The following is a 57,671-nucleotide window of genomic DNA, read 5'->3' as shown; positions in this document are numbered from 1 at the left end:
ATCAAGTTCAACTTTCACGCCTAAGTCTTTCTTCCACATTTCTTGAATTGCTTGTGCAATCTTTTGGTGGCCTTCATCTGTGTTGTAAGAAAGTTTCAATGCTGGAAGATCAGAAACTGACTTATAACCTAATTCTTTCACACCTTTTTCAAGAAATTCTTTCGCAGTTGCTACATCGTGATCTTTGAAGTAGCCAGTTTTGTTATCAGTGAATCCTTCCATTGTTGGAGGAACGATTGCCATAGCTGGCACTTGCTCACCTTGCGTAATTTTGTCAACGATCGCTTGACGGTTGATTGAGTATGCAAGGGCCTTACGGATGTTTGCATTGTTTAAAGGTTTTACTTCTGTGTTGAATTTGTAGTTATAGATACCTGCGATCGTTTGGATTTTAAGACCGCCTTCTTTTTTCAATGTTTTTAAAGACTCAGTTGGAAGGCTTCCAGTTGGTGAACCAGCCCAGTCAAGCTCGCCTTTTTTGAACATGCTAAGCTCAGTGTTTGTATCTTTGATCATAGACATGTTGATCTTTTTCAATTTCACAGTATCTTTATCCCAGTATTCATTGTTCTTTTCAAGCGTGATAGAACCGCCATGTTTCCATTTAGAAAGAACGAATGGTCCGTTAGATACGTAGTTTTCACCAGCATTTGTGAACCAGTTTTTATTCTTTTCAGCCACTTTTTTGTTGACTGGCATATACGTATAGAATGCAGTTAGTTCAGTAAAGAACGGTGTTGGGTTCTCTAGCTCAACTACAAGCGTTTTGTCGTCTTTAGCTTTAATGCCAACATCAGCAACTTTCGCTTTCCCTTTGTTCGCTGCTTCAGCACCTTTAATATAGTAAAGCTGGTAAGCATATTGAGATTCATTTTTAGGATCTAATGCCCATTTCCAAGCATATTCGAAATCTTTAGCTGTGACAGGGTCACCATTAGACCATTTTGCATCACGAAGTGTGAATGTGTATGTTTTACCATCAGCACTTGTTTTGATATCAGAAGCCATTGCATTTTCTGGCTTACCTTCAGCGTTAATTCTTGTTAATCCCTCAAAAGTCTGACGGATGACACTTCCTGAAGTTGAATCATTTGCCAATCCCGGATGTAGAGAAAAAGGCTCAGTGGAGATATTCACATTTAATGTTGTTTTAGCCTCTCCAGAACTGCTCGTGCTGTCGCCTGATTTGTTTCCGCTGAAACCACAAGCGCTTAATACAAGTGTGAAAATAAGCATTAAAGTAACAACAGACCAACGCTTTTTCAACTGTATTCCCCCTTATAATATGTTTTAGTTCAAAGGTCTCGATAGAAGATGAGATTCAGATTTAAGAAATAGCGTAAAAAAGTCCCTAAATAGCTTACTTTCTATTTCTTTTGTTTTTTCTGAATTTTCACTATGTAAAGAGCCTAGCACAAACGTGTGAACAAATTAATTATAATGAATAGAATAATTTATTGCAATATCAATTTCATATATTTTAAAAAAACGTAAATGGGGATAAAGAGGGATTTTTATAAACTAAAGTCTCAATCACTTCAACAAATTAAAGCGTAAATTGATTAAAATAATTTAACAAATTCAGCAGGAATAATGTTTTATACATATAATTAATCATCCTTTTTTAAAAAATTCTGACAGATAGTTGGTTTTTTATCTAAAATTTTAAGTGTCAAACGGCATGATGAGAAGGTCACATGAGGGCTTCGTGACTTTTTTATGGTCATCCTTTATAATAGATAGACATACTGTTGCGATGAAAAAGAAGAGTACATATATTCACCATTTACAGAGAGTCTGCGGCTGGTGGGAGCAGATAATGGCATGTATGGAATGGGCTTTGGAGCAGCTAACCGAACACTTTTAGAAGTAAGTAGGCTTAGACGGAGCAGTCTCCGATATCAACGTCTTGAGTGATTTCTTTGTGAAATAACAAGGGTGGTACCACGGTTCATTCGTCCCTTTTCTGTTGAAAAGTGACGGGTGGGCCTTTTTATATTGAAGAAAAGAGGTTTTAGTATGACAAAGAAGACAATTTTTTCTGGCATTCAGCCGAGCGGTTCTGTGACTTTAGGGAACTATATTGGAGCAATGAAGCAATTTGTCGATTTGCAGCATGATTATCATGGCTATTTTTGTGTAGTCGATCAACATGCGATTACAGTGAGTCAGGACCGGCTAGCTCTTCGCCAAAATATTAGAAGCTTAGCAGCTCTTTATTTAGCAGTTGGACTTGATCCAGAGAAGGCAACATTGTTTATCCAATCAGAGGTACCTGCTCACGCCCAGGCAGGATGGATGCTGCAATGTGTTGCTTATATTGGGGAATTAGAAAGAATGACCCAATTTAAGGATAAATCCGCTGGTAAGGAAGCGGTTGTTTCAGGCCTATTAACGTATCCCCCATTAATGGCTGGCGATATCTTATTATACGGTACTGATTTAGTCCCTGTCGGAGAAGACCAAAAGCAGCATCTTGAATTGACTAGAACGCTTGCTGAACGTTTTAATCGAAAATACAATGACATCTTCACTGTACCTGAAGTGAAAATTCCAAAAGAAGGCGCTCGGATTATGTCTTTAACAGATCCAACGAAAAAGATGAGCAAATCCGATCCGAACCAAAAATCCTTCATTACCTTATTAGATGAACCAAAGCAGCTAGAAAAGAAAATCAAAAGTGCTGTGACGGATTCAGAAGGCATCGTCAAATACGACAAAGAGAACAAGCCTGGTATTGCCAACTTGCTGACGATTTATTCTGTATTAGGTAACGTATCGATTTCAGAGCTGGAACAAAAGTACGAAGGCAAAGGGTATGGTGAGTTTAAAGGAGATCTTGCGAACGTAGTCGTTGATGCTTTAAAACCAATACAAGATCGGTACTATGAACTCATTGAGTCAGACGAGCTTGACCGCATTCTTGACGAAGGTGCTGAAAAAGCAAACCGCGCAGCAAACAAAATGCTGAAAAAAATGGAGAATGCGATGGGTCTTGGCAGAAAACGGAAATAAAAAAAGCTTGCAGCACATCACGCTGCAAGCTTTTTCTAATTCACTTTTGATTCGTTTTCCATTTCCCAAAGCTTTTCAAAAAACGGCTGTCCCTTAATCATTTTTTCACAAAATGCTAAATGATTCTCTGACCATCCATCAATGGTTTCATTGTAAAGCATGTTCCAAATCTCTTCGAATGACATTCGTTTGATTTGATTGTACATGCGCGGGTTCCATTCCGTATACCAATACGCAATTTCTGCTCTGTTTTGAAGACCTTTTAATTGATCGAGCGCCATAAACATTAGCTGCTTCAACTGTCTTTCTTTTCTCGTTAATCCGCTGATGTGCTGCGGCGGCAAAGACAAAATATGATACTCCTTCGCCGACTCAAGACTATCCAGAGAAAATTCATATTCCTCAGCCTTCACATCTTTCACCATCTCATACACCAATTGCTCCTGCCTTGGGATTAAGCGGCTTTTCCTCACAGGAATGGAATACCCAATCGTATCCACAGCAATAATCCGGATACCGTCCGTGACCACAAAGCAATACTCTAATTTACGCCGTTCATGATTTTTTCGAATATATGATTTCTCAAATACAGATTCTAGCAGCGTCTTCGGCAGCTCTGAAAGATCATTCTCTATGTAATCAAACAAAGGACTCTGCACCTTGAGTAAAGGCACTTGATCTAACAGCTCAACACTGTCCTCTTTGCGCCACTCATGAAAATGACACACATTGTAGCCATTTTCTTCCCCTTCAAACCAATTCACCCATACGTCATGAAGAAATAACATAACCAATCCCTCACTTTTTAAAAACTGTTGTCCACAGTATGGGCAAGGGATAGAGAAATTATTCCAACTTTATCAAAACTTCAAGCGGAGCGAATGATGGCGTGCATTTTTTTATTTTATAAAGAAAACAAAGTGCGTGTCGCAGAGTCCCTTTCATCTTGTCATAAAAAATGAGGCATTACTTTAGCTTTTTAGGATCAAGCGCATCTCTCAGCCCATCTCCTAAGAAATTAAAGCATAAAACGGTCAGCAATATCAGTAAACCTGGGAAGAGCGGATACCACCACGCTTGCACCATAATCGAGAAGTTTTGTGCATCTTGCAGCATGTTGCCCCAGCTTGCTGTTGGCGGCTGTATGCCAAACCCTAGATAGCTCAGCGTTGATTCGGCTAAAATGACGGAACCTACTTTAAGTGTAGCTGACACGATAATAGGACCGATACAGTTCGGTAAAATATGCGAAAAGATGATGACATGGTTTTTCGTTCCAATGGTTCTCGCCGCAAGTACGAATTCTCTTGTTCGTAGTGATAAGAATTCACTGCGGATCAGTCTCGCGGTTGTGGTCCAGCCGGTCAAAGCAAAGATTAATATCAATTTATCAATGCCCGGTTTGAAAATGGTGACAAGCGTGATCAATAGAAAAATGTCAGGAATCGACAATACCACATCAACAAATCTCATTAAGATAGAATCAACAAATCCTTTGAAATACCCTGCTACCGCTCCAACGACGGTGCCAATGGTGATCGCCCCGACCACTGAGACGAAGCCAACTAGCAGAGAGACCCTCGCTCCATAAAGCACCCTTGAGAAAATATCTCGGCCAAACTTGTCAGTTCCCATCAAATGCTCAGCACTTGGCGGCTGGAGCCGCTTCAATAAATCTTGCTGCTCTGGTGCATAAGGGGCAATCACTGGAGCGAAAATGGCTGAAAAGATAATGACCAATAAGATCACGGAGCCGGCAACCGCCAGTTTATTTTTGAAAAATTTCTCACAAAATAAACGCAGCATCGTCTCTGGCTTTGGCGGAAGACCCTCTTTTAATTTGAGATCAACAGGAGGTGTTCCCATATTAGGCTGTGCCAATTGTGCTTCAGCTCCCTTCTAATATTCAATACGCGGATCAACGATCGCATATAGAATATCCGCTATTAAATTTCCAACCACCACGAGCACTGCGGAAATAACAGTCATCGCCATAATGACCGGATAATCTCTCGAAAAGGCAGAATCGATGAACAGCTTTCCAAGCCCTGGCCAAGTGAAAATTTGTTCCACCACGACTGCGCCGCCAATAAAGGATGGAACCATCAATCCGAAAATCGTAATGACAGGCATAAGACCGTTTCTTAACCCGTGCTTGAAAATGACTTTGTTTTCTCGAAAGCCTTTCGCTCTTGCGGTGCGAATATAATCCTGCCTCATGACATCAAGCATACTCGACCTTGTGTACCGGGTGAGCCCTGCCATATCAGCAGTTGCTAAAACAAAGGCTGGTAAAATGATGTGATGGAGCCGGTCAAACACATTAAAATCGGCATTTAAGGTAGAAACACCGCCTGTCGGGAACCATCCTAGATTCACAGATAAAACCATAATCAGAATGAGTCCAAACCAAAAGTTCGGAATAGCCAGTCCGATAAAAGATGTAACCGTAATGCCATAGTCAAGCTTTGTATATGGACGTTTTGCTGAAAGAACACCAAATGGGATGGCGATAATCAGTGCGACTAATGTAGAAAAGATCATGAGGATGAGGGTATTTGGCAGCCGGGCAAAAATCAAATCAGCCACGGGCGTTCCCTTTTTAACAATGGAAGTGCCAAAGTCACCTTGAAGCATATTGCCAAGCCATTTCATATATTGCACATATTCAGGATCGTTCAAGCCGTACTTATCAATAAAGGCTTCCCGGTCTGCGGCACTAATGGTCGGGTCCATCATGAGTGACATTGGATCGCCTGGTGCTGCTTTCATAATGGCGAAGGACAAAATAGTAATCCCAAATAAGATGGGAATGGAAAGCAGTGTCCTTCTAATGATATATGTAACCATATGCACAACTCCTTTTTCATCGGATCGCCATACTGTGATGAAAAAGGGCTAAAATAGTCTTTATTTTAGCCCTCTGTCTTCATTGCAGCGTGATATGAGAACCCTTAAAATCTAACTGGTGCTTGGTGAATGAAATCATCGTGAGCACCAGCGCGCCGGACTGACGCCGAATAGAAGGGTTTGTCTTCACGCTGAAAGGGGAGACCCCCCCTCTTCACTAACAGCCTACTGTTCAATCCACCATTTCTCGATTTTGTAATACTCATCTTTCGGGTGGTAAGAGTAGCCTTGGAGATTAGATGGCATCGCGCGATGTGAGTTGGCATAATAAAGGAACGTATATGGCTGATCTTCTGCGATCAGTTCATAAATTTTTTCATATGCCTTTGAATATTCTTTTCGATCGCTTAAGTTCTTAGCATCCACTAACAGCTTATCGACCTCTTCATTTTTATACCAGATGTTATTCAAGCCTTTTTCTGACTGGCTTGAGTGGAAGATGCTGAATTGATCAGGGAATGTGGCAAGGCTCCAGCCGAGCAGCAGCGCATCGTAATCCCACTTAGGCGGTGTCGTCTGCTCAATGAGTGCACTGAATTCCACAATTTGCGGCTTCGCTTCAACACCAATTTCTTTGAGCTGCTGCTGGACAACGACAGCGATGTCTTCACGGACTTTGTTTCCTTGGTTGGTCTTTATGACAAAGGAGAATTTTTTGCCGTTCTTATCAAGATAGCCATCTCCATCTGTATCCTCCCAGCCCTCTTCTTTCAGTATCTTTTTCGCTTTTTCTTGATCAAACTCAAATACTGGAACACGATCATTCTTCGGATAGTTCCATGACAGCGGACTTTCTGGAATGTTGGCTACTTTGCCGTCTCCGTCTAACACTTGATCGACAATCGTTTGACGATCAATGGCATGTGTCAGCGCTTGGCGGACCTTTTTACTTTTAAAGAGATCATTTTTCTGGTTCCAGCCAATGTATGAATAATTGAGCCCTAGATCAGATTCAATTTTAATGTTGCTGACTTTTTCAGCTGTTTGCAGCTCTGCTCCCGGTACAGCAAAGAAATCAATATCGCCTGCTGACAGCTGGGCAATCGCTGCATTCTGATCAGGAATGGTTTTAATCGTGACGGTATCAAGGTATGGACGTCCATCCCAATAATCGTCAAAGGCTTCTAGTTTAACGTAGTCTCCTTCTTTCCACTCGGCAAATTTAAATGGACCTGAACCAATTGGATTTTTTCGGTTAAATTCATTTTCACCGAGATCCTTTACAGGCACATCACCTAAAATATGCTTAGGCAAAATGCCATAGCTTCCTAATGTGACATTATAGAAATAGGGATCTTTTTTATTGAGCTTGAATTCGATTGAGTAATCCCCTGTCTTTTTAACGGAATCTAATACTTCAAAGCCTGATCCGCGCTCTCCATTGTAGTCCTTATTGATCGGAATGCTGTATGTAAACACAACATCATCAGCCGTCAGTTCTTCACCATCATGAAACTTTACGCCTTTTTTAATGGTCACATCAAACTGCTTGCCGTCATCAGATTCTTTAATATCCTCTGCCAGCGATAGCTGAGGGTTCAGCTTTCCGTCAGTTTGAAGTAAGAAGCTGTAGATTCTTTCCTCAATATCAGAGCTTGCCACGTCTGTTGAATACAGCGAGTTAAATAACGTAGGCTCTGCAATTGAACCGATGACAAGGTCTCCGCCTTGTACAGGTTTTCCAGTTGATTTCTTTTCACTGTCTCCAGATGTTTTATTTCCACTAGAGCAAGCCGCAAGCATGAGTGTAAAGATCAGCAGTAAACTGACCAAAATGGGTTTTCTATTTCTACCTTTCATATACAATTCCCCCTATCCTTTTTTAGAAATGACGACAGATGCCGCTTCATCCCCCCTCTCAAAGATGAGATCTTCCAAGCTGATTAAGCGTCGTAGAGGTGGCAGGCAACGAAGTGGTTTGTTTTTAATTCCTGAAATGCTGGTATTTTTTCTTTACAGATTTCCTTCGCATGCGGGCATCTTGTGTGAAATACGCAGCCTTTTGGCGGATTCGCAGGACTTGGCAGATCGCCTTGAAGCATGATACGTTCTCTTTTAATCTGACCCTTTTTACGGGTAACAGGAACAGAAGAAAGCAGTGCCTGTGTATATGGATGGAGCGGTTCATCATACAGGCTGTGCTTATCGGCAAGCTCCATCATTTTGCCCAGATACATCACGCCGACTCTATCACTAATGTGCCTGACCACACTTAAATCGTGAGAGATAAATAGATATGTCAGGTCAAATTCCTCCTGAAGCTCCTCCATCAGATTAATCACCTGCGCCTGAATGGATACATCAAGTGCTGATACCGGCTCATCTGCGATGATCATTTCGGGATTCATGGCAAGCGCACGAGCGATGCCGATTCGCTGCCTCTGCCCGCCAGAAAATTCGTGAGGGTAGCGATTTGCAAAGCTTGGATGAAGGCCCACCTTTGATAAAAGCTGTTCTACTTTTTCATTTCTTTCTTTTAAGGAATATAAGTGATGTGTTTTGTAGGGTTCTTTGATGATGCTTCGAAGTGTTTTTCTAGGGTTGAGTGATGCAAAGGGATCTTGAAAAACCATTTGGATGTTTTTTCGTGTTGATTGTCTTAGCTTTGATTCTGATACGCGGGAGATATCTTGCCCTTTAAAAAAGATTTGACCGTCAGTTGGCTGATATAAGCGAATCATTGTCCGGCCTAGTGTAGATTTACCGCACCCTGACTCCCCAACAATGCCTAACGTTTCACCTTTATAAATCTTCAAGTCTATGCCGTCAACAGCTTTGACTGCACCGACTTTCTTCTGAAAGACGCCCGCTTTAATCGGAAAATGTTTTCGGATCTGTTTCAGTTCAAGGATGGTTTCTTTCTCTGTTAGATCTGTTGGCTGTGGTTGATTTTGAGCAAGGGTCATGTATGGTCTGCCTCCTCATATAAGAAGCATCTGACGCTTCTGCCATTCTCAAATGTCCTCAGCTTAGGCAGCTCTCCTAGGCAGCGCTCCTTCACTTGCGGGCATCTAGGAGCAAAGCGGCAGCCGGCTGGAAGCTGATCTGGCGCAGGGACATTCCCTTTTATCGCCCTTAACGGCTGTATGTCTCCGTCAATGACAGGAATCGATTCAAGCAGCCCTTCTGTGTAAGGATGAAGCGGTTGATCAAATAATTCTTCGGCGGTCCCATTTTCAACAACCTGTCCGCAGTACATGACAATGACTCGATCTGCCACTTCAGACACGACACCTAGATCATGAGTAATGAGAAGAATAGATGTACCAAATGTCGTGCATAAATCTTTCATCAATGTGAGCACCTGGGCTTGAATCGTTACATCTAGGGCAGTTGTCGGTTCATCTGCAATGAGAAGCTTCGGATCGCAGCTTAGCGCAATGGCAATCATCACTCTTTGCCGCATGCCGCCTGATAAACGGTGCGGGTAATCTTTGATGATTTGTTCCGGTCTGGAAAAACCAACAATCTTCAGCAGATCAATCGCTTTTTTCGTCGCTTCTTTTTTTGAAAGTTTTTTGTGATAGATGAGGATTTCTGTTATTTGTTCCCCGATGGTTAGGACGGGATTAAGTGAGGTCATGGGTTCCTGAAAGATCATAGATACATCATTACCACGAATGCTGCATAATTCCTTTTCACCATATGTAACTAGGTCCTTTCCATCAAGCTTGATGGAACCGTCCATAATTTTTCCACCAGTGCCGTTTATCAACCCCATAATGGATAAGGACGTAATGCTTTTACCAGATCCAGACTCACCGACTAACGCGACAGTTTCTCCTCTGTTGATGCTGAAATCAACGCCATCAACAGCAGGTATCGGTTCTTTTTTTCGAAAAAAATATGTTTTTAAGTTTTGCACTTCGAGCAGCTTGGTCATTCATTCGCCCCTTTCTCCATAGACAATAGAAATGAATAAAAAATTCTGTCTTTTTTGAATAAAAAGAATTATCAAAATTTATATTTGTATATTATTACATTGTTATGACGAAATCAAGGAGAATTTAGTAAATTTGTAATATGTCTCTTTTTATGTCAATCATTCACTTTATGAGTCTACCGCCTTTAAAAAAGTTTCGGACGGCTCTGCAATCATAGACTCCTCGCTGATTCGGTGCTCACTGAAATACTTTTTCACGATATAAAACCCGGTGGCGTAACCAAGCATTTTGGGGTAGTTCCCTTTTCCATAAAGGAGGTTCTGTATCAGTCTTTCGTCGTCCTGCACTTTTTGATCAAGATGACTGGATACCCATTTCTTATACAAGTGCTGAAGCTGCGTTTCGTCATAGAGAGTGGTCCATTTGGCTGTATAGCTTTCTCCGTATCTATGATACACAGCATATTCAGCGAGCCCCTCCATCATGATTGTATCAAGGAATGTAAAATCTTTTTCTTCTTTCGTGAGAAAATGCAACCTGCATACATGGTGATATTCATGAGTCAGCAATGTACCGATACGTTCTTTCGGAGTATTTGGCGACAAAAAGAGAAAGACCTTGTCGTCAAATGCCATGCCGGATTGATAATAAAATTGTTCTCTAATTTCTTTGCTGCTCTCATTGACTGGCAAAATAAAGACAGGAATGTCAGGGCCTTTCCACTGCTTTTGCAGCGTTTGGTATTCTTTCATGACGAGCTGGAAGTACCCTTTTTCTTTGAGCTTGTCGATCATGTCTTTGCATGATCTAAAAGACCGAATCATTCCGTGATGCTGCAGGTGGGAGAGAATAGAGGACCATTCTTTTTCCTCTGCCCCTTTAAAATAAGGAATAAAGCGCGATGCCAGCTCCTGAAATGATGATGATTGATGAATGAGATATTGTGTATTGACTAGACCCATACCGCTAAACACCTCCATTTTCATCATATGCAAAAAAGCGGCGATCTGTTTATAGATCGCCGCCTTCTTAGGAAATATTACGCTTCGTATTTTTTAAAGATAATTGTCGCATTATGTCCGCCAAAGCCAAGTGAGTTACTTAGAGCCACTTGTACTTCTTTTGAACGTGCTTCTTTTGCCACATAATCAAGATCACATTCTTCATCCGGTGTTTCAAGGTTAATGGTTGGAGGAATGACGCTGTCTTTAATCGCAAGAACAGAGAAAATAGCTTCTACTCCGCCTGCTGCGCCAAGTAAGTGACCTGTCATTGATTTTGTCGAACTGATGGCAAGCTGATTCGCATGCTCTCCGAACACTTCTTTAATGGCCATTGTTTCAAATTTATCATTGTAAGGTGTGCTTGTTCCGTGGGCATTGATATAATCAATTTCTTCCACAGACAAACCAGCATCTCGAATCGCTTCTTTCATTGCGCGGACGCCGCCTTCTCCGTTTGGAGCCGGCGCTGTAATATGATACGCATCTCCAGTTGAACCATATCCAACAATTTCTGCATAAATTGTCGCACCGCGTTTTAACGCATGCTCGAGTTCTTCAAGAACGACAATCCCTGCACCCTCTCCCATAACAAATCCGTCACGGTTTTTGTCAAATGGACGGCTTGCTGTCTCTGGATCAGGATTTGTCGAAAGAGCTTTGTTCGCACAGAAACCAGCAAATGACATTTTTGTTAACGGCGCTTCTGTTCCGCCTGTGATCATCGCATCTGCATCTCCGCGCTGAATGACTTTAAATGCATCACCAATTGAGTTTGTCCCTGTTGCACATGCTGTCACTGTACAAGAGTTAACCCCTTTTGCGCCAAGTGCAATTGAAATTTGGCCTGTTGCCATATCTGGAATCATCATTGGAACGAAGAATGGGCTTACGCGTCTTGCTCCTTTATTTGAATACACTTCAAACTGCTCTTCAAATGTTTCAAGTCCGCCAATACCAGACCCAACCCATACACCAACACGCGGTGCGATTTCATCTGTGATTTCAAGACGTGAATCTTCTAGCGCCTTTTGAGCAGCAACGACTGCATATTGCGTGAAGCGTGCCATTTTTCGTGCTTCTTTTTTCTCCATGTAATCTTCAATGTTAAAATCTTTTAGTTCTGCTGCTACTTTTGCGGTATATTCACTTGAATCGACACGTGTGATTGGTCCAACTCCTGATACACCTGCTACAGCATTTTTCCATGTTGACTCTACATCGTTGCCAAGAGGTGTCAAAGCACCTAATCCTGTAACAACTACTCGTTTTTTATCCATTAATTTGTGCACCTCACTCTTTTATCGGCCCCATCGCATAGCGATTGCGCCCCACGTTAATCCGCCACCAAAACCAACCATTACAATCACATCGCCGTCATGAATTTTTCCGGCTTCGATTTCTTCACATAGTGAAATTGGAATAGATGCTGCTGATGTGTTTCCATACTTATGGACCGTCTTCGACATTTTTTCAACTGGCAGCTCTAGGCGTTCGCGGGCTGCTTCCATAATGCGAATATTTGCTTGATGCGGAATCAAGAAGTCAACGTCTTCTTTTGATAGTCCAGCTTTTTCGATGACGTTTACGCTTGACTCGCCCATTTGTCTTACAGCAAATTTAAATACTTCTCGTCCATTCATGATTGTATGATCTTTTTCATCTAAGTACAAGTGCTTCCCGCCTCTTCCATCGGCTCCAAGCTCAAATGAGAGAATTCCTTTCCCTTCGCTGACCTCTCCTAACACAGCAGCACCTGCTCCATCTCCAAACAGAACAGCTGTATTGCGGTCATCCCAGTCGGTAATGCGAGAAAGCTTTTCAACGCCAACGACGAGCACGTGCTTGAACGTACCTGATTCGATAAATTGTTTTCCAGTAACAAGCCCATACATAAAGCCAGCACACGCAGCGCTAATATCCATTGCACATGCTTTATGTGCACCGAGCTGCTCTTGAATCATACAAGCGACTGTCGGAAATGCTTGATCTGGCGTGACTGTCGCCACAAGAATCATATCGATATCTTCTGCAGCCACATCTGCGTCAGCTAATGCTTTTTTTGCAGCAGCAAGCGCCATATGAGATGTATTGACATCATCAGAAGCAATTCTTCTTTCTTCTATACCTGTTCTAGTACGAATCCATTCGTCAGAAGTTTCAACCATTTTTTCTAAATCAAGATTTGTTAACACTTTTTCAGGTATATAGCGGCCAAGGCCAATAATTCCAGCATTCATTGAATAAGACTCCTTTTACTCATACGAGCATGTGATATTGTGATCTTATATTAGTATCTGGTACTAATTTTACCTTATTTTTTTCTCCTTGGCAATACAAACGTCTAACCTTTCCTCTCACTTTTTTCATAGATTATTGATATACCGATAGTAGAAAGGAGCATGTGATATGGCGCAAAAAGATATTTTTTCGGCTATGATGTTTGGCCAGCCGCTTGAAAAGGAGAAAAGCAAGACAGAAGCAAAGGAGGAACGTGAGGAGACATCTCCAAGTGAAGACTCAATTGATTACATGCATGTCATGAATCAAATTGGGAACATTATGAACTCCATCGATGAACTGAAGCCTGTGTTTAAAGATGTTGGCCCTATGATTAGTGCCTTCAAGAAAAAATTATCATAAAAAAAGCCACTATTCTGTGGCTTTTTCTGATTCTGCATCTGCTTTCCCAAGCTCATATGCCTCTTGCATGACAGATGTAAACAATGATAAAAGCGGCTGAAGAGCTTCGGGCTCAAGCTGAATACCCGCTTTATCTAATTCTTCTTTTGCCTGCGGAAAATACTTCATGGCAATTTGTAAAAACTCCATCGATTTTTCGTGCTGCATCGTCGTATCCTCACTTTTCATTTGGCAGTTTGCCAGTTTTTTTGTAAGTCGCAATATCACTTTCAATATCTTTCACAAAAGCACGGTCAATGGTGGAACTAAATTTCCCCATTTCGATCACTCCTTCTTTAAAATCAAAGGAGTAGTCACCTTGTTCGTTTAGCTTGCCTTCATTAAATTTCTTCGCAATAATAGTGTACGCTTTATCCACATGCTGGACTGTGCTTGTTAAGACGGTATGACTGCCGAGGTTGGATTGATCAGTGACATATCCGATCGCTGATAAATTATCGGCTTTGATTTGTTCAATGACAGGGATATTATAACCATCGCCTGCTGGATATACAACATCTACGCCCTGCTTTTTCAATTTTTGATAGAGCTCCACGGCTTTGTCCGCATCATCCCAGTTTTCGACAAACTCGGCAAGCACTTGTACATGTTCATCTTGATATTTTGCACCTTTGATAAAGCCATCTACTTCGCTTTGCCAATCATATGTAGCAAGAATACCAATCTTTTTTGATTTTGACATATGTGCTGCTGTCATGCCTCCGAAAAAGCCCATCGCTTCACCTTTAAACGTCACATTCGCGACATTATCCGCCTGAGGCTTGTTTCCATTTACCGTGATAAATTGTGTTTTCGGATAATCTTCACTAATTAAGTTGAAAATTTCGCTGTATTCATTGCCATGGCCAATAATCAAATTGACTCCTTTTTTGTGAAATTCTTCAATGGCATCAACGATTTTCTCTTTGTCGACCATTCCTTCCTTATAATAAACATCTACACCAAATGTTGATTGAATATTTAATAAGCCTTTATAACCTTTCGTTCCCCAAACTTGATCATTAATTGTATCGGGGACGAGTAAACCCACCTTCTCAATCTGTCCTTTTAAAGGTGCCTGTGAGCAGGCAGATAATAGGAGAAGGAACGAAAAGATCATGACAAGCCGCTGATACTTCATGCCATGTTCAACTCCCTTTGCCACATGCAGGCATGAACCTGTATGTTAAATATAGGTTTATTTTATACTGAAAAAAGATAAGATGGAAGATCATTCTTGCTTTTTGTCGAAAAATGTTGAGTTTTGTCTTTTCCATTCTACCATCATTTCTTCTGCTTGTTTGTCATCCGTTTGTCTTTCTACCTTCAATTCATGTGTTTCCTGTCTTTGTTCAGTGCCCGATGCCCACTTGAACAAATCCCTTACCACATCTTCTACAAAAAATGCTTCATCACGCTTAGTTCTTTCTTTATTAAGTGCCCATGGTCCGAACATGCGAGGGAGAATAACAGCCGGCACATTCTGATTGGACGATTCGTCTTCGGGTTTTTCGTAAAGAACCCGGTACATGCCATGCTTCGCTTTCATGTCTTTGTGTCGTTTATCTGATTCCTCTGATTGAATAAAGATGAGGTCATACGTGTCTTTTCCATCCTGAAGGTCAATGACACGGAAGAGATCATTTCTGCCGAGCCACATCATTCGCTCTTCTAATAACATCTTTTGCTCTTCTGTATGATCATGAGGACATGTGATATCCACTTGAATGCCCTCTTTCATCATATATTCACACAGCGCTAGACCAAAAAATTCATCTGCCCCTATGATCAGTCCTGTTTCCATGTTCATGTCCCCTTTTTTAGCTTATCGAATAAAAAGAAGAGCCCTTTCCATGAAGGGCTGTTATCATCCTATTCATCACAATTCTCTTTCATGCGATTTATAAAACTTGTGAATGGATTGAAAGATTCTTCTCGGATGATCAAACATATGCAAGGTGAGATCGATCTGACAATGCTCTGGATTCTTCATATGCTGATCTATAAAAGGCTTTGCATGCAGTTCATATGCATACGGTGCGCCGTTTAGTCTTTGCCATATGTGAATCGGTACATGAGCAGAATGAACAGGGCAAGCAGGGAGCGGGTACGTTTCCGCTTCCTTTTCAGAGCAGCCGTAGCTTTTCGCTAATTCTTTGATCAGCTGTTTATAAAAGAATTTGTGTTCCTTTTCTCTTTCTCGTTGTGCATAGAGATGCAGACATGGATTCACGAGCGCAATGGACCTTAGCACTTCTGGCATCTCTTCAGCAAGGCTCATGGCAACGAGTGCGCCCATCCCCTCTGCCAGCACATGAATTTCCCGGTTTAATATTTCTTGTTTTAATGTGTGATGAACGAGCTGCTTTGCACTAAAAACAGCATCTTCGCATCCCCAGTGATTCCCATGAAGATGACTATTAAACAATGTATATCCTTCATCCTTTAAGGCAGTTAAAAGCTGGTTTCTTCCATAGTGCTGAATCCAGAATGATGTATTTTCCTGCACAAAGTGATTTCGGTCACCGAGGATAAGAATGCCAAAGCCATTTGGTTTTTGAGGAAGGTGAATGACGTTCCACTGGGAACCAAGCTGGAAAAACCGTTCGCTTACACCCATATGGCCAGCCTCCTTTCAGTGATTCTGCTTTCTATGATATGAACAACAACTCTTGTAGGAATAAGGAAATCCCCTAAAGAGAGAAGAATTCTTTTTATTTTTATAGCAGAAGGTCTTAAAATGGTCACATAAAGGCTAAAACAGTCTTTTCCCCTCACTCGTATCTATGGTATGATAATCAATAGATTGTTACATAAAGGACGGTGGGATTATGCATTATATTATCACCCTCATTTGGACTTTTCTGCTGACACATATGGCTGGTTACATCGTTGCCTCGATGAATGGCGCTGCTTATGACTTTACTTTGACTTCTATTCTTGCAGTGGTGTTTACGGTTATTTTATTCATCTTTGCTGAAGTAAGTCCAATGAAAGAAACGGAAAGTTCAACAAAACACTCTTAATACGTAAGACTTGATTGCTGAGGAAGAGCTAAAATGATGTTGATTTTAGCTCTTTTTCTTTTTGATTGAAAAGCGGTACGCTAAAACCCCCTGCAGCCACAGGGGGTTTTTTTATCGATTACACCTCGACGGTTTCGGACTTCTGTTTGTCTGCTGTCAAATGGCTTTTCGCAAGCCCTGTAAACAGGAAGATCGCGATACCAGATAAAATTTCAAGGACCCCACCGCCAGCAATGACAGGTCCTGCTCCAAACCTTTCTGCCAGAACACCTGATACGACAGCTGCAAGCGGGAGAAAAACATTTGATGAAGCATTGATCACGGCGTATACTTGCGGCTGATCGTCTTGGTCGACAGACGTTTGAATAATGACCATTTCCGGTACATTGATCGCACTAACGGCGGCACCGAATATAAAGGATGCAAGTAGAACGACCGGCAGCCATGTACTCATCCCTGTGATAAAGAACGCAGCTCCTTCAATCATACCAGCGACAATAAAGAACAAACCAAATCTCTTAATTTTCACTTTCGCTAGAGCAAAGCCCATCATAAACGCGCCGACTGCGGCAACACCTCTTAAAATGGAATACACCATGGAATCGCTTTGCAGTGCTTCTGCTACGTATACAGCAGATAGTGCCTGCCACGGTGCTGCGGCGACATTCATTAAAATACAATACAGCGTCAGTGCAAATAAAATGTGATGATTTTTGACGACGAGAAAACCTCTTTTTAAGTTATACAAATATGTATTCTTTGCTTGTTTAATGCCTGCTGCTTTTTCTTCATCGGTTTTCTTTAGTTTGACGCCGATAATAAACAGGCCGGATATGATGAATAAGGCAGTGGTGATGAGTAGGGTATCTGCAGGTCCGATTAATTTGACCAAGAGACCAGCCACCATGACTGCTGCAAGTGCGACAATCTCAAAAGAAGATTGCAGGATGGCATTTGCTTTTTGAATCAGATGCTTCGGAACAATCTGCGGTAAAATGGCCACAGAGGCTGGATTATATGCTGCACCTGTTGCCGATTGAATAACCATTAATGAGATCAATAACCATAAAGGCAATAGATGCGAAAAATGCAGAAGCGGAATAATGAGTACAATTGTTGCTCGAACGACGTCTGAAGCGAACATCCATTTAGACAAATGGTGCTTTTTCATAAGAGGTCCTAGTATTGGGGCTAACAAAGATGAAGGAAGAACGGTTACTGCTAGGAGAAGTCCTGTACCGAGTGCTCCATCCCCTCTCAAAATCAATAGCCAAAGGACGGATGTAAAAGCAAAACTTTCTCCTGTGTTTTTAATCAGTCTTGATATGAATAATGAGGTGAAGCGTTTATTCCAAACACTTTCACTGAGATTCGTCTTTTCCATCACACAAATCCTTTCAACAATATATTCCAATTACATATTTTACCTTAAATTTTCTTTTTTTTATACTGTTTTTTGAAAATTGGAACTTAATTGATTTTTATTATAAAGAAAAAAGAGGCATGACACATGCCTCTAAAGACTTATTCCTTCTGACTCTTAGTCAATTGCTTATGGCTTTCTTTGGTAGGTCCAAACACGATTATGGTTCGAGTTATCCGGAAAGACGTCGCCTGCTTGAAGCTTAATCTTTAAAGGATCTTTCACCATACTGCCGGTTTCACCGATCTCGATATACACACCATTATTCGGTGCTTTATTCCCTGATTTAAATTGATGCTTCTGACCCATTCCCATCCTCCTTTCTCGATGATGTTATTATGTCCCGTCACTTGCCTCTCCAATCCTTTATGCAAAAAGTCCCTGCTCCTACGAGTCAGGGACACTTTTCATTTAATTGGTTTGTTGATACATGAGCTCTTTGATTAACGCTTTTTGTACATGCAAACGGTTTTCTGCCTGCTGAAAAACTTTTGAGTGCGGCCCGTCAATAATGTCTGCTGTCACTTCTTCTCCGCGGTGTGCCGGGAGACAATGAAGGAAAATATAATCCTTTGCTGCATAACTCATTAGTTCGTCATTGACTTGATATTCTTTAAATTCAGCAAGACGTTTCTCTGTTTCTTCTTCCTGCCCCATGCTTGTAAACACATCGGAATAAATGACATCTGCATCTTGAACAGCAGCGACAGGGTCTGTCGTAACGATGACTTCTGCGCCTGATTGTTTTGCAAACTCACGTGCCGTGTCTGTTACTTCTTGGAGCGGTTCATAGCCTTCTGGTGATGCAACAGCAATGTCACAGCCTAGCTGCGCACAGCCAACCATCAAGGAGTGAGCCACGTTATTTCCGTCACCAATATAGGCTACTTTGATTCCTTTTAATGTTCCTTTTACTTCTTTGATTGTCAATAAATCAGCAAGTGCCTGACATGGATGGGAGTAGTCAGTCAGTCCATTGATGACAGGAATAGACGCGTATTGTGCTAGCTCCTCGACCTTCTCATGTTCAAAGGTCCGAATCATAATGCCATCTACATAGCCAGACAGCACTTGTGCCGTATCACTGATCGTTTCTCCTCTGCCAATTTGCAAATCATTTGAGCTGAGGAAGAGCGCATGTCCTCCTAGCTGCGTCATTCCCGCTTCAAACGATACACGGGTTCTAGTTGACGATTTTTCAAAGATCATCGCTAACGTTTTCCCTTTGAATAAATCCTGATAGGGATTTTGTTTCATTTCTTCCGCTTTTTCAATTAAATAAGCAATGTCATTGATTGAGAAATCTTTTAACGATAAAAAGTCTTTTCCGTATAATGCCGGTTGCACGTCGACTTGACTCATGCCGTCACTTCCTTTTTATATAATTCTTTGAGCGATACTGGTGATACATCTCCATTTTTCCCTTGCAGGAATGCTTGAGCTGTTTCATCTTCGGTTAGAACTTGGACGCCATGTGTGAGTGCTTTTACACGCTGCTCTTTTGCCTCTTCATCTTCCCCTAAATGGATATGAAGCGACTTATCTTCGTTTTGCAGCCAAGTTTCAAAGCTGTCCGTCCAGACGTCAAAGCCTGCATGTTTCGCTTTATCTACCAATTGTTCACTGCCTTTTATAAAGAGGCTGCCTTTCTGATGCCAGATTGACGCAAACACTTTTTTCAAGGCGCTTTCGGCGTTCTTGCCTACACACATTCCTTCTCCTGTCGCTTTCATTTCAGGTGTCAGCTTTAAGTCAATATCTTGAATGGCATGTGATGAGAAGACTGGGAATTTGACCGCTGTTCCCCCTTTGTTTTTCGTTACAGGGTTCAGTTCTTCAAGCGTCGCACCCGCTAATAATTGAGTCGCAAGCGGAATCATGTCAATGCCCATTACTTTGCTGACGACTGGAACCGTCCGGCTTGCCCGCGGATTTACCTCTAGTACAAGCGCCTGATCCCCTTTGATCACAAATTGGATATTCATAATGCCCTTAAACGCTAATTTCTTCGCTATTTGTTCGGACGCAGTATGCACCTGCTGTTTGATGTCTTCGCTGATGGAGACACTTGGTAAAATGGCAAAGCTGTCACCTGAATGGACGCCCGCTTTCTCTATATGCTCCACGATCGTTGGAATGAAGGTCGTTTTTCCGTCAGAAATCAGATCCACTTCAACTTCTTTTCCAGTGACATACTCATCAATTAAGATCGGGTACGGCAAATGATCTGGCTGATCAAGCAATGATGTCAAATGTGCTTCTGACTGGACAACGATCATCCCCATTCCGCCAATGACATACGATGGGCGAATTAACACAGGGTAACCAATGATTCTGGCATGTGCGAGTGCTTCTTCTTTTGAGTCAGCCGTATTTCCTTCTGCATGAGGAAGATTCAGTTCATCAAGAAGCTGATAGAACAAATCACGATCTTCGAGCGCATCTAGCGTGTCAAAGGATGTACCTAACAACGTGACACCGGCTTTTTCTAAGCCTTCTGCTACATTGATGGCAGTCTGTCCGCCAAATTGGACGATGACGAAATCAATTTTTTCTGCTTCGACAACGTTTAAGATGTGCTCTAATGTAATGGGTTCAAAATATAAACGATCTGCGATCTCATAATCCGTACTGACCGTCTCTGGATTGTTGTTCATCATGATGGTTTCAAAGCCAAGCTTTTGCAGGGTAAGAACGCCATGAACTGCACTATAGTCAAACTCGACTCCCTGCCCAATTCGAATCGGACCAGAGCCAATGATGAGTGCACGTTGCTTTGTTTTCTCCTGATGCTCTCCATCACTTTTGCCAAAGTATGTGGAATAGAAGTAGTTCGTTTTTGCATCAAATTCTGCCGCACATGTGTCGACAATTTTAAATGAAGCCGTAATGTCATATTCTTGACGAAGCTGTCTAATGGCCTCTTCACTGTGGCCTGTAAGAAGAGCAATCGTTTCATCAAGGAAGCCCTTTTCCTTTACCTTTTTCAAGGTGTCTTTTGAGAGCGTTCCCTCATGGTTCTTCAATTCCTGTTCGAGAATGATCATATTCTTGAACACATGTAAGAAGAATAGATCAATTTTCGTCGCTTGATGAATCGTTTCGACCGTTTCTTGTCTTGAAAGAAGCTCCATGACAGCGAAGAAACGTCGATCGTCTGGTGTTTTGATCAGTTCAAATAGTTGTTCAGTCGATTGGTCTTTCAATTCTGGCAGATGGAAGCCCTTTGTTTTGATTTCAAGGGAGGCGACGGCTTTTTGAATGGCTGACTCTAAATTACGGTCAATCGCCATGACTTCGCCAGTCGCCTTCATTTTTGTTCCTAATTGACGATCTGCCTGTTTAAATTTATCAAACGGCCAGCGTGGGAATTTCACGACGACATAATCGAGTGCCGGCTCGAAACTAGCATAAGTTGTGCCTGTGAGCGGGTTTTTGAGTTCGTCTAGTGTGTAGCCTACCGCAAGCTTTGCCGCCATTTTAGCAATTGGATAGCCTGTTGCTTTTGAGGCAAGAGCAGATGAACGGCTGACCCGTGGATTCACCTCAATGACAAAGTATTCTTTACTGAGTGGATCAAGGGCGAATTGGATGTTGCATCCGCCGACTACATCCAGTGCTGAAATGATTTTCAGGCTCGCTGAACGAAGCATTTGATAATCCTGGTCTGTTAATGTTTGGGAAGGTGCAACGACAATCGAGTCTCCTGTATGCACACCAACTGGATCGATATTTTCCATATTACAAACCGTAATACACGTATTTTGACGGTCTCTCATGACCTCATATTCGACTTCTTTAAAGCCAGCGATGCTTTTTTCAACTAAACACTGATGAATCGGGCTCGCTAAAAGGGCTCCTTCAATGAGCGGTTTAAACGCTTCTTCTGTTAAAGCAATTCCGCCGCCCTTTCCGCCAAGTGTGTATGCTGGTCTTAGGATGACTGGGAAGCCTACTTCTTTTGCAAATTGAAGGGCATCTTTCGCATTATCCACAATTTCACTATCTGGCACAGGTTCGTTCAACTGCTTCATGAGAGCACGGAATTTCTCTCGATCTTCACCGTTTTCAATTGTTTCAACTGACGTTCCGAGCAGGGTTACCCCATGCTTCTTCAGCACACCGGCTTTTTCTAGCTCGACAGCAAGGTTTAAAGCGGTCTGTCCGCCAAGGTTGGCTAAAAGACCATCTGGTTTTTCCTTTTCGATGATTCTTGTCACTGAATCAACTGAAAGCGGTTCAAAATAGATTTCATCAGCAAATGATTCGTCTGTCATAATGGTTGCTGGGTTGTTATTCACTAAAATGACTTTGTAGCCCTCTTCTTTTAAGGCCATACATCCTTGTGTTCCTGAGTAATCAAATTCTGCTGCCTGACCAATGATGATTGGACCAGACCCGATGACTAGAATGGTTTGTATGCTTTGATCTTTAGGCATGTGCAACTTCTCTCCTTGCTTGTTTCACTTTCTCAATAAAATCATCGAATACCCATTCACTTTCAGCAGGACCTGGGTGTGCTTCTGGATGAAATTGAACTGACATAATTAGCTTCTCTTTATGAATGAAACCTTCTACAGATCCATCATTGACATGAAGGAATTTCACGTCCACTTCTTTGTCATTCATGCTTTTTTCATTCACCACATAGCTGTGATTCTGACTTGTCATGAAAACACGTTTGGATTCTGTATCTTGTACAGGGTGATTCGCCCCGCGGTGGCCAAATGGAAGCTTATACGTATCCCCGCCAAGTGCGAGAGCGATTAATTGATGACCTAAGCAGATTCCAAGTGTCGGGAAGGTCATCATGAGGTCATGAATGATTTTTAAATATGGCTTCATTGTTTTGGGATCACCAGGTCCATTTGACAGCAGAATCGCATCTGGCTTGATCTCAAACACCTTTTCCAGCTGTTTGTACGGAATGACGGTTACTTTACAGCCGCGCGCTTCAAGCGAATCTGCAATTGATTTTTTAAAGCCAAAATCAATGAGCGCTACATGTTCCTCGCCGCTGCCTTGTGTGTAGATCTCGTCCTCTGTCACCTGTGCGACCACATTGTCTTGTTTCATGACCGGCGGTGTTTCGTTTTCGTCTACACTGATCACAGCGTTCATCGTCCCATTAGCCCGGATGTTTTGCACGACTGCACGTGTATCTGTATGCGTCAGAAGCGGAATGTTCCACTTCTGTAAATAATCTTTTAAGCTAACCGCTGCAAGATGATGAGAGAAATGATCAGCTGCTTCATACACAACGACAGCTTTCACTTGTGGTTTTTTGCTCTCAAAGTCTTCATGATTAATACCGTAATTTCCGATGAGTGGATATGTGAAAACAATGATTTGTCCCTTATAAGAAGGATCTGTGAGCACCTCTTGGTAACCTGTCATCCCTGTAAAGAAAACCACTTCACCTGTCATGCCAGCTTCTCCTGTCAGATCTCCTTCAAAAGAGGCTCCATCTTCTAAATTTAAATAACCTTTCATGTTTGTGTCACCCCAAATTGAATAATTAGTAATATAAATGCATTTTTATGCGTTTTGGTGTAAAAAAATTTATACCGTCACTGCTTCATTTGCTAAAACCTGAGTAATCGCTTCTATTGCATGATCTATTTCTGCTTTTTCTACATTCAGCGGAGGTAATAACCGAATCACATTTGGACCAGCTGGAAGTACCAGCAACCCTTGTTCTCTAAGAGCTGTGATATAATCACCGACTGGCTGATGACATTCAATCCCTGCCATCAATCCTTTTCCGCGTACTTCTTTTACAATATTCAGTTGTTTCAGATCTTGCAGCTTTTCTAACAGATAAGCGCCTTTTTCTTTGACTTCTGAAAGAAACTCTTCTTTGAAAATGACATCGAGTGTTGCATTCACTGCGGCCATGGCAAGCATGTTGCCACCAAAGGTTGTTCCGTGTGAACCTGGTGAGAATGCATCTCCTAAAGCCTTTTTCCCTATGACCGCACCGACTGGGAAGCCGTTTCCTAAGCCTTTAGCAGAAGAGATAATATCAGGATCAAGTCCCGTTTGTTCGTATGCAAACGCTGTTCCTGTACGTCCAATACCCGTTTGAATTTCGTCTACGATCAGCAGTGCTTCATGCTTTTGGCAAAACGCTTGAACGGCTTCTAGAAATTCTGCTGTCGCTGGATTTACTCCACCTTCTCCTTGCACAACCTCAAGCATCACCGCTGCCACATCATCGACTTCACACGTGGCAATAGCGTCTGGGTCATTAAACGGTACATAATGAAAGCCTTCCAGCATAGGGCCAAAGCCAGTTTTAATTTTATCTTGACCTGTAGCAGCCATACCAGCATACGTGCGCCCATGAAAAGAGTGCAAAAATGTCACGATATTTGTTTTCCCTGTTGCTTTACGCGCTAATTTGATCGCACCTTCATTTGCCTCAGCTCCGCTATTGCAGAAAAACACGAGGTCTCCTGAACTGTTTGCCGCAAGCTTTTCTGCTGCTTTTTCCTGCAGTCCATTTTCAAATAGATTCGATACATGCCAGACGTGATCAAGCTGCTTCTTGATGGCTTGATTGACCTTTGGGTGATTGTGGCCTAGATTTGTAACCGCAATGCCTTGTATAAAGTCTAAGTATTTTTTTCCATTTGTATCGACTGCCCAAGAACCTGCTGCCTCTTTAATTTCAACATTCCACCGTCCATACGTTTGAAAGAGATGACTCACAGGACCGCCTCCTTTTGTTTCACAATTCTTGTTCCTTTAAAGGTTTCCCCTGTAAAGATACTGCCTTTGCCATTCACGATCATGACTTCATCCACATCTCCTGATAAAGCACTCAAAGCGGATTGCACTTTTGGAATCATTCCCCCGGAAATAATGCCTTCATCAATGAGTGAAAGGGCTTCTTGTTCGGTGACGACATCTAATAATTCACCATTTTTTAAAATGCCTTCCACATCTGTGACAAACATGAGCTTATCAGCTTTCATGGCTCCTGCGACAGCTGATGCTGCTAAATCAGCGTTTACGTTTAACGTTTGGCATTCTTCTGTCATAGACAGCGGTGCAATCACAGGAATAAATTGTTTTTCCATTAATGCTTCTGCCATCTCTGGATGGACTTCTTTGATTTCACCAACGTATCCGTACACGTCTTGATCGAGGAAATCCGCGACAAGCATCTGCCCATCTTTCCCAGACACGCCGACAGATGAGATATCATGCTTTGCGAGCTCTGACACAAAGTATTTATTGACCGTTCCCGAGAGGACCATTTCGGCTACCTCTAACACAGGCTTCGTTGTTTTGCGCTGCCCGTCAACAAATTCTGTTTTCACTTCTAATTTTTGCAGCATGCTAGTGATTTCAGGACCTCCACCATGGACGATAGCCAGCTTAAATCCAGCAGCTTGAAGTGAGCGGACATTTTCATAAAAGGTATCTGAAAGTTCTCGAATGACACTGCCTCCACACTTAAATACGATCGTTTTATCCATGTCTATCTCCTTCATTATGTGCGATAGCTCGCGTTAATTTTCACATAATCATAGGTAAGGTCACAGCCCCATGCTGCTGCTTTACCATTTCCCTCATTCATTTGAATCAAAATCGTGATCTCATCCTGCTCTAGATACGCTTTTGCTTCCTCTTCTGAGAATGGCTGCGGTTCATTATGTTTAAACAGACATTGTCCGCCTAAATAAACTTCTACCTCTTGTGGTGTGACGGAAGCTGCACTATGACCAATGGCTCCAACGATTCGCCCCCAGTTGGCGTCGGTGCCGTAGACGGCTGTTTTCACGAGACTTGAACCAACGATTTTCTTCGCTATGATGCCGGCTTCTAAATTATTTTTGGCGCCAGCAACTTGCGCTTCAATTAATTTCGTTGCACCTTCTCCGTCTCTTGCAATCTCTTTGGCAAGATCCTCACAAGCTAGCTTTAATCCTTCTTTGAACAATGGCCATTCTGGATGCTTTTCATTGAGTGCTTCATTTTCTGCCATGCCATTTGCCATTACGAGTACCATATCGTTTGTCGATGTTTCCCCATCGACGGTAATTTGATTAAAGGTCACATCGGTAATGTCACGAAGTGCGTTTTGCAGGGCTTCCTGTTCGACATTTGCATCCGTTGTCACGAAGCCAAGCATCGTTGCCATGTTCGGATGAATCATGCCAGAGCCCTTTGCTGCACCTGCAATCAGAATCTCTTTGCCGTTTATCGTCAGGGTGTATGTTGTATTTTTAATGACTGTATCTGTTGTTAAGATTGCCTCTTCAAAATGACCATTTCCTGCTTTTGCTTCTTTCAGCTGCGAGATGCCTTTTTTGACTTTATCCATATCGAGACACTCTCCAATGACACCAGTAGAAGAAACAGCAATGTAATCAGGTTCTACCCCTAACATATCTGCGCAGGCTGCCTGCATTTCGTATGCGTCCTTCAAACCTTGCTCACCAGTACATGCATTGGCGATGGCACTATTGACAATGACACCTTTTAATTGCCCAGTCTTTTTTAAGCTTTTGTGAGTGACTTGTAGAGGTGCAGCTTGAAAGTGACTTTGTGTATATACCGCTGCACTCGCTGCCGGCACCTCACTGACAATCAGTCCAAGGTCTTTTTTTGAATAGCGTAATCCAATATGAATCCCCTTTGCTTCAAAGCCTTTTGGTGATGATACGTCACCGTCTATTTTTACAATGCTTTTTTCATTCAATTCGATCATGTTTGTTGTCTCCCCTGTTCTTATGGATAGAGAGGTGTCATTGTGAGGCCCGCCTCTTCATCTAAGCCTTTGATGATGTTGAAGTTTTGAACCGCTTGGCCGGCTGCGCCTTTCATGAGATTGTCGATCACAGACACAATCGTGAGTCTGCCTGTACGTTCATCTAAATGAAAGCCAATGTCACAGAAATTACTGCCGTAGACTTCCCTTGTTTGCGGATACACGCCGTGATCTCTCACTCTGACAAAATAGGAATCTTCATAAAAGCCTTTCATATGCTTCATCAATTCCTCTTTTGTGATATCTGATTTCAGCTGTGTATACATCGTCGCCATAATCCCCCTTGTCATCGGGACAAGATGCGTTGAAAATGTGATGTTCGCCGTTTGCGGATTCCATTCTCTTAATATTTGCTCTATTTCAGGTGTATGTTGATGTTCATTTACCTTATAAATTTTGAAATTGTCGTTTAGCTCTGAAAAATGTGTTCCAAGTGAGGCAGATCGTCCTGCACCGGACACGCCTGTTTTTGCATCTATTATGATCATAGATTCATCGATTAGATTCTGTTTCATCAGCGGTGCTAAACCGAGAAGAACTGCGGTAGGAAAGCACCCTGGGTTTGCAATAACTTCAGCCTGCTCAATTGTTTCACGATTTAATTCAGATAATCCGTACACAGCTTGTTGAACAGATGCTTGATCAGCTGCCCTTCGTTTATACCAAGCTTCATAGGTTGCGCCATCTTGAATGCGCAAATCACCTGATAAATCAATAATGGGCACTCCTTGATTCATGAGCTTCGGCGAAAGTTCACTTGATACGCCTGCTGGTGTCGCTAAAAACACAGCATCTGTTTCTCGCACAATGGAAGCTGGATCAATGGCTTTTAATGTTTGATCAGTAATAGTTGTCAGATGCGGATAAGATTGACTGTATAATTGCCCATCACCACTTGATGAATACAATATACATTCCTCCACATGTGGATGATGCTTGAAGATACGAACCAATTCCGCACCACCGTACCCTGTAGCACCTATAATACCTATTTTCAACGTCAATACACCCTCTTGATCTTTGTGAAATTATTTAACATTATAACATGTATAAAAATTAATTCAATTGTATATTTAATATTTGTTTTCATTTTTTTTCAACAAAAAATCCGCATATCTTCATGAGACATGCGGATTTATCTTTCGTTTTTGATATAGATGACCATGAGCGCACTGCATAAATATAATATGGAGCTTGCATAAAAAATGAAATGAACGGTAAAGAAATCAGCAAACAGACCGCCAAGCATAATCGCGATGGATGAAAAAAGAGCTGTCCAAAAATGATAGTGGCCAACCTCCTTCATTCTTTTATTACCTGTTGTCAGTTCCGTGACGAGCAGTTTCTCCCCGTGTTTTTGAAAGCCGCCTAACGCACCAAGTGCAAGCTGAATCATATACACTTGCTCCACTTCTGTTATATGCGGAAATAGCAGTAAAAGAAACGCCATACCGAACGAATGAATGATTAAAAAGAGACGCCTGTCAGTAGTTTCGGGTAGTTTCCCTAAGAGTAAATGAATAAACGCTCCGCTTAAACCAAAGAGGCCATAGGCAAGACCAAACTGTGAATAGCTTGAACCAACATTTTTAATAAAAAGAATGTAAAAAGGGAAAATCAAACTGCTGGCGAAAAACAGCAGGCTTTGTGAGTAGACGAACCATTTCATTGCTTTTGCATTCATTGTGTATTGTACCTTTCATAAAAGTAATTGATAAACCTGCCATCTGGATCTGCTTGCTTTTTCTTTTGGAAGAATACATCGGTTTTAGGATACGCCCGCTTCATTTGTGCCTTCGTTTGATAAGGCATGTACGGTAAGTAATAGCTTCCATGGTGCCGCAGCGTGATATCTGTCATTTGCCGGATGATCCGCTCTGCTTCTGCCTTCTCTTCTTTCTCAAAACCACAATTCACTAAAAGAACAAGGGCAAACATATCTTCTTTCGCATATGAGAGATCCGCTTTTTCATTTTTTTGTACGTAGCGTATCGTGATGTTCATTAAATTCAATTCTTCCTGTTGTAAAAAGTCTCTCATTTCATCGATATACGCACGAAAGCGGTCAACTGGGACGAAATATTCCTGAAGCACATCTGTGTCTGACTCATTTTCATATTCTAAAAAAGCAGAATCTGAACGCATCACATTGTTTCTTGTGATCAGCTGATCATTTTGACTTTGGAAATACTTTTTTTGCAAATTCCAGAGCAGATCTTTCCCCATATCAAATCTTCTTGAAAGGCCGAGCATAAATTTCAATGGCATGACGAGCTGATCTTCCTTTAGCTCTCGGTATGGTTCGAGCTCTTGATGAGTTGAGAGGGAATAGTTCGTTACATACATCTCCTTCAAAAAGTTTGTTTTCGCTGTTGAGATTCTTGCGAGATGCATGCGTACTTCTTTATTGTGTTTGACATGCTTTTGAAAATAATCGGTGTATTCACGATAATCAAGAGAGGTTGTCTCCATTTTGTATAATTCATCTCTCGTTAGCGAAAGCTCAACATCTAAAATCACGCCGAACAAACCATATCCGCCAATCACGGCTGTAAACAAATCATCGCCTGGCTTCACTGTAACGATCTCCCCATCTGCCTTTAGCAGCCTAAAGGAACGAACCGTGTCAATGAGTGATCCGTAGCGAATGTCACGTCCGTGTGCGTTTGCACTGAGAGAACCGCCAATCGTGAAGATATTCTGTGATTGCATGACCTTCACGGCAAGACCGTAGGGGTTCACATAAGTTTGTATATCATCCCATGTAGCGCCGCTTTGGACACGGATGGTTTTCTTTTTTTCATCAAATGCTAAAATCTGACGGAATTTGGTCATATCAAGCACGATGCCATTTTCATAATACGTGTGGCCACCCATGCTATGCTGTTTCCCTGCAATGGATATCGGCAGGTTTTTTGCTTTCGCTTCTTTTAATACTTCTTTTAAAGTGTCTATTTCTTTTCCTTGAACGACTTTTTTTATTTTGACAGGCATAAGATGACTGACATCTGTAAAGGCTTCAAGATCTTGGCTTTTGTGTGCTTGCTCCTCACGAATGGTGATTGATGCAAAAAATGCAGCAGCGTATCCCACTAAAAGAACAATCCATAACCATTTTCGTTTCATTATGAGGCTCCGATCTGTTATATTACACCCATTATATCAATACGTTCTCTTCCTCCACCTTATTTTTTCATAAAAAAAACCTGGCATGAGTTCAACTCATACCAGGCATTTTCATTTTTGCTTATTGAATACCGAGCGCAATTTTTGCGTATCTTGACATTTTGTCTCGTGTCCAAGGCGGATTCCATACGATGTGAACTTCTGTTTCTTTCACTTCTGGAAGATCACTTAATGCTTTTTTCACTTCATCCACGATAACTGGTGCAAGGGGACACCCCATTGATGTTAAGGTCATCGTGATATCCGCTTTTCCATTCTCATCAAGATCGACATCATAGACAAGTCCAAGGTTGACGATGTCGACATTCAGCTCAGGGTCAATCACCTGTTCTAGGGCGCCTAAAATATTTTCTTTCAATGCTTCATCCATGATATCCACTCCTTTTCCATTAGTATAACGTACTTTTTCCTTTGACTAAACGTTTGTGCTTTTCAGATGTGTCACAAACCAGTCAATCGTTTCAAACATTGCTTGTCTTGAGACCTTATGGCCAGCTTGTCCGTCTGTGATAAAACGAATCAGGTGCGGGTCTTCTTTATATTGGGTTGCTGCTAACTCGTCATAAAGAGCCTTTGCATGCCGGTAAGGGACAACTGGATCGTTTTCTGCATGCCAGAATAACAGTGGTCTTTTGTTTAATCGATCCGTTTGCAGCGTTAAATCATAAGGGCGCAGGGCGTCTAATTGCTGATGAACCTCTTCGTCTGTAATCTCTTTCATCAACCCTTTGTGCCGCATGTCCATGATTTGTGCTTGTAGAAATGTCGTATATTTCGGACTGCCCATCAAGCTGACTGCTGCTTTAATCCAATCATGCTTGGCCAGTGCACCAAAGGTGGTGATGCCGCCCATGGAAGTACCCGCAACACCTATCAGATCGGCTTCAATCAATTGTTTTTCTTGAAAGTATGTTTTGAGTATATCGATTTCACGTATTTCGTTCAGGACAATTTCCCAGAACTTTGATGCCAGTTCCTCTAAGCTGAGGTTTTCTGATCTTACACCATGATAAGCACAGTCAGGCAAGATCACTCTCATGCCTTTTTCCGCCAAATGAAAGGCGAAGTGTAAGTTGTGCTCACGTGCACTTGTAAATCCGTGTATGAAAAATACAAGCGGAAGCGGTTTGTCTTTATTTTCAGCTTTTACGATATGTAAAAATGGAATATCGTGTTCAGTTTGCTCATCAATGGTGATCACAGCCTATGAATCCTCCTTTATCATTCCCGTCTTTGTTTATTTTAACATGTAGACAACAAAGATGTGATAAAGATACACTATAGATAGAGGCGCCGCACGAACTGCCTCCTATCACTTACAGATCAAAGGAGATTTTATGGAGACTAAACCTTATCTAATCGCACTTGACCTGGATGGCACGTTATTAAAAGATGATAAAACCATCTCTACACACACGCTTGACGTCATTCAAAAAGTGAAAGACAGCGGGCATCATGTCTGTATTTCAACCGGCCGGCCATTTCGTTCCAGCTCTCCTTATTATCAGCAATTACAGCTTGATTCACCCATTGTGAATTTTAATGGAGCGTTTGTCCATCATCCTCTTGATGAAAAATGGGGCAGATTTCATACGTCACTTGATCTCCAAGTCGTTAAACAGCTTGTAGACATTAGTGAGGAGTATAAAGTGCACAATGTGCTAGCTGAAGTGTTAGACGATTTGTATTTCCATTACCATGATGAGAAGCTCATTGATATATTTAATATGAATGCAAATAAAGTCACCGTGGGAGACCTTCGAGACAACCTTGGAGAAAATGTGACGAGCGTGTTAATCCATGCAAAAGAAGAGGATGTCGGAGCCATTCGAAGCTATTTATCAGATGTTCATGCAGAAGTGATTGATCACCGGCGATGGGCTGCTCCGTGGCACGTGATTGAAATCATTAAAACAGGCATGAACAAGGCCGTTGGACTGCAAAAGATCAGTGATTATTACGGCGTTCCACAGGAGCGGATTGTGGCATTCGGAGATGAAGACAATGATTTAGAAATGCTTGAATTTGCTGGATGCGGAGTGGCAATGGGCAATGGAATCGATGCGGTGAAACGTGTTTCAAATGAAGTCACTGATACGAACGAACAAGATGGGATTGCAAAGTTTCTAACGAATTACTTCTCGCTTTAATTTTTCCATTCATACATAACCGAAGGAAGCGGGCATACTACCGTTAGACAGGTTGTCCTGTCAGCTTGTGTAAAGGGGCGGATTCCGAATGGGTAAAAGAAGCAAATCGAAACGCTTTATACAACAAGGTAAAGATTCAGTCAGTCTGCATGACGCACGTTTTCCTTATCGTTCGACACTTGAAGAAGCGGCGGCGGACAGGGGAAATATGAAGACTGATGCTTCTGGAGGTTCATTGTGAGAAACGAACTTTTTGATCAAGCCAAATCATTTACTGAAGAAGCCCTTACTTCTTCATTTTCATCTGGGTTAGAGCGTCAACAGGCGGTCAAACGAGCCAAAAATGCCGTATCTTCTGCATTTGCCAATTCGACAGATGCAGAAAGAAACCAGCTGCATACCTTCCAAGACTTGCTCGATGATCTCTAACATAAAAAAAGCTGTCCACCATTGGACAGCTTTTTCTGATTCTCATGAAGCAGGAAGCACTTATTTCACTTGGAGCGTTTTCTTTTCCGTGATTTGCTTCAGCCCTTCTGCTTTTCCTTTAAATGTGACGACCGCTTCATACGTTCCCGGCTTGACACCGTTTGACCACGTATCTTGAAAATCATAGGCTTCGCCTTTCTTCAGCACAAATGATTGGATGGCCTGTGTGAACATACGGTCTTTCGAATAGCGGTATTGTTCATTTCCGTTTTCGTCATACACACTGAGCTCGAATTTCTGGCTTGTGTTAAAAGTAAATTCAATATCTCGATCTGATTCATTTTTCAGCGACATGTTAAATTGAACCGAAGAACCTTTCTGGACGGGGTCTACTGTGAGTACAACTGTTTTTTCTCCCATTTGACCGGATACCTCCTTGTCTGGTTCATCCTTTTTTTGTTGTCCACAAGCGGCTAAAATCAATAAAACGAGAAGAAGCACCAACCCTTTTTTCATTTACTACCCACCTTTTAATCTCGTCTGAAAAATCCAAGAATATTGGTTGTTTGCACAATATTTGTAAAGGCTTTTGGATCGACTTCTTTAATAATTTGTTCAAGTTCATACAGCTCATACCTTGTAATGACGATCACCATCATTTCTTTTTGCTCGTTGGTAAAAGCTCCTTTTGCAGGTACAGTCGTAATGCCCCTAACCATTTTTCCATAAATGGCTTCTTTGATTTCATCAGCTTTCTTCGTCACAATCATCGCGGTCAGCTTCTCATGTCTTGTATGGATGGCATCAATGACCCTTGTGGTCACATATAATGTGACAAGGGTATATAATGCTTTCTCCCAACCTTGTAATAATCCTGCTGTAAAGATGATGATTCCATTTAAAATGAAGAAATATGTGCCGACTGGTTTATCCTTCCACTTCGCTAAGATCATGGCAAGGATGTCGAGCCCGCCTGTTGATGCCCCGTATTTGAGGGTGATCCCAATCCCGAGTGCAGATATGACGCCGCCAAACACAGCATTTAGTAATATATCCTGTGAAACACTCGTTTCCGGTAAGATGCCGAGGAAAATGGTCGTCAGTGCAACACTGATGATGCTGTATAACGTAAAGGAACGGCCAACTTTCATCCAGCCTAAAATGCCGACTGGAATATTTAAAATAAATAATAGGATCCCTGTTGATATATAAAATGGCGCATATTGATCCATTAAGCTGGATAACAGCTGGGCCACCCCTGTAAACCCGCTCGCGTATACATCAGCTGGGATTAAGAATAAGTTCAGTCCAATCGCATTGAGCAGTGCACCAATGACGACGACAATGAGTTTTTTTGCTTCTCCAATGAACATATTGTCATTCCTCCACTTACCATTCTCTCTATGGTTTTCCCTAAAATTTAGAATTTGAACACGAAAAGATGATTTCTGTGATATAGTTAGGCTAAAAAGATGTAAAATATGGCTGATATTTTTAGAAAGAAGGGATTTTGATGACTGTTCATATCATAGCAGACAGTGCTGCTGATCTGCCTCTTTCTTATTATGATGAACATAACATGACGCTCATTCCGCTGCGTGTGTTACTTGGCGAGCAGGAATTTGAAGATTTGATCACCATTGAACCAAAACAAGTATTTGATGCGATGAGACAAGGTGCCAGCCCAAAGACGTCACAAGCTTCCCCAAACCGAATCAAAGAAGCCTTTGTTTCTCTCGCACAAACCCATACATCTGCAATCTATGTTGCCTTTTCATCAGAGCTTTCCGGTACATACCAAACAGCTGTGATGATGGCAAACGAAGTGAAGGAAGAATACCCTGATTTTGATTTGCGAATCATTGATTCTAAATGTGCTTCACTTGGCTATGGGCTTGCAGTCAAACACGCTCAATCACTTGCCATTGACGGAAATACAATACAAGAAATTGAAACGTCTGTAAAGCATTTTTGCGAATCTTTACAACATATTTTTACTGTAGACGATTTATCGTATTTAGCAAGAGGCGGAAGAATCAGTAAAGCGTCCGCATTTGTTGGCGGTTTATTAAGCATTAAGCCCATTTTACACGTCGAGGATGGAAAGCTCATACCACTTGAGAAAATCCGCGGACGTAAAAAGCTGTTGAAACGCATTATTGAACTGATGAAAGAACGTGGAACGGATTGGCCAAATCAAACTGTGGGCATTAGTCATGGTGATGATCCTGCACTTGCAGAAGACATGAGACAATTGATTGAAGCCGAATTTCATCCAAAAGAAATTGATATTCAGATTGTCGGCGCGGCTGTTGGGTCCCATTCAGGCCCAGGCACGCTTGCAATCTTCTTTACAGGCAAACCATCATAAAAAGCACCCTTCCCTGACACATCACGGGAAGGGTGCTTTTCTTATGACTTATGAAAGTTTAAACCGATGGACGGTTTCATTTAACCTTGCCGTCATACTCATCAGTTCTTCTACCTGTTTGTTCATTTGATGGAATGATTGCAGCTGTTCATTGGCAGAGGCAGAAATTTCTTCGCTGCCAGCTGCTGTTTCTTCTACAACCGCACTAATATTTTCAATCGAGTTCAGCACTTGTCCGCCAAGCTCTGTTGATTGAACAATTTGGTCATTTAAGACAGCCATTTCTTGTTTAATGTGCTGCGCTTTTGTTTCTATATCTTCAAAGGAGTGTGAGGTTTTGTCCATCGCATCCTGCTGTTGAAGTGAAAGCTTGACTCCTTCTTTGACAGTTTGACTAATGGATTGAATGCCTCTTTCAATATGACTGACCATATCAAAGATTTGTCTTGTAGCGTTAGATGATTCATCGGCAAGCTTACGAATTTCATCTGCAACAACAGCAAAGCCTTTTCCAGCTTCACCTGCTCTTGCCGCTTCAATCGCCGCATTTAGCGAAAGTAAGTTTGTCTGATCCGCAATGTCAGAAACAGTTTTGGCCATGGCCGAGATGCCGCTGGCGTATTGCGTGAATTCTCCTGCTGACTGCTCGATTTGCCTTGTGGCATGTGTATTTTTTTCAATCGCCGTTTTTGTTTCTGTTAACGTGTGCTTTCCACTTTCCACTGCTTCTATGGCATCCTCAGTACTTTGGATGACTGTTTGTGAACGTTCGGAATTTTTACGTCCATGCTGATCCATCTTTTCAATCAAACTGACGCCATGCTGGAGATCCTCTGAAATGGCTTGTGACCCATTTGCCATTTCGTCTGTCGAGACAGATACTTGATTTGCAGATTCCATCAGCTTTTTGTTTTCATCATCTAACTGGATCGAGAATGTCTCTACTTGACTTGAGACATTGCTGATTTCTTTAATCAGACTAATCAGCTGATCTGTCATTTGATTAAAGGATTCATTCAAGCCGCCGATTTCATCCTTGCGCTGAATGTGCATCCGCTCGACAGCAAGGTTGCCTTCTGCGATCTGCTTCGCTCGGTAGGATAGTGATTTGATAGGGGTCACGATGGATCTTGTTAACCCAATATTTAAAAAGACAGCAATGACAATCAGCGTAAGGGCTGCAACGAGTGCACTGGTGATGATCCATTGCACATTATCAGATGTATTCTCTTGATTTTGTTTATACGCTTCTTCTGCTCTTTTATTCATTGTATGGACGTCGTTTAAAACACCATCAATTCTTGCAGCGACCCGTCTTGCATCCGATGCGTTTTTTTCACCAATGGCATTATTTGCTTCCTTGGTCCACGTGTCATATTTTGCATTTAACCTTGTTAATGCATCTTTGTTGATATTTCCTGCATGTTTGTTTAACGTTTGCAGCTGTTTTTTTGCTGTAGAAATATCGGTTTGAACAACCTCTAGCTGTTCATCAGAAAGTGTCATTGAATAATTGGTCATGGCTTGTTCGACGCTTTCAAAGCTTGCTTTTGTTTTTTGAACGTTTAATAAGGTTTGAACTTCTGTTTCATTTGATGATTGGATCTTTGTCATACTGACAATGATAAAGGCGATTACGCCAACTGCTAAAAGAAGTGAGACGAGTGAGTTGAGTAAAATTTTGATGCGCAAGCTCATGATGCGTCCCCCTCTTCTTTTAGAAGTTTCTGCTTCAGTTCATTTACTTTTTTGGTCAATGTCTCAGCATTCTTCATCACCCGAATTCTTGCCATATCGATTCCGTCATTGCTTAAGTCGTAGATAACATGCCCATTTTTGATTTGATTGTTCTTGACGAGCTGTTCGCTGAATTGATAGACCACTTCATCGACTTTTTTTACCATGGACGAAATTACCGCTTTTTCAGCGGTGTAGTACTGATCACTATCTACACCAATGGCATATTTGCCCTGCGCTTGCGCTTCTTTTAATACACCGACACCTGTATAGCCAGCTGCGGCATATAAAACGTCTGCTTTCTTTTTGATCATGCCTTTGGCTATTTTACTGCCTTTGCCCGCATCACTAAACGTATTAGCATAGGTGGATAAGATCTTGATGTTCGGATTTACTGATTTGGCGCCTTTTTGGAACCCTTTTTCAAAACGATGGATCAAATCCGCATCGACACCGCCAACAAATCCAATGACATCACTTTTCGTTGTCATGGCAGCAAGTGCGCCCGCTAAATAGCTGCCTTGCTCTTCTTTAAACGTCACGGAGGTCACATTTTTCAGCTCAGATACGGCATCGATGAGAAGGAACTGCTTCTTCGGATATTTCTTTGCGACTTTTTCTAAATCTTCTTGCATACTGAAGCCTACTCCGATGACGAGGTCATTGCCATCTTTTACAAGCTCGGTCAGTCCTTTTTCATATGTATCGGTTTCTGCAATTTCTCTATAATCAAATTCAATCCCAAGGTCATCACGTGCTTTTTCTAATCCTTTAAATGATGAATCATTAAATGATTGATCACCAAGACCATCATCTGTGAGCATAACGCCAATATGCTTCGCATTTGATGCCGGTGGTTTACCTTGCTGATTGCTGCATGCGGCGAGCACCATAAGCAGGGCTGCCACCAGAAGCAATGAAATTTTCACTTTCATCCACACACACACTCCTTTTATCATCCTTACTCCTTTCTTATCGGATTTGAGAGGCGTTGTTTCAATGATTAAGTGAAGGTTTTTCAGCTTTTTTCATGACTTTTTTCACTGAAAAAACCCATTATTTATAACAAATATAAAAAAAGGGATAAAATCATGATGATTTTATCCCTTTGTCTTCATTTCAGTGTGATATGAAAACCCTTGAAGTCAGGGTTTGGATTTCACGCTGCTCATTTTTTCTCGTATGTCCAGCCCTCTTTTTGGTAAACTAAGTCATTTTTCATCAAATGGCCTAATGCTCGTTTAAAGGCTGCCTTGCTCATTTGGAATCGTTCACGGATGTCTTCTGGATCACTTTTGTCCCCATAAGGCATAGCACCATTTCTCGTTCTCATATAGGTTAAGATTTCTTCTGCATCGACAGATAACGCTTCCTGTTTTCTAGGGAGCAGAGAAACGTTCACGGTTCCATCCTCTTTCACGGCAATGACGCGTCCTGTCACGGTCGATCCTAATCTTGGTTCTTCCTTTCGTTCCGTGCGGTGGATAAACCCTCGCACGCCTGTATCTGTCAGCATAAAGGAGCCTGTCGCAATTAAGCGATAAATGGTTCCAGTGATTTCTTTGTTCATTAAGGTTTCAGGTGCCTCAGTAAACAATTCACTGATCACATCTTCAGTGGCTGGCTTTGCAAACATTCTGCCGTAGCTTGTGACTTTCAGCATGCAGTAGAGTTTGTCTCCTTTTTTTGGCCATGCTTCCTCAAAAGGCGGGAGGTGTTCTGTTGCAACAAGTGCATCCTTTGACAGCCCGACATCGACAAATGCGCCCATGTCTTCTACCACGTCTACGACTTCTACCCAGCCATATGTATGCGCATTGATTGTAGGTATTTTCATCGTGGCAGCCAGTCTTTCTTCATGATCTACATATAAGTAGACCTCTACTTCATCTCGGTCACCAATATCCTCTGTCATCTCACTGCGGTGCAAGAGGACCGAATCTTCACCATCTGTCAAAAAGTAGCCGTATTCCATCTCGTTCTCTATTTGCAAGGTCAGTTGCTCACCTGGTCTCATGTTCTCTTCCTTCCTATCTGCCCATAAAAGAGCGTTCGTTCATCTTTTGATTCACTTTATTCTACTATACTTCTCCCCGCATGAACATCTCTAGTTCTGTTAGCTAAAGTGGACAAACCGGATACGATTTATACTGCTGCCGGCTGAACTCTTTGTCTCGTCTCTTCGATAAAGTTTCTTCTTCTCCTATTTGCATGATAAAATAGACGCAATATCTATACATGGAGGTCATGTGTTATGGCAAAAGAAAGCTCATTTGACATTGTATCGAAGGTTGAACTGCCAGAGGTGCAAAACGCTGTTCAAGCAGCGCTGAAAGAAATTAAAAACCGTTATGATTTTAAAGGAAGTAAAAGTGATATTTCTCTTGAAAAAGAAGAGCTCGTTCTCATCTCTGATGATGACTTCAAGCTGGAGCAGCTAAAAGATGTGCTTGTGACAAAGCTGATCAAACGAGATGTTCCAACTAAAAACATCGACTACGGAAAAACCGAGCATGCCCTTGGCGGAACAGTACGCCAGCGCGCGAAGCTGATCAGCGGGATTGATCAAGACAACGCCAAAAAGATCAATGCACTCATTAAGCAATCCGTCATCAAAGTGAAGTCACAGTTTCAAGATGACCAAGTGCGTGTAACAGGGAAAAATAAAGATGATTTACAAGAGGTTATTTCTCTTATGCGCAAGGCAGATTTGCCAATTGATGTTCAATTTATAAATTTTCGATAAATTTCAAATTTTCCATTGATTATTTTCGATTTTTTCGATACAGTTGATGGAAGTTCAATTCATTGACATGTTCATATCACTTTCTTATCAAGAGAGGCAGAGGGACTGGCCCTGTGAAGCCTCAGCAACCGGTGTAGTAGAAATATATTTTCTATGACCAAGGTGCTAAATCCAGCAAGCAACTGCTTGGAAGATAAGGAGAAGAATTACGATACAGCCAAAAAGTCTTCTTCTTATCAGAAGGCTTTTTTTGTTACATAGAAATAAGGAGGAAACCAATGGGCCTATTACAAGACTTACAAAACCGCGTACTGATTGCTGACGGTGCAATGGGAACACTTTTATACTCTTACGGCATTGACCGCTGCTTTGAAGAATTAAATTTATCGAAAGAAGAGGAAGTAAAGCGCGTGCATGAGGCATATGTGCAGGCTGGTGCTGACATCATCCAAACAAATACGTACGGTGCGAATTATATTAAACTATCCCGCTACGGCTTAGAGGAAGAAACAAAGCGCATCAATACAAAGGCCGTACAAATCGCAAAAGCAGCCGCAGGCTCCGCTTATGTACTCGGAACGATCGGCGGCATTCGAACATTTAACAAAAATGCCTACTCTATTGAAGAAATTAAACGAAGCTTTAGAGAGCAGCTGTACATTCTATTAAATGAACAGCCTGACGGATTATTGCTAGAAACGTACTATGACATGGAAGAAGCGAAGGCCGTTCTCCAAATTGCACGCAAAGAAACGCCTCTCCCGATTGTCATGAACGTCTCCATGCATGAACAAGGTGTTTTGCAGGATGGAACCCCGCTCAAGGATGGTTTATCTGAATTGTCCTCTCTTGGCGCAGATGTCGTCGGCATCAACTGCAGGCTGGGCCCTTATCATATGATTCAGGCACTCGAAGGCGTACCGATTTTAGAAAATTCCCATTTATCAGTCTATCCTAACAGCAGTCTTCCCTCTCTTGAAGAAGGCAGACTCGTCTATGATACAGATAACGATTATTTTCGAAAAAGTGCACTTGAGTTTAGAAATCAAGGCGCACGTATTATCGGCGGCTGCTGCGGAACAACACCTCAGCATATTCACGCAATGGCTGAAGCGGTCAAGGATTTAGCGCCGATCACTGAAAAAGAAGTGAAAGTATTAAAAGAAGAAATCATTTCGATTCAAGATCAGCGGACTGAACCAGGTCTTGATGAGCTCGCTGCGGAAAAACGGACGATTATTGTAGAACTTGATCCGCCGAAGAAGCTGAACTTCGAAAAATTTCTCGTCGCTGCAAATGAATTAAAGAATGCAGGCATTGATGCCTTGACATTAGCTGATAATTCTCTTGCGACCCCGCGCATTAGCAATGTGGCTTGCGGCGCATTATTGAAACAGCAGCTTGATATGCGTTCACTTGTCCATATTACGTGCCGTGATCGTAATTTGATTGGGCTTCAATCCCATTTGATGGGTCTCGACACGCTTGGTTTAACTGATATTTTAGCCATTACAGGCGATCCATCTAAGATTGGAGATTTCCCAGGTGCAACGTCGGTTTACGATTTAACCTCCTTTGATTTGATCCGGCTGATCAAGCAGTTTAACGAAGGTCTTTCTTTCTCAGGGAAGCCGCTTGGTAAAAAGACCAATTTTTCAGTAGCTGGCGCGTTTAACCCGAATGTTCGTCACATTGATAAAGCGGTCAAACGTCTTGAGAAAAAAATCGAATACGGCGCTGATTATTTTGTTTCACAGCCTGTTTATTCTGAGGAACAGCTTGTGAAAATTCATGAGGAGAGCCGTCATTTGGATAAACCGATTTATATTGGCATTATGCCGTTAACAAGCAGCCGAAATGCAGAGTTTATTCATCATGAAATTCCAGGCATCAAATTATCTGATTCCATTCGTGACATTATGGCCAAGGCTGGCGAGGATAAGGAAAAGCAGCGAGCAGAAGGCTTAGCGATTGCCCGCTCTTTATTAGATACAGCCTGTGAATTGTTTAATGGCATTTATTTAATTACCCCTTTCCTTCGATCAGATTTAACAGCAGAACTGACCACCTACATTCATCAGAAAGAAAAGGAGTCAAACATCCATGTCAACTATCACTGAACAGCTAAAGAAACGCATCCTCGTCCTTGATGGTGCAATGGGGACCATGATTCAAAATGCCAATCTCACAGCAGAAGACTTTGGCGGAGAAGAGTATGAGGGCTGTAACGAGTATTTGAATGTAACAGCCCCTCACATCATCCGCGCGATTCATAGGGAATACCTTGAAGCAAGTGCCGATCTCATTGAAACAAATACATTCGGGGCTACAAAGCTCGTCCTTGATGAATACGGGCTTGGCCACCTTGCCTATGAACTCAATGTACGGGCTGCCCAGCTGGCAAAGGACGAAGCTGACCGTTACTCCACGCCGGAGCAGCCTCGATTTGTTGTAGGCGCAATGGGACCCACAACAAAAACATTATCTGTGACAGGCGGCACAACCTTCGATGAACTCGTCGCCAACTACAAAGAGCAGGCCCGCGCCCTGATTGATGGCAAATGTGATGCCCTTCTTTTAGAAACAAGCCAAGACATGCTGAATGTAAAAGCTGGATTCAAAGGCATTCAGGAAGCCTTTCAGCAGGCAGGCATTCAATTACCACTCATGGTATCAGGTACAATTGAACCAATGGGCACTACCCTAGCTGGTCAAGACATTGAAGCCTTTTATATCTCTCTTGAGCATATGAAACCAATTAGTGTCGGCCTTAACTGTGCAACTGGTCCTGAATTTATGACAGACCATATCCGCACGCTCTCCTCCATCGCCAAGTCAGCGGTTAGCTGCTATCCAAATGCTGGTCTTCCAGATGAAGAAGGTCAATATCACGAATCCCCTGTTTCTCTTGCTAAAAAAATCGCCGCTTTTGCGAAGGAGGGCTGGTTAAATATTGTTGGCGGCTGCTGCGGAACAACACCTGCACATATTCAAGCTTTGTCAGATGAAGTACGCACGATTCAGCCGCGTCACATCGCGCATGAATCGTCTCAGCATACCGTATCAGGAATTGAGCCCCTTATGTATGAGGAATCAATGCGTCCTCTTTTTGTAGGAGAACGGACCAATGTTATTGGTTCACGCAAGTTCAAACGACTCATTGCGGAACAAAAATTTGAAGAAGCGTCAGAAATTGCTCGCGCACAGGTAAAAAACGGCGCTCACGTGATTGATGTGTGTCTCGCTGATCCAGACCGTGACGAGGCAGCTGACATGGAAGGCTTTTTACAAGAGGCCATGAAAAAAGTCAAAGCCCCTTTTGTCATTGATTCAACAGATAAACACGTGATTGAAAAGGCGCTCACGTATTCCCAAGGGAAAGCCATCATCAATTCCATTAACCTTGAGGATGGCGAAGAACGGTTTGAAGAAATTCTCCCTCTTGTGAAGCTGTACGGCGGTGCACTTGTTGTCGGCACGATCGATGAAACAGGGATGGCCGTAACAGCAGAACGAAAGCTCGAGATTGCCGTACGCTCTCATGATCTATTAACGAAGAAATATGGAATTCCCGCAAGTGACATCATTTTTGATCCACTTGTCTTTCCAGTAGGCACTGGAGATGAGCAGTATATTGGCGCTGCCGAAGAAACGATCAAAGGCATCAAAATGATCAAGGAAAATCTGCCTGAGTGCCTGACGATTTTAGGCATCAGCAACGTGTCTTTCGGACTCCCGCCTCTTGGCAGAGAAATCTTGAATGCCGTCTACTTGTATCACTGCGTCCAAGCAGGACTTGACTACGCCATCGTGAATACGGAAAAGCTTGAACGTTTCGCTTCTATTCCAAAGGAAGAAATCAAGCTGGCTGAAACGCTGCTCTATGAAACAAATGATCAAACCCTTGCTGAATTCACCCAATTTTACCGAGGCAAAAAGAAAACGGAGAAAAAACCAAAGGTCTCTTTATCACTTGATGAAAGGCTGGCACTCTACGTCGTCGAAGGAACAAAAGAAGGACTTATCGATGATTTATCCCTTGCTCTAGAGCAATTTGAATCACCACTTCATATCATCAATGGTCCGTTAATGCAGGGAATGGCTGAGGTTGGACGTCTTTTTAATCAAAACGAGCTGATTGTGGCGGAAGTGCTTCAATCGGCAGAGGTCATGAAGGCATCTGTATCGTATCTCGAGCAATATATGGAAAAGCAGCATGCAAGCGGGAAAGGTAAGATTCTACTTGCAACTGTAAAAGGAGATGTCCATGATATCGGGAAAAACCTTGTCGACATCATTTTGAGCAATAATGGCTTTCAAGTGGTCGATCTCGGCATCAAGGTGACACCTCAAACATTGATCGAAGCTGTGCAAAAGGAAAAACCAGATATGATTGGATTATCAGGATTGCTTGTGAAATCAGCTCAGCAAATGGTACTCACCGCTCAGGATTTACAAAAAGCGAATATTTCCGTTCCCATTTTGGTCGGCGGCGCTGCACTTTCTCGGAAATTTACGAAAATGAAGATTTCGCCTCATTATGACGGACCGGTTCTTTATGCAAAAGATGCGATGGACGGCTTATCTTTAGCCAATGAATTAAAAGCGAATCCTCTTCAGTTTCAAACAATGTCCGGAGAAGAGCCAGCGGCTCCTTTTAAAGAGAAAGAAGCAAAGCAGCCACAAGCTGTCATTGAATTACTAGAAAAACGTGCGGCGCTCCCGCAGGCACCTATTTTCACACCAGAGAATACGGCACGTCATTATGTGCGGGACATCGATTTGCATCACATTATGCCTTATGTGAATGAACAAATGCTCATTGGTCACCACCTTGGATTAAAAGGAAAGGTCAAAACATTGTTAGCTAACCAGCATCAAAAAGCATTGGAATTAAAGCAGCTTGTCACAGACCTTCTAAACGAAGGCAGAGAGAAAAACTGGTTTGCGCCTGCATTTGTTTATCAATTTTTCCCTGCCAGTTCAAACGGAAATGATCTGCGTATTTATGATCCCGCAGCGCCTGACCGCATCCTTGAAACGTTCCAATTCCCAAGACAGGAGAAGCTTCCGTACCGCTCTATTTCTGATTATGTGCGGAAAAGCGGCGAAAACGAGAAGGATTATATTGCCTTATTTGCCGTCACAGCTGGTGCGCGTATACGTGAAGTTGCGCAGCAATTTAAGCAAGAAGGAGATTATTTAAAAATGCATGCGGTCCAAGCTCTGGCGCTTGAGCTTGCAGAAGGATTAGCCGAAAGAACCCACCAAGTGATTCGTGACAAATGGGGCTTCCCTGACCCAGTCGATTTCACAATGGAAAAACGATTTCAGGCAAAATATCAAGGGCAGCGCTATTCCTTTGGTTATCCCGCTTGTCCAAATCTTGAAGACCAAGAAAAGCTGTTCAAGCTGCTTCAGCCTGAAAAAATTGGCATCCATCTGACAGAAGGGTTCATGATGGAACCTGAAGCATCTGTTTCAGCGATCGTCGTTTCTCATCCTGAAGCTCGATATTTTAATGTTCATTAATGCAGGACCTCCGGAATTGGAGGTTCTTTTTTGATTGAAAACACCAATTTTTACACTATGCTTCTTATGGTACGATACATATAAATGAATTCAGCTAAGAAGGAGTTGCGTGTCATGACAAACGTTGTTCAACGAGCATTAACAATTGATGACATACCAGATCTCATCGCATTGTCTCAAGAGGTAGACTGGCCTGATTACAATGCGGAAGAACTCACATCTCTTTTAACAAATGGATATTTCACAGGTTTTTCAACAACGGACGGACAAGTCATCTCATGTGCAGGACTTTTCCAATATGATCAAGCGGCGTCAATTGGGGCAGTCATTGTATCTGAGACACATCGCGGATTAGGTCTTGCACGGAAAATGATTGACACCCTGCTAGATCAAAGCCAAAGCATTCCTGTCGTTTTAACCGCTACTGTCCAAGGGCGGCCTGTTTACGAAAAAATCGGGTTTCACACGGCTGGTTACATTCATACTTACAAAGCGCAAAAACCGAACCCAGAGGCGCTTCGTGTGTCAGATGACATTCACCTGTCTCCTGCCGATGAAACGCACCTTCCGTCCATTGAAGCACTTGATGAAAAAGGCGCAGGTACAAATCGATCAAGCTTTTTAAAAAACCGGATGAACCGGGCAGCACGGCGTATCATTGCAAAGAATGAACATCACGAAACAACTGGCTTTGCATTTGGCGTTGAAACGCCTGCCAATTTAATGATTGGACCGCTTACAGCAAATGATGAACTTACAGCTCTCTCTATGATCCGTTCGCTCATCTCGTCTTATTCTGGTGCGATTCGTTTAGATATGCAGAAGGAAACAGCTGAGCGCCTCCATGAATCACTTGTTGAAGCAGGTTTTACGAAAACAAACAAAGCGCATTTTATGATGATTCGCGGAAAAGAAAAGCAGAATGATCCCGCACTTCTTTATTTCCTTGCCTCTCAAGCATTTTCGTAAAAAAATAAAAAGCTGTAGACAGTTGATGTCTACAGCTTTTCTATTACTTCTCACAGGCGGACGAAAGAACATGAGCGAGTGCATTTTTGACCTTCCCATGCTCTGACGCATGCGGGCGGTCATCTCCATCTCCGTACCCATAATCAATCATTCGATTACGATTTAAGCACAGCTTTGTCAGCTTCGGCTGGAATAGATCAAATAGTTCAAAACGGTCCTTCAGCTGCGGGAATTGCTTTTGATAATGCTGAATTTCTTCTGCAAGCAAGCGCCAAAGTGTCGTTTCATCTAACAGCTGATGATTGTCTAACACGTTTGAAACGTAACGCAGGTTACAAATAAACAGTCCTGTAAAGATAAACTGCACTAACCCTTCCGGCGGCTCACTCCGCAGCACTTCTTTTAAATCTTCTCCTAGTGAAGCCAATTCAGGCAGCGGCTGATCACTAATATTCACATCATCAACGAAATCTTTGATCGCCAAACGATGCGGCTGATGATCTTTTAACACAAGAATCGTATTTTGCCCGTGTGGTGAAAAGACGGTGCCATATTGATACATGAAGTGCAGCAGCGGCGGCATCACAACATGGAAAAATTTCGCCATCCATTCCTTTGCTGAGAGACCAGATTTTTCAATCAGCTGTTTCACATATGGCTCACCTTCATGATCCTCATAAGTGAGTGCTGCAAGTGTAACAGGGCTCTCTCCTTCATCTAAATACGTGTAAATGCTTTCTCTAAAAATCACACCGAGCATCTCAAGATATTGATACGGCGCACCAGGCAGTTTGCTGTAGTAAGGATGATCGACATTGATACTTGCATTCTCACCAGGTAAAATCACGCGGCAGACATCCGATAAAAATGAGTCTTGATCCGCAATCCCTTTAATATGCGCTGTAATACGAGGGGCAATGACTGTCCGTTCTGACGGAAGTCCCCGGTACACGAGTGTATTTAAAATACTCATTGGCAGTTTAATATGATGCTTGCCTTTATTTGAGATGTTTGTAAAGGTTCTGATGGACTGCTGCGGGATATATTGATCCAGTCCCTCTCCTACATACACAATCCGGCGCAAGGCCAAATCTTCCGGGAAATGCTGAATAATCATATGCGTCCACTGCCACTTATGAACAGGCATCAAATAATAATCAGCTGCATTCAATCCTTCATCCTTTAACACGCGGTGAAATTGACGGATCGTGACTTCATCTAATTCTTTGGCGATCACCTGCTCATAATCTTCATGATCGACCGCATGGAATGTCGCAAGGTCCCTGTGAACAGCAATCCAAGACAGCTGCACACTTTCTTGCCTTTCAGGTGCATAGGCTAGGTAGTCATCGTAACTGAACCCAATTCGTCCTTTGTTATACACAATCCAAGGATGGCCTGTCATCTCTCCTTCAATCCAAGCGTAATCTGTATCTGTCAGTTCATCCGCACGAAGTGCTTTTTTCGACAGCAAATGTACATCTGCTAACAGGGTATGATGAAGCTCTTTGATAAGATGGCCTGTTGTATCAGAAGACATTGGAATGAGCGGCTGAATGTCTAGTAAAAACACAATCGCACTGACATCCTTTGACCATTTTCCGTCTTGACAGCACTCGATTGATTCAGCGATTGTATCAAAACTATCAAACAAACGAGTTTTTGCGAGATAGCGATATTTCTTATGTTCGTGAATGATTAATTCATACTGAGCGATGCCATCCTTACGATCTAGCTGCACGGGATGAAGCATGTCCTCATACATGTATTCAGACAGCATTTTTGCCACCATTCGCTGGTTTGCCTTTTTCCAAGCAGCAGGATTCACCGCTTTTTTCAATTCATCTTGTACACTCATCGCTTCATCCTCCTTAACCTTTGATTTCTTCAAATGTGTTGACGTTCTTGTGTGTACCAAATGTCTGGAAGACGTGCTTTTGATAAAGTGGATACACGGTTTGACGAGCAAGTTCATTGATAATCACACTGTTTCGGTAAGCGCCAAGCCCTAAATCCGGAGCGCCGACCCCATGTGTATGAAGCTCAGCATTTTGCACAAAAATATCATTTTCACCCATTGTATTAGTTTTCAAGCGATATTCACGTTCGACCTGGAACCGTCCTTGATCGTCCCATTGAATGTGATGAGAAATTGGGTTGATAAACGGCGGCAGTACCGATTGATAGCCAGTCGCCAGCACAACAATATCGGTCTCATGGGTAAAGGTGTCCTCTTTGACCCATTGCATGCATGAAAGGGACAAGCCGTCCGCTGTTTCCTCAATCAAGTTGACCTCTGTCATCGCTTGAAGCACTGTGTTCAACTGCTCTCCGCAGGCAGAACGTTCATAAAGCAAATGGTAAATATCACGGATCATTGCAGAGCTGATGCCTTTATACAGCAAGTCTTGCTGCTTTAACAAAGCATCCTTTTTTGTTTGCGGAAGCTCATAAAAGAAATCAATATAATCTGGAGAGAAATATTCAAGACCAAGGTTTGAATATTCCATTGGGAAAAATCCTTTAGAGCGTGTGAACCAGTGAATATCCTTTGCCTCATCATCTGATAAAATATCATAAAACACTTCTGCCGCACTTTGGCCAGAGCCGATAACTGTCACAGATTTCCCTTTAAAACAGCCTTCTTTCTTTCGTTTTAAATAGTCAGCAGAGTGAAAAACTTTCTCTCCTAAAGCTGGCTGGAGCGATGCTGGTATCGCCGGCTGTGTACCAATTCCTAAGACGAGATGCTTACTTTCAAATACCTCTACGGTTTGATCATTCACATGACGGACATGCACTTCATATCGCTTTTCTCCTGCTTTCTCAATCAATGAGACAGATTCGACGTTCATGCCAAATCGGCAAGAGTCTAACTGATCTGCGACCCAGCGGCAATAATGACTATATTCCTTGCGCGGGATATGAAAATCCTCTAGAAAGTAAAATGAATACAAACGGTTTTGCTCCTGCAAATAGTTAAGAAAGCTATATTTGCTTTTCACATCTGCCATGCTGACAAGGTCCGCTAAAAAGGGGACTTGCAGTGTCGTCCCTTCAATGAGCATACCTGGGTGCCAATGAAAGGCTTCACTTCTTTCAAAAAACAAAGCGTCGATTTCATTTACCTCTTCAGATAATGCGGCAAGTCCCAGGTTAAACGGTCCAATGCCGATTCCAATTACATCCACTACATTATTTTGCTTGTTGAACCGCGTCATGGTTATACTTCCTTTCGAATCGTTCTCTATCACAAAACATCAAAAGACCTGTTTTATCGGGTAAATTGACTGGTTTTACACGTTCAAATCCGCATTTTTCAAATACATGGATCATTTTTTCATTGCGAATATCCGGCTCAGCGACGATTTTTTCTGTTCGTTTGTTCTGCTCAAATTGAAAGGCTGTCATTGCCTGAAGCAGCGGGGCCGCAAATCCTTTTCCCACATAATCCGGCTCCCCTATTAATAGATGGATTCCTTGATCATGCGGAGAAGGCTGATAGTAGGATTCAATGACGTCACCTTTGACGTTGTATGCCTCAAAATAACTCATTGGCGTCCCATCAATTGTTCCTAAATAAAGAGTTTGATGCGGATCATGAATCGCCTGATAAAAATGCTTTTCAAAAGCAGGAAACGGAATATTCAAATGCCAAAATGGGTGAACATACTCTTCTTGCATCCACTTGTGGACAAGCCGGACATCCCTTTCATATTCAGCGCGAATAAACCTAATACGATGCCTCATCCAATCAGCGCCTCCTTATGTAAAAAGAGCGGATTCAAGACAGCTGTGTAACGAGACTGTGTTTCCAGAGATCCTGTCAGCTCATCCATATCTTCAAACCGTGTTAGCAAATTCGCTTTTGAAGGCAGTTCCTTTGAGCGGAGAAGGCTGTTTGTCAGTTCAGATGCCCCGTATGTTTCCTCATGAGCGAGCAATGTGTCTCTCACGAGTGCCAGCAAGTCTTCTTCCTTTGCCAGTCCTTCTGTGCCAAAGCCGTTAATGAGACCAAATAAATGATTAAAGAAGAAATAATAACGCAGTCTCTCAACGGCTACATCATCTGCACAAATGGTTTCACTTCTCACGCTCAAGTTTTGGACAAGGTTTGCGAGTTTATCCTTTTTCGATTCACTATAATAGTAGCCTTGGTTGTCACGATAATAGAAGGTGTCCGGGTAACCAGCCTTCATTTGCACAACAGCATTTTGCTGATGGGCTTCCAGTGCAAGACCATATGTTTCAAACAGCCAGAGCATCGGTTCTAACGAAATGGTTAAATATTGCTTAAACCAATCTTGGCTCACAGCATCTGTTGATCGGCCTTCTGCGTCTGCAAGGTCATGAATGATCCCTGCTAATCGCGATTTTCCACCAAACGCATGATCCTGACATAATCCAGCAATTAAGCTTGCCCCTTTTTCACGATGCAAAAATGGGTTTTGACGAATGACTACTTCAAAGCCAGATTCCGCCTCTTCTCCTTGAATGGATAAATAGGCAGGATCTTCAATGACCCGGAATCCAGAGAATTTATCGTATAAAGAAATGCCTAATTCTGTTTTTAAAATGCGAGACATCTCAACTCCGCGATCCAGTTCCTTTTGTTTATTGACACGTAAGGAGTTTGTAATTTTCACAGGAACAGAGAATTTGAGCATGTAAGCAGAATCTTTTTGATAGACAGTTCTAAAGGATGAGGTCGCTGTGTATTCAGACCCCAGCGGTCCTAAATAAGTCAGTTTCCCTTCCTCTATATAACGCTGGACGAACGCTTTCTCCATGACCACTTTGACTTGCAGCGGGTGAATCGGAATGAGCACATATTCTCCGCTTTCTGTTAACGTATTCAGTCTCTCTGTTTCTTCTGGTACCTGGCGCAAGAGCTCTTCTAACATGAGGCTTGCCGCAGACTGTGCAATAGACGAATCCTGAAGCACAATCGAATGGTGCGCTTTAAAGTAATGAAGCTGGAAAGCCCCTTTCAGCTCAGGAGAATAGACCGCCTCTTCCTCCTCCGTCATCCCTTGTCTGCTTTTTGGAGTGGGATGCGTTAAATGTCCAAGAAGAAGTGACTGCTCAGCCTCGATATACTCAAAATCGGCTTCAGAAAGAGCTGCTCGATCACTTTCTCGCTCCTTTAAGAATCGTTCAATATTTCGGCAGCTTAAAATGATGCGAAGCATGAATTCATCCTCTGCATCTGTGCGGCCATATTCAATGAGAAGCTCCTTTGAACATAGAGCAACAAGTGTCGTGTAATCGGCGATTGCGCCCTCTTGTTCACTGCCTTGCGGACGGAAGCGAATCGGAAAATCAAAGAGATGGCGGCCAACAGATGAAACATATCGGATCGGAATCACAAGCTCTAGATCTTGCTTTGCTAGTTTTGCGATGAATACAAGCGAGCCATCTGCTCTCGTCTCTTTTTTTGCAGATCGATCGATTCCTGTTTCGCGTAAAAAACAGTTTAAAAAGCTTTGCATAGTTGCATTTTCAGCCATTTGTTTATATTGACTCAACGTAGTACCCTCCCGGATTGAATATGAGCGATCCCGATATCAACGATGTCAGAAAGGATTTCCTCAATATGTGTGATTGTCGTTCTCGGATTTAACAAAGTGAATTTTAAGCATGTTCGGCCATCAACCACTGTTTTCGCAATGACAGCAGTTCCCGTTTTGAACAATGTCCGATGAATGATTTTATTGATGTCATCTGTTCGGTGCTCATCCTTAAATCGGAACACAATCGCATTGATTTCTGGCTCAGGATTGATTACTTCAAGGTGATCATTTCTCTCAATAAGCGCGGCCACATCCTTCGCAAAATGAATGGTATGGTCAATGATGTCACCAAATCCTTCTTCTCCAATTAGACGAAGAGAGAGAAGTAACTTCAGAGCATCAAACCGGCGCGTCGTTTGGATAGATTTATTGACGAGATGTAGAATACCATCTAGTTCATCTTCCTTTGGATTAAGATAATCTGCATGATAATCGATCAAACCAAAATGTCTTTTATCCTTCAGCAAAAATGCCCCGCAAGAAATCGGCTGATAAAATTGCTTATGAAAGTCGATCGTGATTGAATCAGCAAGCTCCATACCGGCTAATTTACTTCGGTAGGTTTCGCTTAATACAAGTGCTCCGCCGTAGGCAGCATCTGCGTGAATCCACAGACCGTCTGGTTTGACGATGTCATACACATCTCGAACCGGGTCAATACTTCCAAAATCAGTTGTCCCGCAAGTCGCTACTACCGCAAAAGGAAGCAGGTTCTGATCCTTTAATTCAACCATCTTCTTTTTCAAATCATTGAGGTCCATTCGGTGATGCTCATCCGTCTCGACCAGTACAACAGCCTGCTCCCCTAAACCGAGCTGGGATGCAGATTTTTTCACCGTAAAATGAGCATTTTTAGAGCAAAGAATTCTCATGCGGTGAGCTTCACTTGGTAAGCCTTTCTGCTGAACATTCCACTGCCATGTGTTTTCACAAAAGGCATCTCTCGCCAGAAGCAGCCCCATATAGTTAGATTGGGTTCCACCGCTTGTAAATGTCCCATCTGCTAAGCCGCCATAAGAAAACTTTGCACATAGCCACTTGAGGATTTCCTCCTCAACCAAAGAAGCAATACCGCTTTGATCAAAGGAATCCATTGATTGGTTAATGGAACTCACCATCACCTCTGCGGCAAGTGCAGGAATGAGCGGCGGACAATGCAGATGTGCCAAGCATTTAGGATGCGATACATCAATCAAATGCGGCAAAAGATGTTCTTTTATATCTTGAAAGACAGATTCAATTGATTCTCCAAACGGTTGAAATCGGAATAACGATTCGACACTAGCCGCTAATTTCCCAGGCAATATTCCGCTGTATGGTCCTGTGTCTTTTTGCCATTGCTCCAGTAAGCTGTCGATAGATGTATGAAGAGCCGCTTGGAAGGACTCTCTTCCAAGCTGGCTTTGATTCATAAATAATGAATCCACAGAAGCTTTAGTTGATTGCATCGTACACGGCCTCTTTAAAAATAGCGATGACTTTTTCAAGCTGTTCTTCTGTCATAATGAGTGGCGGCAGGAATCGAATCACACTTCCGAAACGGCCTCCTGTCTCCACAATTAAGCCTTTATCGAAGCAATTCTTTTGAATAAGACTGGCCAGCTCTGAATTCGCTGGATAGCTTCCGTCCACATCCTGTTTCTCATTTGGATTGACTACTTCAACGCCAATCATTAAACCTCTTCCTCGAACATCACCGAGAGCAGGTACTTGTTTTTGGATGTCTTTTAGGTGAGCCTGCATACGATTTCCTAACTGTTCTACATGATCAAGCAGGTTGGTTTCTTTTATAAATTTAAGCGTAGCGGTTCCTGCAGCCATCGCCATTTGATTCCCTCTAAATGTCCCGATGTGTGCACCTGGATTCCATTGATCTAAATCTTTATCATAAATCACAACTGAAAGCGGCAGGCTTCCACCAATGGCTTTTGACAGCACAATGACGTCAGGTACAATTCCTGCATGTTCAAAGGCAAACATCTTACCTGTTCGGCCGATGCCTGATTGAACCTCATCAATAATGAGCGGAATCCCTTTTTCTTTTGTGATTCTTCTCATTTCCTTCATCCATTCAATAGATGCTGGAATGGAGCCTCCCTCGCCCTGCACTGCTTCAAAGATCATACCTGCTGGCGGAAGAATACCACTTTCAGGATCATTTAATACGCGCTCAATATACGAACTTGAAATGCGGTGCGAATCCTTCCCTCCAATTCCAAATGGGCAGCGATATTCATATGGGTAAGGCATAAAATGAACATCAGGTATTAACCCTTGCACTCTTTCCTTTGGAGATAAATTCCCGCTTAATGACATCGTGCCATGTGTCGCACCGTGATACGCACCGTGGAATGAAAGAATGGAACGATTACCTGTCGCTGTCTTGACTAATTTAATAGCTGCTTCTATGGCGTCACCACCAGTTGGCCCACAAAATTGAATTTTGGCTCTTTTTGCAAACTCTTCTGGCAAGTGAGAAAAGATTTCATTCACAAATTCTTCTTTAATTTCTGAGGTTATGTCCAGCGTATGCAACGGTCTTTTTTCATGAAGCATACGTTCAATAGCTTCTATAACAACTGGATGATTGTGACCAAGTGCAAGTGTTCCTGCGCCTGCCAGGCAGTCATAAAACTCTCTGCCATCCGCATCTGTCACGATCATACCCTCGGCTTTTTGCATGGCTAATGGGAACCGTCTCGGGTAAGACCTTGCATTAGATTCTCTTTGACTTTGCTGCTCTAAAAATTGCTGATTTTTAGAAACGGTTTTGATGGACATAATAAAACACTCCTCCAATTGATAAAGATTATCATTTTCATTTACTAGCCTAGAGGATGTGAGATATGAAAGTCAATTGTATTCAAAAAGATGATTCGAAAAGCATATGAATGCTATATTCTCTTTTTAGCGAGTATTTTCGTGTAATTTTTACAAACCTCTACTGCCATAAGAAGATCAAACGGATGAGACGGAATGGTGTAGAAAAAATTACAAATCATTCTTCCTGGTTCTTTTGTTCTACTCATGACGAAGCTCTTATTTTATACAGGAAACTGGATGAAAGTGATGTAGAAAAAGAAAGAAATAAACGCCTCTCTATATTGATATAAATGGTTATAATGGTATAATTTCTCTGAAACAAAAGGGAATGGAGAGGGATCTGATGATTTTAACGAAGCACGATCTTCACCACTACTTGGCACAGGATAAGAAAGCATTAGCCATTAAGCGCAAAAGACCTAAGTGGTTTGGGGATGATATATGGAAATATCAAAGGATTTTACGAAAATATGAATACTATTCTAATAGCGGCGCTACACTTCGCAAATGGTTTTATCGCTATTTACATAAAAAGAAAGGCATGCAGCTTGGCTTTGATATTCCGATTGGTGTCTTCGGCCCTGGCCTTAGAATCAATCATACGGGTCTCTTAATTGTGAACAAGCATGCAAAAATTGGGGCATTTTGTGATATTCATCAAGGGGTGAATATTGGTCAGAACCATCATGAAAAGGATGTGCCAACCATTGGGGATCATGTATGGATTGGCCCTGGTGCTAAGCTGTTTGGGGACATCTATATTGCAAATCATATTTCAATCGGAGCAAATGCTGTTGTAAACCGTTCTTTTCACGAGGAGAAGATTGTTATTGCAGGTGTGCCTGCGCAAAAGGTAAAAGAAAAAAGCCCTTCTTCATGAAGGACTCACCTGATAAAAAAGAATGATACCGATCAAAACAGAGATGAGCAGCATGAGATAAAACAAGATCGTTAAAATGAGAATGGTCCAGCCAAGTCCCTTCCTCTCTGTCTTGATCAAATAAATACCGAGAACGATGGTACTAAATAGGACACCTAAAATGGCCCACAGCCATTTGTCTTTATCATGCTTTGGCGCATCAAACCATAAATAAATGGCAACAGCAAGTGAAACGAATAACCCCGTAATTCTCACGTTCAAACTCCTCCTTATGTAAATTACATGTTCTCTATTATGCTTTTTAGCCCCCCTTCTTCTTCAGTTTATTCAAACATTCGACCCTTTTGTCCTAAAACGATTCATCATTGTTAAGTAGCATGTCGCGGGAGGCTTTTCCATTCCTCTCTCAGCATCCCATAGCGCATCGAATCATAATATTCTCCTTGATAGTAACGGACCTTTCGCAGTCTCCCCTCAAGGACAAATCCGCATTTCTCTGCGCACCGCATCATCCGTTCATTTCCCGACCATGTGGTAAGACCAATTCGAGGGATATCAATGTGTGTAAATAACTCATCAGTCCATAGACTTAACGCCTTTGTCCCAACGCCACCGCTCCAAAAGCGCGAGTCATAAATGAGAATGCCGCATTCAAGCCACCGTGTACGTTCATTCTCCCAATAATATGACACGGTGCCTTTGATTTCGCCGTCTATTTCAATGCCATATAGCTTTGGCGGAATGGATGTGTCCTGTAAGTATCGTTTTTTAAATGCAGCAAGCGGGATTTCGTGTTCATAAAAATATGGGGCATTCCACTTTCGATAGGACTGATCTGGTGCTTTGAATTTTAAATGCCATACCATCTCTAAATCGGCTTCGTTTAATGCTTGTATGCTCACATGCTCTTCCTTTTCCCTTTTCATCTGTTCACGTTCCTTTACTTTGTCGTTCTTTTTGCTAGATGACGGTACTCGATAGGCGTCATGCCTTCGTTTTGCCGAAACAGTTTAGAAAAATAAGTAGGGTCGTCAATGCCTACGTGATCAGCAATAGCTGCGATTTTATCATTCGTTGAGGCAAGCATGCTTTTGGCTTTTTCGACCTTGAGACGATTGATGTATTGGTTTGGCGTCAGTCCATATACCGTCTGCATGCACCTTGTCATGTAATCAGGATGATAATGCAGCTTCTCTGCAAGCTCTTCCATTTGTAGTTTCTTCATAAAGTGACGCTCAAGATAATGAACCACTTCTGAGGCGACATTCTCCTTTGCACTTGGAATATGAAATGCTTCTTTTTGTAAATGAATGAGCATTTCCTCAAACTGAAGCTGCTTTTTCAGCGGCAGTTCAGACGCGTCATCATTTAGTGCACGCATTGCTGAAAGATGTTTTTCGAACACATTTCTTCCTTTCACTTTTCCTATACGAGGCAGGCTAAATTCATATGTTGCCGGCTTTTCAAAGGTGGCTTGATTTTGTTTCATATCAAACCAGTGTTCTCTCAGCCGATTCGTCAACTCAAATGGATCAATTGAAAAATGCAGCCACTCATAGTGAGTTTCTTCTTCGCATGGCAGGTGTCCCCCATGAGACAAGCCAGGTGAGAGAATGATATATTCTCCTTCTTTTACGTGATGAGCCTCTCTGTCTTCTGTGATCCATAGTTCCCCCTTTGTGACATAAAGAAGATCAAACACAGTGAAGGTTCTAGAGATATGTCTTTCTCCTTGATGAAATACACCTTTGCCTGAAGCAATATAAACCGGGAACGGCGGTACAGTAAATGTAATAAATCGATTCATATTCATCCCCTTATGAAGTCGGATTTCTCCAATAAGTTTCGGTTTCATCTCTTCTTATTATAGTCGATGCAAGGTACACTATAAATCGGATTTATACGAAAGGAGGTTGATTGATGAAACCTCAATCACTGCCAATTCAAAAGGTTCAAGCTAGGGGTAAGAAAACCCATCCTTCATTATTTGCATTAACTTGGCCTATTTTTATTGAAATCTCTTTATATATGCTCATGGGAAGCGCGGATACCCTCATGCTCAGTCAATATTCCGATAATAGTGTTGCCGCAGTTGGTGTAAGCAACCAGCTCCTGAATTTATTGATTGTCATGTTCAGTTTCATTACAACTGGAACGACGATTGTGATTGCGCAGCTTTTAGGAGCTAGCCGCAGGCAGGAAGCGACTCAAGTCGCCTATGTCTCACTAGGAACCAACTTCTTGATTAGCTTTGTCATTAGTCTTCTCATGTTTGTATTAGCTGTTCCCATTTTACACCTGATGGGCCTATCAAGTGAGCTCATGCCGGATGCGGCGGTATTTTTACAAATTGTCGGACTGCTTTCTTTTATTCAAGCGCTCATTATGACGTATAGTGCTATTTTAAAAAGCTATGGATATACAAGAGATACGATGTATGTCACCATCGGAATGAACTTGCTAAACGTTGCCGGTAACTATCTGGTCATTTTCGGTCCGTTTGGCTTCCCCGTATTAGGTGTGATGGGGGTCGCTTTTTCTACCTCACTTGC

General features: G+C 42.2%; 54 protein-coding genes, 1 riboswitch and 1 other annotated feature (2 of these 56 only partly in view). Of the genes, 13 read left to right on the top strand and 41 right to left on the bottom strand.

Features of this window, described 5'->3' with window-relative positions; genetic code table 11:
* Window positions 1-1,266, bottom strand: the 5' portion of a protein-coding gene (locus C6Y06_RS06565) for a peptide ABC transporter substrate-binding protein (protein ID WP_034666712.1). The gene continues 372 nt to the left of window position 1, outside the view; only the first 1,266 of its 1,638 coding nucleotides appear in the window; it begins with the start codon at window positions 1,264-1,266; its stop codon lies off the left edge, out of view.
* Between the two features lie 481 nt (window positions 1,267-1,747).
* Window positions 1,748-1,966, top strand: a binding site (T-box leader).
* Window positions 1,967-2,019: 53 nt separating this feature from the next.
* Here C6Y06_RS06565 and trpS point away from each other — a divergent pair.
* Window positions 2,020-3,015, top strand: a complete 996-nt coding sequence (trpS, locus tag C6Y06_RS06560; protein ID WP_034663275.1) for a tryptophan--tRNA ligase — start codon at window positions 2,020-2,022, stop codon at window positions 3,013-3,015.
* A 35-nt stretch (window positions 3,016-3,050) separates the two neighbouring features.
* On the opposite strand, the gene C6Y06_RS06555 is transcribed toward trpS, so the two are convergent.
* The 9 genes from C6Y06_RS06555 to C6Y06_RS06515 form a co-directional block, all read right to left on the bottom strand.
* Window positions 3,051-3,803, bottom strand: coding sequence for a YjbA family protein (locus tag C6Y06_RS06555; RefSeq protein WP_060596001.1), 753 nt, complete (start codon window positions 3,801-3,803; stop codon window positions 3,051-3,053).
* Window positions 3,804-3,981: 178 nt separating this feature from the next.
* Complete coding sequence (gene opp4C / locus C6Y06_RS06550; protein ID WP_081311422.1) at window positions 3,982-4,881, bottom strand: oligopeptide ABC transporter permease; 900 nt, start codon at window positions 4,879-4,881, stop codon at window positions 3,982-3,984.
* Window positions 4,882-4,914: 33 nt separating this feature from the next.
* The gene (locus C6Y06_RS06545; RefSeq protein ID WP_060595999.1) at window positions 4,915-5,865 is read right to left on the bottom strand and encodes an ABC transporter permease; all 951 of its coding nucleotides are present in this window, start codon (window positions 5,863-5,865) and stop codon (window positions 4,915-4,917) included.
* A 225-nt stretch (window positions 5,866-6,090) separates the two neighbouring features.
* Window positions 6,091-7,725 (bottom strand): peptide-binding protein, encoded by a 1,635-nt coding sequence (locus C6Y06_RS06540; protein ID WP_060595998.1) that lies wholly within the window; start codon window positions 7,723-7,725, stop codon window positions 6,091-6,093.
* An 83-nt stretch (window positions 7,726-7,808) separates the two neighbouring features.
* Entirely contained in the window at window positions 7,809-8,831 is a 1,023-nt protein-coding gene (locus tag C6Y06_RS06535) for an ABC transporter ATP-binding protein (RefSeq protein ID WP_066031039.1), read from the bottom strand.
* Window positions 8,828-9,808, bottom strand: a complete 981-nt coding sequence (locus C6Y06_RS06530; protein WP_106036693.1) for an ABC transporter ATP-binding protein — start codon at window positions 9,806-9,808, stop codon at window positions 8,828-8,830. The genes C6Y06_RS06535 and C6Y06_RS06530 overlap by 4 nt, the downstream gene beginning before the upstream one ends.
* A 168-nt stretch (window positions 9,809-9,976) precedes the next feature.
* Entirely contained in the window at window positions 9,977-10,771 is a 795-nt protein-coding gene (locus C6Y06_RS06525; protein ID WP_034663290.1) for a DUF2268 domain-containing putative Zn-dependent protease, read from the bottom strand.
* Between the two features lie 77 nt (window positions 10,772-10,848).
* Window positions 10,849-12,090 (bottom strand): beta-ketoacyl-ACP synthase II, encoded by a 1,242-nt coding sequence (fabF, locus tag C6Y06_RS06520; protein WP_106036692.1) that lies wholly within the window; start codon window positions 12,088-12,090, stop codon window positions 10,849-10,851.
* A gap of 21 nt (window positions 12,091-12,111) precedes the next feature.
* A complete protein-coding gene (locus C6Y06_RS06515; protein WP_012009552.1) occupies window positions 12,112-13,050 on the bottom strand; it encodes a beta-ketoacyl-ACP synthase III in 939 nt (312 codons plus the stop codon).
* 169 nt (window positions 13,051-13,219) lie between these two features.
* Between C6Y06_RS06515 and C6Y06_RS06510 the strand changes: the two genes are divergently transcribed.
* Window positions 13,220-13,453 (top strand): hypothetical protein, encoded by a 234-nt coding sequence (locus C6Y06_RS06510; protein ID WP_034663296.1) that lies wholly within the window; start codon window positions 13,220-13,222, stop codon window positions 13,451-13,453.
* Window positions 13,454-13,462: 9 nt separating this feature from the next.
* Here the strand turns inward: C6Y06_RS06510 and C6Y06_RS06505 are convergent, their stop codons facing one another.
* The 4 genes from C6Y06_RS06505 to C6Y06_RS06490 form a co-directional block, all read right to left on the bottom strand.
* Window positions 13,463-13,660: a ComZ family protein gene (locus C6Y06_RS06505; protein WP_003211983.1), complete on the bottom strand. Its 198-nt coding sequence runs from the start codon at window positions 13,658-13,660 to the stop codon at window positions 13,463-13,465.
* A gap of 10 nt (window positions 13,661-13,670) precedes the next feature.
* The gene (locus C6Y06_RS06500; RefSeq protein WP_034663299.1) at window positions 13,671-14,633 is read right to left on the bottom strand and encodes a BMP family ABC transporter substrate-binding protein; all 963 of its coding nucleotides are present in this window, start codon (window positions 14,631-14,633) and stop codon (window positions 13,671-13,673) included.
* A gap of 90 nt (window positions 14,634-14,723) precedes the next feature.
* Window positions 14,724-15,296 (bottom strand): nad binding enzyme, encoded by a 573-nt coding sequence (locus tag C6Y06_RS06495; protein ID WP_106036691.1) that lies wholly within the window; start codon window positions 15,294-15,296, stop codon window positions 14,724-14,726.
* A 75-nt stretch (window positions 15,297-15,371) separates the two neighbouring features.
* On the bottom strand, window positions 15,372-16,112 hold the full coding sequence (locus C6Y06_RS06490) for an alpha/beta fold hydrolase (protein ID WP_106036690.1): 741 nt from the start codon (window positions 16,110-16,112) through the stop codon (window positions 15,372-15,374).
* A 211-nt stretch (window positions 16,113-16,323) separates the two neighbouring features.
* Between C6Y06_RS06490 and C6Y06_RS06485 the strand changes: the two genes are divergently transcribed.
* The gene (locus C6Y06_RS06485) at window positions 16,324-16,518 is read left to right on the top strand and encodes a YjzD family protein (protein WP_003211779.1); all 195 of its coding nucleotides are present in this window, start codon (window positions 16,324-16,326) and stop codon (window positions 16,516-16,518) included.
* A gap of 118 nt (window positions 16,519-16,636) precedes the next feature.
* On the opposite strand, the gene C6Y06_RS06480 is transcribed toward C6Y06_RS06485, so the two are convergent.
* The 13 genes from C6Y06_RS06480 to C6Y06_RS06420 form a co-directional block, all read right to left on the bottom strand.
* Window positions 16,637-17,902: an MFS transporter gene (locus tag C6Y06_RS06480; RefSeq protein WP_034663308.1), complete on the bottom strand. Its 1,266-nt coding sequence runs from the start codon at window positions 17,900-17,902 to the stop codon at window positions 16,637-16,639.
* Between the two features lie 168 nt (window positions 17,903-18,070).
* Window positions 18,071-18,250: a YjzC family protein gene (locus C6Y06_RS06475; RefSeq protein ID WP_034663316.1), complete on the bottom strand. Its 180-nt coding sequence runs from the start codon at window positions 18,248-18,250 to the stop codon at window positions 18,071-18,073.
* Between the two features lie 102 nt (window positions 18,251-18,352).
* Entirely contained in the window at window positions 18,353-19,303 is a 951-nt protein-coding gene (gene argF, locus C6Y06_RS06470) for an ornithine carbamoyltransferase (RefSeq protein ID WP_060595992.1), read from the bottom strand.
* Complete coding sequence (gene carB / locus C6Y06_RS06465) at window positions 19,300-22,380, bottom strand: carbamoyl-phosphate synthase (glutamine-hydrolyzing) large subunit (protein ID WP_106036689.1); 3,081 nt, start codon at window positions 22,378-22,380, stop codon at window positions 19,300-19,302. The genes argF and carB overlap by 4 nt, the downstream gene beginning before the upstream one ends.
* A complete protein-coding gene (locus C6Y06_RS06460) occupies window positions 22,373-23,434 on the bottom strand; it encodes a carbamoyl phosphate synthase small subunit (RefSeq protein ID WP_106036688.1) in 1,062 nt (353 codons plus the stop codon). The genes carB and C6Y06_RS06460 overlap by 8 nt, the downstream gene beginning before the upstream one ends.
* A 69-nt stretch (window positions 23,435-23,503) precedes the next feature.
* Window positions 23,504-24,655, bottom strand: a complete 1,152-nt coding sequence (gene argD / locus C6Y06_RS06455; protein WP_106031496.1) for an acetylornithine transaminase — start codon at window positions 24,653-24,655, stop codon at window positions 23,504-23,506.
* On the bottom strand, window positions 24,652-25,428 hold the full coding sequence (argB, locus tag C6Y06_RS06450) for an acetylglutamate kinase (RefSeq protein ID WP_034663330.1): 777 nt from the start codon (window positions 25,426-25,428) through the stop codon (window positions 24,652-24,654). The genes argD and argB overlap by 4 nt, the downstream gene beginning before the upstream one ends.
* A 14-nt stretch (window positions 25,429-25,442) precedes the next feature.
* A complete protein-coding gene (gene argJ, locus C6Y06_RS06445; protein ID WP_066031045.1) occupies window positions 25,443-26,663 on the bottom strand; it encodes a bifunctional ornithine acetyltransferase/N-acetylglutamate synthase in 1,221 nt (406 codons plus the stop codon).
* Window positions 26,664-26,683: 20 nt separating this feature from the next.
* Window positions 26,684-27,721 carry an N-acetyl-gamma-glutamyl-phosphate reductase gene (gene argC, locus C6Y06_RS06440; RefSeq protein WP_060595988.1) on the bottom strand — a complete coding sequence of 346 codons (1,038 nt, stop codon included), beginning with the start codon at window positions 27,719-27,721 and terminating at the stop codon, window positions 26,684-26,686.
* 137 nt (window positions 27,722-27,858) lie between these two features.
* The gene (locus C6Y06_RS06435; protein WP_034663338.1) at window positions 27,859-28,407 is read right to left on the bottom strand and encodes an MFS transporter; all 549 of its coding nucleotides are present in this window, start codon (window positions 28,405-28,407) and stop codon (window positions 27,859-27,861) included.
* Window positions 28,404-29,849, bottom strand: a complete 1,446-nt coding sequence (locus C6Y06_RS06430) for an FAD-binding oxidoreductase (RefSeq protein WP_060595987.1) — start codon at window positions 29,847-29,849, stop codon at window positions 28,404-28,406. Before C6Y06_RS06430 ends, C6Y06_RS06435 begins: the two co-directional genes overlap by 4 nt.
* A 121-nt stretch (window positions 29,850-29,970) precedes the next feature.
* Window positions 29,971-30,279: a metal-sulfur cluster assembly factor gene (locus tag C6Y06_RS06425; RefSeq protein ID WP_003211530.1), complete on the bottom strand. Its 309-nt coding sequence runs from the start codon at window positions 30,277-30,279 to the stop codon at window positions 29,971-29,973.
* A gap of 45 nt (window positions 30,280-30,324) precedes the next feature.
* A complete protein-coding gene (locus C6Y06_RS06420) occupies window positions 30,325-31,110 on the bottom strand; it encodes an alpha/beta fold hydrolase (RefSeq protein WP_060595985.1) in 786 nt (261 codons plus the stop codon).
* Between the two features lie 136 nt (window positions 31,111-31,246).
* Between C6Y06_RS06420 and C6Y06_RS06415 the strand changes: the two genes are divergently transcribed.
* The 3 genes from C6Y06_RS06415 (at window position 31,247) to C6Y06_RS06405 (ending at window position 32,488) form a co-directional block, all read left to right on the top strand.
* Window positions 31,247-32,059 (top strand): Cof-type HAD-IIB family hydrolase, encoded by an 813-nt coding sequence (locus C6Y06_RS06415; protein WP_012009535.1) that lies wholly within the window; start codon window positions 31,247-31,249, stop codon window positions 32,057-32,059.
* 88 nt (window positions 32,060-32,147) lie between these two features.
* Window positions 32,148-32,300 carry a hypothetical protein gene (locus tag C6Y06_RS06410; protein ID WP_034663354.1) on the top strand — a complete coding sequence of 51 codons (153 nt, stop codon included), beginning with the start codon at window positions 32,148-32,150 and terminating at the stop codon, window positions 32,298-32,300.
* Entirely contained in the window at window positions 32,297-32,488 is a 192-nt protein-coding gene (locus tag C6Y06_RS06405; protein WP_024425070.1) for a DUF3813 domain-containing protein, read from the top strand. Before C6Y06_RS06410 ends, C6Y06_RS06405 begins: the two co-directional genes overlap by 4 nt.
* 60 nt (window positions 32,489-32,548) lie before the next feature.
* Here the strand turns inward: C6Y06_RS06405 and C6Y06_RS06400 are convergent, their stop codons facing one another.
* Entirely contained in the window at window positions 32,549-33,004 is a 456-nt protein-coding gene (locus C6Y06_RS06400) for a BsuPI-related putative proteinase inhibitor (protein WP_106036687.1), read from the bottom strand.
* Window positions 33,005-33,018: 14 nt separating this feature from the next.
* Entirely contained in the window at window positions 33,019-33,861 is an 843-nt protein-coding gene (locus tag C6Y06_RS06395; RefSeq protein WP_034663360.1) for a YitT family protein, read from the bottom strand.
* A gap of 140 nt (window positions 33,862-34,001) precedes the next feature.
* On the opposite strand from C6Y06_RS06395, the gene C6Y06_RS06390 reads away from it, so the two are divergent.
* Window positions 34,002-34,859, top strand: a complete 858-nt coding sequence (locus C6Y06_RS06390; protein ID WP_106031492.1) for a DegV family protein — start codon at window positions 34,002-34,004, stop codon at window positions 34,857-34,859.
* Between the two features lie 48 nt (window positions 34,860-34,907).
* On the opposite strand, the gene C6Y06_RS06385 is transcribed toward C6Y06_RS06390, so the two are convergent.
* From C6Y06_RS06385 to C6Y06_RS06375, 3 genes are all read right to left on the bottom strand, one after another.
* A complete protein-coding gene (locus tag C6Y06_RS06385) occupies window positions 34,908-36,557 on the bottom strand; it encodes a methyl-accepting chemotaxis protein (protein WP_095285006.1) in 1,650 nt (549 codons plus the stop codon).
* The gene (locus C6Y06_RS06380) at window positions 36,554-37,531 is read right to left on the bottom strand and encodes a BMP family lipoprotein (protein ID WP_095285005.1); all 978 of its coding nucleotides are present in this window, start codon (window positions 37,529-37,531) and stop codon (window positions 36,554-36,556) included. The genes C6Y06_RS06385 and C6Y06_RS06380 overlap by 4 nt, the downstream gene beginning before the upstream one ends.
* Window positions 37,532-37,764: 233 nt before the next feature.
* Window positions 37,765-38,613 (bottom strand): CvfB family protein, encoded by an 849-nt coding sequence (locus tag C6Y06_RS06375; RefSeq protein WP_034663374.1) that lies wholly within the window; start codon window positions 38,611-38,613, stop codon window positions 37,765-37,767.
* Window positions 38,614-38,850: 237 nt separating this feature from the next.
* Here C6Y06_RS06375 and C6Y06_RS06370 point away from each other — a divergent pair, with 237 nt between their 5' ends.
* The 4 genes from C6Y06_RS06370 to C6Y06_RS06355 all read left to right on the top strand — a co-directional run bounded on the left by C6Y06_RS06370 (window position 38,851) and on the right by C6Y06_RS06355 (window position 45,843).
* On the top strand, window positions 38,851-39,342 hold the full coding sequence (locus C6Y06_RS06370; RefSeq protein ID WP_106036686.1) for a YajQ family cyclic di-GMP-binding protein: 492 nt from the start codon (window positions 38,851-38,853) through the stop codon (window positions 39,340-39,342).
* An 81-nt stretch (window positions 39,343-39,423) separates the two neighbouring features.
* A riboswitch (SAM riboswitch) is annotated at window positions 39,424-39,542 on the top strand.
* A 78-nt stretch (window positions 39,543-39,620) separates the two neighbouring features.
* Complete coding sequence (locus tag C6Y06_RS06365) at window positions 39,621-41,462, top strand: bifunctional homocysteine S-methyltransferase/methylenetetrahydrofolate reductase (RefSeq protein ID WP_034663380.1); 1,842 nt, start codon at window positions 39,621-39,623, stop codon at window positions 41,460-41,462.
* Window positions 41,446-44,874: a methionine synthase gene (gene metH, locus C6Y06_RS06360; protein ID WP_106036685.1), complete on the top strand. Its 3,429-nt coding sequence runs from the start codon at window positions 41,446-41,448 to the stop codon at window positions 44,872-44,874. Before C6Y06_RS06365 ends, metH begins: the two co-directional genes overlap by 17 nt.
* 114 nt (window positions 44,875-44,988) lie before the next feature.
* Window positions 44,989-45,843, top strand: a complete 855-nt coding sequence (locus tag C6Y06_RS06355) for a GNAT family N-acetyltransferase (RefSeq protein ID WP_034663385.1) — start codon at window positions 44,989-44,991, stop codon at window positions 45,841-45,843.
* Window positions 45,844-45,886: 43 nt separating this feature from the next.
* Here C6Y06_RS06355 and C6Y06_RS06350 read toward each other — a convergent pair whose 3' ends face one another.
* The 6 genes from C6Y06_RS06350 to C6Y06_RS06325 are packed head-to-tail and all read right to left on the bottom strand — an operon-like array spanning window position 45,887 to window position 54,197.
* The gene (locus C6Y06_RS06350) at window positions 45,887-47,701 is read right to left on the bottom strand and encodes an IucA/IucC family protein (RefSeq protein WP_095285003.1); all 1,815 of its coding nucleotides are present in this window, start codon (window positions 47,699-47,701) and stop codon (window positions 45,887-45,889) included.
* A gap of 13 nt (window positions 47,702-47,714) precedes the next feature.
* Complete coding sequence (locus C6Y06_RS06345) at window positions 47,715-49,064, bottom strand: lysine N(6)-hydroxylase/L-ornithine N(5)-oxygenase family protein (protein WP_095285002.1); 1,350 nt, start codon at window positions 49,062-49,064, stop codon at window positions 47,715-47,717.
* A complete protein-coding gene (locus tag C6Y06_RS06340; RefSeq protein WP_060595973.1) occupies window positions 49,039-49,593 on the bottom strand; it encodes a GNAT family N-acetyltransferase in 555 nt (184 codons plus the stop codon). The genes C6Y06_RS06345 and C6Y06_RS06340 overlap by 26 nt, the downstream gene beginning before the upstream one ends.
* A complete protein-coding gene (locus C6Y06_RS06335) occupies window positions 49,590-51,371 on the bottom strand; it encodes an IucA/IucC family protein (RefSeq protein ID WP_066031055.1) in 1,782 nt (593 codons plus the stop codon). Before C6Y06_RS06335 ends, C6Y06_RS06340 begins: the two co-directional genes overlap by 4 nt.
* On the bottom strand, window positions 51,368-52,864 hold the full coding sequence (locus tag C6Y06_RS06330; protein ID WP_106036684.1) for a pyridoxal phosphate-dependent decarboxylase family protein: 1,497 nt from the start codon (window positions 52,862-52,864) through the stop codon (window positions 51,368-51,370). The genes C6Y06_RS06335 and C6Y06_RS06330 overlap by 4 nt, the downstream gene beginning before the upstream one ends.
* On the bottom strand, window positions 52,851-54,197 hold the full coding sequence (locus tag C6Y06_RS06325; protein WP_106036683.1) for an aspartate aminotransferase family protein: 1,347 nt from the start codon (window positions 54,195-54,197) through the stop codon (window positions 52,851-52,853). Before C6Y06_RS06325 ends, C6Y06_RS06330 begins: the two co-directional genes overlap by 14 nt.
* A 385-nt stretch (window positions 54,198-54,582) precedes the next feature.
* Between C6Y06_RS06325 and C6Y06_RS06320 the strand changes: the two genes are divergently transcribed.
* Entirely contained in the window at window positions 54,583-55,119 is a 537-nt protein-coding gene (locus C6Y06_RS06320; RefSeq protein WP_034663405.1) for a serine O-acetyltransferase, read from the top strand.
* Here C6Y06_RS06320 and C6Y06_RS06315 read toward each other — a convergent pair.
* The 3 genes from C6Y06_RS06315 to C6Y06_RS06305 all read right to left on the bottom strand — a co-directional run bounded on the left by C6Y06_RS06315 (window position 55,114) and on the right by C6Y06_RS06305 (window position 56,926).
* Window positions 55,114-55,374 carry a hypothetical protein gene (locus C6Y06_RS06315; RefSeq protein WP_081311424.1) on the bottom strand — a complete coding sequence of 87 codons (261 nt, stop codon included), beginning with the start codon at window positions 55,372-55,374 and terminating at the stop codon, window positions 55,114-55,116. The genes C6Y06_RS06320 and C6Y06_RS06315 overlap by 6 nt on opposite strands.
* 113 nt (window positions 55,375-55,487) lie before the next feature.
* The gene (locus C6Y06_RS06310) at window positions 55,488-56,045 is read right to left on the bottom strand and encodes a GNAT family N-acetyltransferase (RefSeq protein WP_106031485.1); all 558 of its coding nucleotides are present in this window, start codon (window positions 56,043-56,045) and stop codon (window positions 55,488-55,490) included.
* Between the two features lie 14 nt (window positions 56,046-56,059).
* Complete coding sequence (locus C6Y06_RS06305; RefSeq protein WP_060595967.1) at window positions 56,060-56,926, bottom strand: AraC family transcriptional regulator; 867 nt, start codon at window positions 56,924-56,926, stop codon at window positions 56,060-56,062.
* Window positions 56,927-57,039: 113 nt separating this feature from the next.
* Here C6Y06_RS06305 and C6Y06_RS06300 point away from each other — a divergent pair, with 113 nt between their 5' ends.
* Window positions 57,040-57,671: the start of an MATE family efflux transporter gene (locus C6Y06_RS06300; protein ID WP_060595966.1), read on the top strand. The gene runs 745 nt beyond the window's last position; 632 of the gene's 1,377 nt are visible here — the first part of the coding sequence; it begins with the start codon at window positions 57,040-57,042; its stop codon lies off the right edge, out of view.

The organism is Bacillus sp. MZGC1 (assembly GCF_002998605.1).
Classification (GTDB): domain Bacteria; phylum Bacillota; class Bacilli; order Bacillales; family Bacillaceae; genus Bacillus.
The sequence above is the reverse complement of the archived record's forward strand: the minus strand, read 5'-3'. Positions and strand labels throughout refer to the sequence as shown.

Coding starts and splice junctions, on each gene's coding strand:
- trpS (WP_034663275.1), top strand. CDS start 2,020: ATGACAAAGAAGACAATTTTTTCTGGCATTCAGCCGAGCGGTTCTGTG.
- C6Y06_RS06555 (WP_060596001.1), bottom strand. CDS start 3,803: ATGTTATTTCTTCATGACGTATGGGTGAATTGGTTTGAAGGGGAAGAA.
- opp4C (WP_081311422.1), bottom strand. CDS start 4,881: ATGGGAACACCTCCTGTTGATCTCAAATTAAAAGAGGGTCTTCCGCCA.
- C6Y06_RS06545 (WP_060595999.1), bottom strand. CDS start 5,865: ATGGTTACATATATCATTAGAAGGACACTGCTTTCCATTCCCATCTTA.
- C6Y06_RS06540 (WP_060595998.1), bottom strand. CDS start 7,725: ATGAAAGGTAGAAATAGAAAACCCATTTTGGTCAGTTTACTGCTGATC.
- C6Y06_RS06535 (WP_066031039.1), bottom strand. CDS start 8,831: ATGACCCTTGCTCAAAATCAACCACAGCCAACAGATCTAACAGAGAAA.
- C6Y06_RS06530 (WP_106036693.1), bottom strand. CDS start 9,808: ATGACCAAGCTGCTCGAAGTGCAAAACTTAAAAACATATTTTTTTCGA.
- C6Y06_RS06525 (WP_034663290.1), bottom strand. CDS start 10,771: ATGGGTCTAGTCAATACACAATATCTCATTCATCAATCATCATCATTT.
- fabF (WP_106036692.1), bottom strand. CDS start 12,090: ATGGATAAAAAACGAGTAGTTGTTACAGGATTAGGTGCTTTGACACCT.
- C6Y06_RS06515 (WP_012009552.1), bottom strand. CDS start 13,050: ATGAATGCTGGAATTATTGGCCTTGGCCGCTATATACCTGAAAAAGTG.
- C6Y06_RS06510 (WP_034663296.1), top strand. CDS start 13,220: ATGGCGCAAAAAGATATTTTTTCGGCTATGATGTTTGGCCAGCCGCTT.
- C6Y06_RS06505 (WP_003211983.1), bottom strand. CDS start 13,660: ATGCAGCACGAAAAATCGATGGAGTTTTTACAAATTGCCATGAAGTAT.
- C6Y06_RS06500 (WP_034663299.1), bottom strand. CDS start 14,633: ATGAAGTATCAGCGGCTTGTCATGATCTTTTCGTTCCTTCTCCTATTA.
- C6Y06_RS06495 (WP_106036691.1), bottom strand. CDS start 15,296: ATGGAAACAGGACTGATCATAGGGGCAGATGAATTTTTTGGTCTAGCG.
- C6Y06_RS06490 (WP_106036690.1), bottom strand. CDS start 16,112: ATGGGTGTAAGCGAACGGTTTTTCCAGCTTGGTTCCCAGTGGAACGTC.
- C6Y06_RS06485 (WP_003211779.1), top strand. CDS start 16,324: ATGCATTATATTATCACCCTCATTTGGACTTTTCTGCTGACACATATG.
- C6Y06_RS06480 (WP_034663308.1), bottom strand. CDS start 17,902: ATGGAAAAGACGAATCTCAGTGAAAGTGTTTGGAATAAACGCTTCACC.
- C6Y06_RS06475 (WP_034663316.1), bottom strand. CDS start 18,250: ATGGGTCAGAAGCATCAATTTAAATCAGGGAATAAAGCACCGAATAAT.
- argF (WP_060595992.1), bottom strand. CDS start 19,303: ATGAGTCAAGTCGACGTGCAACCGGCATTATACGGAAAAGACTTTTTA.
- carB (WP_106036689.1), bottom strand. CDS start 22,380: ATGCCTAAAGATCAAAGCATACAAACCATTCTAGTCATCGGGTCTGGT.
- C6Y06_RS06460 (WP_106036688.1), bottom strand. CDS start 23,434: ATGAAAGGTTATTTAAATTTAGAAGATGGAGCCTCTTTTGAAGGAGAT.
- argB (WP_034663330.1), bottom strand. CDS start 25,428: ATGGATAAAACGATCGTATTTAAGTGTGGAGGCAGTGTCATTCGAGAA.
- argJ (WP_066031045.1), bottom strand. CDS start 26,663: ATGATCGAATTGAATGAAAAAAGCATTGTAAAAATAGACGGTGACGTA.
- C6Y06_RS06435 (WP_034663338.1), bottom strand. CDS start 28,407: ATGAATGCAAAAGCAATGAAATGGTTCGTCTACTCACAAAGCCTGCTG.
- C6Y06_RS06430 (WP_060595987.1), bottom strand. CDS start 29,849: ATGAAACGAAAATGGTTATGGATTGTTCTTTTAGTGGGATACGCTGCT.
- C6Y06_RS06425 (WP_003211530.1), bottom strand. CDS start 30,279: ATGGATGAAGCATTGAAAGAAAATATTTTAGGCGCCCTAGAACAGGTG.
- C6Y06_RS06415 (WP_012009535.1), top strand. CDS start 31,247: ATGGAGACTAAACCTTATCTAATCGCACTTGACCTGGATGGCACGTTA.
- C6Y06_RS06410 (WP_034663354.1), top strand. CDS start 32,148: ATGGGTAAAAGAAGCAAATCGAAACGCTTTATACAACAAGGTAAAGAT.
- C6Y06_RS06400 (WP_106036687.1), bottom strand. CDS start 33,004: ATGAAAAAAGGGTTGGTGCTTCTTCTCGTTTTATTGATTTTAGCCGCT.
- C6Y06_RS06395 (WP_034663360.1), bottom strand. CDS start 33,861: ATGTTCATTGGAGAAGCAAAAAAACTCATTGTCGTCGTCATTGGTGCA.
- C6Y06_RS06390 (WP_106031492.1), top strand. CDS start 34,002: ATGACTGTTCATATCATAGCAGACAGTGCTGCTGATCTGCCTCTTTCT.
- C6Y06_RS06385 (WP_095285006.1), bottom strand. CDS start 36,557: ATGAGCTTGCGCATCAAAATTTTACTCAACTCACTCGTCTCACTTCTT.
- C6Y06_RS06380 (WP_095285005.1), bottom strand. CDS start 37,531: ATGAAAGTGAAAATTTCATTGCTTCTGGTGGCAGCCCTGCTTATGGTG.
- C6Y06_RS06375 (WP_034663374.1), bottom strand. CDS start 38,613: ATGAGACCAGGTGAGCAACTGACCTTGCAAATAGAGAACGAGATGGAA.
- C6Y06_RS06370 (WP_106036686.1), top strand. CDS start 38,851: ATGGCAAAAGAAAGCTCATTTGACATTGTATCGAAGGTTGAACTGCCA.
- C6Y06_RS06365 (WP_034663380.1), top strand. CDS start 39,621: ATGGGCCTATTACAAGACTTACAAAACCGCGTACTGATTGCTGACGGT.
- metH (WP_106036685.1), top strand. CDS start 41,446: ATGTCAACTATCACTGAACAGCTAAAGAAACGCATCCTCGTCCTTGAT.
- C6Y06_RS06355 (WP_034663385.1), top strand. CDS start 44,989: ATGACAAACGTTGTTCAACGAGCATTAACAATTGATGACATACCAGAT.
- C6Y06_RS06350 (WP_095285003.1), bottom strand. CDS start 47,701: ATGAGTGTACAAGATGAATTGAAAAAAGCGGTGAATCCTGCTGCTTGG.
- C6Y06_RS06345 (WP_095285002.1), bottom strand. CDS start 49,064: ATGACGCGGTTCAACAAGCAAAATAATGTAGTGGATGTAATTGGAATC.
- C6Y06_RS06340 (WP_060595973.1), bottom strand. CDS start 49,593: ATGAGGCATCGTATTAGGTTTATTCGCGCTGAATATGAAAGGGATGTC.
- C6Y06_RS06330 (WP_106036684.1), bottom strand. CDS start 52,864: ATGCAATCAACTAAAGCTTCTGTGGATTCATTATTTATGAATCAAAGC.
- C6Y06_RS06325 (WP_106036683.1), bottom strand. CDS start 54,197: ATGTCCATCAAAACCGTTTCTAAAAATCAGCAATTTTTAGAGCAGCAA.
- C6Y06_RS06320 (WP_034663405.1), top strand. CDS start 54,583: ATGATTTTAACGAAGCACGATCTTCACCACTACTTGGCACAGGATAAG.
- C6Y06_RS06310 (WP_106031485.1), bottom strand. CDS start 56,045: ATGAAAAGGGAAAAGGAAGAGCATGTGAGCATACAAGCATTAAACGAA.
- C6Y06_RS06305 (WP_060595967.1), bottom strand. CDS start 56,926: ATGAATCGATTTATTACATTTACTGTACCGCCGTTCCCGGTTTATATT.